The organism is Pseudomonas sp. EB271-G4-1, assembly GCF_058791355.1.
Genome location: NZ_JBYTEO010000041.1, coordinates 1 through 56813, shown reverse-complemented (window position 1 = coordinate 56813; position 56813 = coordinate 1). Strand labels below are relative to the sequence as shown.

Sequence of the window (56813 nt, the reverse complement as noted above, 5' to 3'; positions counted from 1 at the left end):
TCAATTAACGGCAACGATTGCAGCCAACAAGTTGCAGGCCTGATTTCTTATACAAAACTCTGATTTTCTTATACAAAATTCAGTTGAAATCGATAGCTGACCATAAAAATCATCGATCTGTCAGCGAGCATGACCGATCAGCCCGCAGCGAACATCCATTGGCTCCATCCGCTATGTACGCCAGCCTCAAGTCAATTGCCAAATGGCCACCCTCCCGAGAAAACGCACGTCGGTTCACGTTATTGCTGTGTGCCGGTTCGACGCTCGGCAGCCTGCTGGTCTACAGCCTGTCCACGCGCTTGCCGCTGGGCCTGCTGGTACTCGATAGTGCTGCACTGGGCTGCGTGTGGGTGCAGTACCGCCTGTCACGCAAGTCGATCAAGTTCCAGCCCCAGGAGCTGGCCGATCGGTTGCTGCAAGTCCAGGAAAACGAACGCCACCGCCTCAGTCGGGAGTTGCACGACGACATCGGCCAGTTGCTGACGGCGGCAAAACTCCAAAGTGACTGGCTCAAGCGCAGGATGCCCGAAGACCTCCAGGCGCAGTGCTCGGTGCTGTGCGACACGCTCGAGGAAACCCTGGCCAAGGTTCGCGATGTATCGGCCATCCTTAACCCCCGGCAACTGACCAGCCTTGGGCTGGAAGCCAGCTTGCGGGCGCATTTGCTCAAGACGTTGAGCAACACTTCGGTGCACTGGAGCCTGGAATGCCATCAACGACTGACCGGCATCCCGGAAGAAGTAGCGGTGGCGGCCTTTCGTATTACCCAGGAAGCCGTCACCAATATGCTGCGCCATGCCCAAGCGCAAAACCTGCTGGTCTGCCTGCAGCGTTTGCCCCAGGGCCTGACCTTGATGATCAGTGACGATGGCCTGGGTTTCGCGCCCGCCACCGACCCGGGGCGTGAGGGACAACGGGGAATGGCCGGGATGTCGGAACGGATCAAGCAACTGGGTGGCACTCTGACCGTGACCAGCGAGCCAGGCAAAGGCACTCAAATCGAAGCCCTCTTCCCATGGGCGCCGCGTGCGTTCGAACGGGCCAGTCCGAATAAGGTTATGCATTGACTTGTAACTTACTTCTGGTGGATGACCACTCGCTGATCAGGGCAGGCGTACGCGCCCTGGTGCTGGATCTTCCTGGCTACGCGGTTATTGGCGAGGCCAATGATGGCTCGCAGTTGCTCGACATGGTCCAGCACCTGTCGCCTGATATCGTGCTGCTGGATATTTCCATGAAGCAGACAGGCGGCCTCGAAGCCCTGCAGCAACTCAAGCGGGTCCGCCCGCAGGCCAAAGTGCTGATCCTGTCGATGCACACCGACCCGGCCCTGATCATGCAGGCCCTGGAATCGGGCGCCCATGGGTACCTGCTCAAGGACACCACGGCCACCGAACTGGAACACGCGCTGCACGCCCTGCGTAACAATGAGCGATACCTGAGCCCGGCCATCGCCCATACCGTGATCACCCAGGCATTGAACCGGACCCAGAAAAACCCGGTAGAGTCGCCAGATTCACACAACCTGACAGCGCGCCAACTGGAAATCCTGCGGCTGATCGTGCGCGGAAAATCCACTCGGGAAATCGCCAACGGCCTGGGCCTGAGCGTCAAGACGGTCGAAACCCATCGCTCGCAAGTCATGAAGCGCTTGCAGATCTTCGACGTGGCCGGCCTGGTATTGTTCGCCGTACGAGAGCAGATCATCAGTCTGGATGACTGACAGCGCAGGCTTTGCTCAACAAGGGTGACTGCTCGGGTAAATGCACCCACAACGCTGCCGGCCGGGCCGAGAAACGCAGGCTGTCACCCTCGAGCGGCTCGCCATCAAGGTTGATGTAAAGACCCTCCGAGGACTTGATCTCAACCCATGGCAGGCGGGCACGAACGAACATGTTGTCGATTCCGAAGCCATCGGCCAGCAGGTCTTTCAAGGTGCTGAGCAGCTCTTGCGGCGCCGGCAAAATACTGATGTCGAGCATCCCGTCGTCAGCCAGGGCCTGCGGGCATAGCACATGCCCACCGCCCGCCTGCCGGCCATTGCCGATCCCCAGAGCCAGCAACTCTCCACTCCAGTGGAAATCAGGCCCCTGTAACTCACCATAGGCGGCATGCAACTCACTGAACCGCGACAAGCCGGTGAACAGATACGCCGCCCCGCCTAAAACCTTTTTCAGTTCCTCGGAGGTATTGGCCGTAACCTGGCTACCAAAACCACCAGTGGCCATATTCAGGAATACCTGCCCACCGACCTCCCCGAGGTCGATGGCACTGGGGGCAACGTCCAGAAGCGCCAGTGCCTCATCCGGCTCCAGTGGAACACCGGCAGCACGGGCAAAATCGTTGGCGGTTCCCAGCGGCATCAATACCAGGCTGGCCTGCTGCGACTGTCCGGCCATCGCTTCGGCGATATCGCGCAGGGTACCGTCGCCGCCACCGGCGATGATTTGCCGATAACCTGCATCCAGCGCTTCACCCACCAGCCTTTGCGCATCCCCGGCCTCCCACGTCAATCGAACGGCCAGCTCCCAGCCTTGTTCACGCTTGCTGTCGACGGCGGCCCGAACCGCTTCGTTGAGCGCCTGCTTGCCATGCAAAATCAACAGCGCCTTGCGTTCGCTCATTGTCGTCACTCCCATTATTGAATGGCGTATGGGACATGTGACCTTGCTTCCCTGCGGAAAAGTCGCAAAAAACTGAATTATTTACACTTGAGTCCAATAAGGAGATTTTTCTTACAAAACGTGAGGAAACGGCTCAATTGACCAGAAATGGCGATTGGTCCACTTTTGTGTCAGCGGTTTTCAGTCATCAGCAGGACAGACGCAAGGATGTGCAATGCAACAACATGACATCAGGTCACCGGTGGTTCCGGTGATGCCGCTCGTAATGAAACGGGCCAATCATCAAGCTGAATTCGTCAGCGATGCAAAATCCAGCGGAGAAGTTGATATGCCACATCGCCTCAACGAGCTTGAGACACTGGACACCCTGCGCAGCGACCTGGAAAAGATTCGCAGTGACATCAAGTCCGTCAGGCACAGGCTTGCCTATTCGGCGGTCGGAACAGCCGTAGTGCTGGGGCTGCTGGGCTGGATCGCCAACAGCCGTTTTGATCAGGTGGTACTGCTGCTGTTGGCCCATTGATCGGACAGGGGTGCAAAACCCGGCGCGATCGACCGGGCTTGCACGCCTGGCGGCGGCCAGACTCAGCCCAACACTTCGCTCAGCGGGATGAAGTAGACGACATCGCCTGGCACCAGTGTTCGCTGCTCCATGACCTCGACCAGTCCATCGGCCCAGGCCGCACTACGCAGCACACCGGAACTCTGATTGCTGTAGATGATGGCCCGGCCGTTCTCCAGCCGACCGCGCAGGTACTCGCGTCGGTTGCCGGCCTTGGGCCAGTCGAACCCAGCTGGCACTTGCACCTTCAGAGGCTCCACTTCCAGGACACCCATGCGCCGCAGCAGATAAGGCCTTGCCAACAAGGCAAAGGTCACCAGGGTCGAGGCGGGATTGCCTGGCAAGCCGATCACCGGTACGCCACGAAAATGCCCGAAAGTTAGGGGTTTTCCAGGTTTGATGGCGAGTTTCCACAGCGCCAGCTCGCCCTCTTCTCTCAGGGCGATACCCAGAAAGTCGGCCTCCCCCACCGATACGCCACCGGTCGAGAGAATCAGGTCGACATCCCCCAACTCGCCCAGGCGTGTGCGCGTGGTGTCCAGGTCATCCGGCAGAATCCCGGCATCAATGACCTCGCAACCCAGGCGCTGCAACCAGCTGCAGAGCAACACACGGTTGCTGTTGTAGATTTGCCCTGGCCCCAACGCCTGACCTGGCTCGATCAGTTCGTCGCCAGTGGACAGCACCGCTACGCGTACCTTGCGAATCACTTCCAGCTCGGCACACCCCAGCGAGGCTGCCAGGCCTTGTTCGATTGGCCCCAGCCGTGTTCCTGCGGGCAGGATCAGTTCGCCCACGGTGGTTTCCTGTCCTTGCGCACGAATGTTCTGCCCGATGACCAGGGTTTCGGTGAAACGTACACGTTCATCCGCCAGGACTTCGGCGTTCTCTTGCATCTCGACACAATCTGCACCGGGCGGCACAGGTGCCCCGGTGAAGATTCGTGCACAGGTGCCCGGCGTCAACTCAACAGGGGCCTGGCCAGCAAACACTTTCTGACTGACGACCAGCGGCTCTGTGTTCCAGTCGGCCACGCGCAGGGCATATCCATCCATCGCGCTATTGGGCCACGGCGGCAGATCGAGGGACGACAGCAGATCATCGGCCAGCACCCGGCCCTGGACTTGCGCCAATGGCAAACGCTCGCGCTCGACAATCCGTGAGGCGTCCGCCATTTCCAGCAAGCGTGCCAGGGCCACCTCGACCGGCATCAGGGTGCCAGTCTTGCCCGGCTTACCCGCGGGATTCACAGGGTGCCGCCTGTTTCAGGTGAGTCACGAAATTGCACGGGCGATGCCGCGAATCCAGCTGCTCGCCAAGAATGCCATCCCAACCGGTGCGTACCGCATTGGTCGATCCCGGCAAGCAGCACACCAGCGTGCCGTTGGCCAGGCCGGCCAACGCGCGGGACTGGACGGTCGAGGTGCCAATGTCCGCCACCGATATCTGGCGGAACAACTCACCAAAACCATCGACTTGCTTGTCGAGCAGGCAGCCCACTGCTTCCGGCGTGCTGTCACGACCGGTGAAGCCCGTGCCGCCGGTGATCAGCACCACCTGTACGACGTCGTCGGCGATCCAGTTGGCAACTTGCGCGCGAATCTTGTAGAGATCATCTTTGAGCAAGACCCGACAGGCCAGGTTATGTCCGGCAGCCGTCAGGCGGTCAACGAAGACCTGGCCTGAGGTATCGGTTTCCAGGGTACGGGTGTCGCTGACCGTCAACACCGCGATGTTGAGCGGTGCGAAAGGTACATCAGCCTTGGCTTTCATAGGCTCGTCCAGTTGTAGGAGAAACAGCCCGGTGTTATATCACAGCGACCCCATTTTTCGCCGCCCCCACGGAGGCCTGCCATGACTTCAAACCCAGCGTTGCCACCCTGCTCCATTTTGCTCCTGGCAGGCGGCCGTGGCCAACGCATGGGCGGCCAGGACAAAGGATTGCTGGAATGGCACGGCGAGCCGCTGATTGCGCATTTGCACCGCAAGACGCGCCCTCTGAGCGATGACTTGATCGTTTCGTGCAACCGGAACCTGGAACAGTACGCGCCTTACGCCGATCAATTGGTCCATGACGACGAAGGCGACTTTCCGGGCCCTTTGGCGGGCATTCTTGCAGGTCTGAAGGCTGCTCGGCATCCACACCTGCTAGTCTTGCCTTGTGATGTCCCGCGCATCGACAACGCACTGCTCACCCGCATGCGCGAAGCCGCCGCCGAGCATCCCGACAAACCGTTGATGCTGCGCCATGACGATCACTGGGAGCCCCTGTTGTGCGTAATTCCCCTGGCCCTGCGCGTTGATTTCGAAACGGCCTGGAAGGAGGGGGAGCGTAGCCCGGGACGACTCATGCGCAGGCTGGGCGCTACTGCATTGCTGTGCCCCGACAACGATCCGCGCCTGGCAAACCTTAATACGCCGGAACTATTAAGCATGCCAGACGGTGTGTCAGACTGAGTATCAAGGAACTTGCACGCGCTGTTTACGTCTCAACCCCAGCAACCAAAAGAATTCATTTTCGGAGACACTTCCATGACTCAACGGACCCTGGCCACTTTCATGCTCGCACTGGGCCTCGCTACCCTCGCCGGTTGCGCATCGCCTACCGTGATCACCTTGAATGACGGTCGCGAAATCCAGGCCGTCGATACGCCAAGCTATGACAAGGATTCGGGCTTCTACGAATTCGAACAACTGGATGGCAAGCAAAACCGCATCAACAAGGATCAGGTTCGTACCGTCAAAGAGTTGTAATTTTCGCGGTGACTACCGGATACATGAAAATGCCCCGACTTGTCGGGGCATTTTTGTATGCAACCGAAAACCCGGTGCTACGGGTTCGGCTCGTTGTTCAGTTTATCCACCCGTGCCAGCGCCTGGGTGGCTTCGGTGATGCATTTCTTGTCATCCTTGGCAGCCCGGGCCGCTTCAGCGCTGGCCTGCATCCGCTTGATTTCCATGGTGGTGTTTTCGGACGTGGCAGGCAGGCTGGTGACCTTGTCCTTGAGTTCCTGCAGCTTGATGGTGCACAGATCGTTGTCTGCGGCAAAGACGGAAGAGGACAACATGGCGGCGCAAATCAACATTCCAGCGAAAACAGTGCGTTTCATGAAAATCTCCTTGCTTGGGAGGTCTCGGCGCGCCTGATAACCCTGCGGCGGTGCCAAGTTCATCGGACGCCACATGCGTGGCGCCTGATCAAAAGACTGTAGCGCTGCGCACAAATTCGATTTTTTTGACGCCCTTGCTCACCATTGCAGTGTGATTGCGCTCTCGAATTCCCTGTTCTCGCCGGACACCGGGTCTACAAATTTCAGCCCCTGGGCCAGCAGCTTCAGCGGGTTGGCGTAGTCATCCTGCACATCCTTGAGCACCTGGGGATAAAACGGATCGTTGCAGATGCTCGCGCCCAACGCTGTCATGTGCACCCGCAACTGATGCTTCTTGCCCGTTACCGGATAAAGTCCATAACGCCAGAGATCACCGTTCTTCTCCCGGACTTCGACAGCCGTTTCGGTGTTGCTCGCGCCCGGACCTTCCTGCATGCGAAAGAAAGGCTCGCCATCAATGAGCCGGCTCTTGTGCACCAGGGGGAACGTCAATTCAGGCAATGCCCGGGCAATAGCTTCGTAGCGCTTTTCAATTTTTCGGGTTGGAAACAACGATTGATACGCCGATCGGCTTTGCGGGTTGGCTGAAAACAGCACAAGCCCCGCCGTATGCCGGTCGATGCGATGCAAGGGCACAAGGTGCGGGTTATCCAGTCGACGGATAAGACGGCGCAACAGGGTCTGCTCAACGTACTCTCCCGCCGGGGTCACGGGCAGGAAATGAGGCTTGTCTGCCACGACTAGATGCTCGTCCGCGTACAGGATCGACTCGACCACGGGGATCGATTTTTCATCCGGCACTTCGCGAAAATAGTGAATCCGCAGGCCTTCCTTGTAAGGCAGGTCCAGGGCAATGGGCGCACCCTGCCCATCGAGAACGCGGCCGCGAGCGATTCTGTCCAGCCACTGTTCACGACCGATGGCGCTGAAGTGCTCGCACAGGCAATCGAAAACGGTCTGCCACGGGCCAGGCGGCAAGTACAACGTGCTGGCCTGGCTGTGTGCAGCAGAAAAAGATGAAGTGGACATACAAAAGCTCTTACCTTGAATGCAGAGCGGCATTATCCAACAGCAACGCAAGCGAACCTAGCGCAGAATCCTCAAGCCGGTATCTGCGCACGCCCGGCTGCCTCGGTGTACTCCTTGAGCCAGCGCAACACGTCGACCGCCTCCCAGCGACCCGGGTCATACAGTGCATACAACAACCCCTGATAGCCCACGACATCCAGCTGCCGGTGATAGCCTGCACGCTGAAACAAGGCTTCGATTTCAGCGAAACAGGTATTGAAATGCAGCTTGTTGAAGGGTGTCTTGCCCTCCGTCACCAAGCCGTCCAGACGCAATTCGGCGACGGCTTCGCGTACTACATCCACCGACATGCGGTTAACGCTGCTCTTCAATTGTTCGACATTGACCACGACTGACCCTCTCACGCCCGGATTTGCCCCGCTCAAAGCCGAAAATCAGCGCAGACAAGGCAACAATCCGAATAACTGTATGCGCATACAGTATCCGAATCGCGCCAATTAAGCCAAGGGGATCGATCCTGAAGTTCGACGGGCGGAACAAAATCATTAACGCAAGAAGGCCACCACTTCGTCGGGACTGAAGGGCCAACCCAGTTCCGAGCCAGTGTCGACCCGACGCAATACCGGAATGCGCAGGCTGTAGGCCTGGAACCATGTTTCGTCTTCAGCGATGTCCACCAGCTCCACTAGCAAGCCATGCTCGACAAAATCCATCAACATGGCTTCGGCCACTTCGCAGAGATGGCACCCAAGCGTGCCGAACAGCTGACATTCAGGAAGCATGAGCGCTCTACCAAAAAATTAAGAGCCTATTCTAGGCCTGCCCCGAAATGCCGTCGAGCCAATGAATCCACGGTTAATCCTGGCTGACGGCGCCGATCTTGTGCACCGACAAGTCCGCGCCGTAATACTCTTCTTCCTGGCTCAGGCGCAAACCATGGAACGCCTTGATCACGCCATACACTGCAAAGCCACCGGCCAGCGCCACCATCACACCCAGCGCGGTGCCGATCAACTGGCTGAGCAGGCTCACACCGCCCAAGCCACCCAGGGCCGCCTGGCCAAAAATGCCGCAGGCAATCCCGCCCCAGGCGCCACACAGACCATGCAGCGGCCAGACGCCCAGCACGTCATCGATATGCCATTTGCCTTGCGCGGCCGTAAAGCACCAGACAAACAGCGCCCCGGCGATGGCACCGGTGGCCAGCGCACCCACCGGGTGCATCAGGTCGGAGCCGGCACAGATCGCCACCAGGCCGGCCAGTGGACCGTTGTGCAGAAAGCCCGGGTCGTTGCGCCCAACGATCAGCGCCGCCACCGTACCGCCGACCATGGCCATCAGCGAGTTCACCGCTACCAGCCCGCTGACCCCTTGCAGGGTTTGCGCGCTCATCACGTTGAAACCGAACCAGCCAACGATGAGAATCCACGAGCCCAATGCCAGAAACGGGATGCTCGACGGCGCGAACGCCACCAGCTTCCCTTCGCGATAACGCCCATTGCGTGGCCCTAACAACAGCACTGCTGCAAGCGCCAGCCAACCGCCCATGGCGTGCACCACCACGGAACCGGCAAAATCGTGGAAGCTGGCGCCCAAGTGCTCCAGCAGCCAGGCCTGCAGACCCAGGTTGCCGTTCCAGATAATGCCTTCGAAGAAGGGGTAGATGAATGCCACGATCAACGCCGTCGCGCACAACTGCGGAACGAACCGGGCACGTTCGGCGATGCCACCGGAAATGATTGCCGGGATCGCCGCGGCAAAGGTCAGCAGGAAGAAAAACTTCACCAGGCCGTAGCCGTGATCGGCATTGATCACTGCCGCCGGTTGCATGAAAGTGACCCCGTAGGAAATCCAATAGCCTATAAAGAAGTAGGCCAGGGTCGAAACAGCGAAGTCGCTGAGAATCTTCGACAAGGCGTTGACCTGGTTTTTTTGCCGAACCGTCCCGACTTCAAGAAAGGCGAACCCGGCATGCATGGCCAGTACCATGACCGCGCCGATCAGGATGAACAACGTATTGGAGCTATGGACCAGGGTGTCCACAGCGCTTTGCAGATTTTCCATGGATTTGGCAGACCTTAAGGCTGAAAAAAGCACCAAAGCAGTTCGCGCGGGCAATCCATGCACCAAGTTGAGACTTCAACAAGTCTCTCCCAATGAACCGTTTTGGAGCACAGGGTTCATCAAGGCCAATCACGACCGGGACATTCGCGCGGGTTTCGATTGTTTGAGTTAAGGTTTTACGGGAATCTTGCCCAGCAACAGCGCAACAGCGCGGGCTGACGCACCACGACACAGCAAAAGTTGTACCAGTCATTTGTACTGAACCTTCGCATAAGGCTCATACTCGAACGATTCAGACGCCACTTATGGAGATCACCAATGGCCAGCATCAAGGCAAAGACTGCTCAAGAAATTTTGATGAGCGATTTTCAGACACTGGTCAGCGATACCGAACGGTTGCTGGAGCACACCGCCTCCCTGGCCGGTGACCAGGCCGATGAATTGCGCGACCAGATCCACGACAGTCTGCTGCGTGCACGTGAAACCCTGAAGCTGACCGAAGACTCCCTGCGCGAACGCGGCAAGGCTGCCGTGACCGCTACCGAGGACTATGTCCAGGCCAACCCATGGCAATCGGTCGGAATCGCGGCCGGCGTGGGCTTCCTGATTGGCTTGCTAGCTACTCGGCGCTGATATGGCCATCGATGAATCCGGCTCGTCCGGGACAGGCCCAAGTTCCTCACCGCGGCGCCTGGGTGCCGCTTTCCTTGGACTGCTGCACAGCCATGTCGAATTGTTCGGCATCGAACTGCAGGAACAAAAAGCCCGCACCGTGAGCCTGTTGCTGTTTGCAGGCCTGGCGCTGGTGTTTGCCTTGCTGTTGCTGGTGGGATTGTCGACCCTGGTGCTGATCCTGTTTTGGGACACTTACCGCTTGCCTGCCATCATCGCGCTTTGCGTGTTCTACACCCTGGCATGCGTCTTCTGCGGCATGCGCCTGAGAGCGGCGATCTTCGATGAGTCCTCGCCGTTCCATGGCACGCTGGAAGAGCTGGCCAATGATCGGGAGCGCCTGCTGCCATGAACCTGCCTGAACTGCCTCGAAACAGCTCGCGCACGGAAATGCGCAAGGCACTGATACGCCTGCGCATGGAAATGCATCGCCAGGAGATCCGTCACGAATCCGCGCAACTACTGCAACCCCTGCAGCGGGTACGTGGAATGACCCAAAGCCTGCAAGACGGGTTCGGCATCAAGCATGCCCCGCTGTGGGGCGTGGCCGCTGTCACCCTGCTGGGGTTTCTGAGCGGCAAGGGCGCCAGGAAGGGCAACGGCGTGGGTAGCCTGGCCCGACTGGTCCGCCTGGGCACCACTCTGGGGCCTCTGGTCAAACTGGTCTTGCAAGGTTCTTCGCGCAAACACTGACCCTGTCAGTATCTGGCTACATTCTTGCAGTACCCACGGGATCGAACCTCTCCATCGAGGGGTTCAATCCTGCGCGCCTATCCGGTGACCCGGGCTTTATCCAAAAACAAGATCCATCAAGGAGGCCTTGTGATCGACGGGCAACCGCTCGCCTGCTTTCAGCCGTTCATCGATACCGCCACCGGCGGTATCGCCGGCGTGGAGGCATTGGGCCGACTGCGCCGGGCCGACGGCCAACTGGTTTCGGTCGGGCCGCTGTTCGCTGATCCCAGAACCAACGCCGTTGCCCTGCGTCGGCTGGACCGCCAGCTACGCGATAACGCGCTGAGCCGCCTGCATGAAGCACCCAGCGACTGGTTTCTCAGCCTGAACATTTCTCCGCTCTGGATCAGCCGCCTACGCCCGGACCAACCGTTGCCGAGCCTAGGCCAGCTGCAAAAGCATGGCGTCGATCCGCAGCGCATCGTTTTCGAAATCACCGAACTGGGTGGTGATGTCCAGCGCCTGGCTCATGTGGTGGCCCGCTATCGGCAAGCCGGCGCACGGATTGCCATCGATGATTTCGGCGCCGGGTACTCTCAGCTCGATCGGGTTCTGGCGCTGCAACCGGACATCCTAAAACTCGATATGCGCCTGTTCCAGGCGGCGGCTCTGGGCGGGCCCAGCAGCGATGTGGTCAAGGCCCTTGCACAAATGGCGGAAAAAACCGGTTGCTGGATCATTGCCGAAGGCGTGGAAACAGAAGCGCAACTGAATTTTGCCCTGGAGTGCGGCTCACGTTACGTCCAGGGGTTTCTGTTTGCCGGGGCACAAGCGGATTTCTTTGCCGCTGACGCCTTCGTCGAGCGCTTTGCGCATCTGCGCCAGCGCTATGTGCAGCAAAAGCTGGCCGAGCGCGTTCGCCTGAAGCTCTTGCGCCAGCAACTCAGTGAGCTGATGGCGATCCTGCAGGCCTGGGCACAGGCCAGGGCGCCACTGAGTGCCCTGCCACAACTGGAGGCCTTTCCCTGGCTACTGCGCTTCTACCAGTGCGACCGTCACGGTACGCAGATGACGCCCAACCTGGAGTGGCGCAATAGCGAGTGGGTCGCCGACAACCGCTATCTGGGCCATAACTGGTCGTGGCGTCCGTATTTCTATCACCTGCTGGCGCAGGGTTGGGACGAGTGTCAGCTGACCCTTTCCAATACGTATCGCGACGCCACCAGCAATCAGTACTGCCTCACCGCCGGGCAATTTTTCGACAACGGCGAACGCCTGCTGCTCATCGATATCGATGCCGTGGGGCTGTAGTGACACTTGCAGGTAACGACGCGAACCGGGAAGCTATCCAATCAGTCACCTGACGGAGCGAACCAGCCTTGGATTGGCCTACCCTGCTTACCCGCGAACGCCTCGGAAAGCCCCTGTACAGCCCGGAAGAAGTGGGCCGCAGTCCTTTTCACAAAGACCACGACCGCATCATTTTCTCGGGGGCGTTCCGCCGTCTCGGACGCAAGACTCAAGTTCATCCGGTCCACAGCAACGACCATATACACACGCGCCTGACCCACTCGCTGGAAGTCAGCTGTGTAGGCCGTTCATTGGGCATGCGCGTCGGTGAAAGCATCCGTAGCGCCCTGCCCGACTGGTGTGAGCCCAGTGATCTGGGAATGGTGGTCCAATCGGCCTGCCTGGCCCATGACATCGGCAATCCACCCTTCGGCCATTCCGGCGAAGACGCGATTCGGCATTGGTTCCAGCAAGCCGCTGGACGGGGCTGGCTGGATGCGATGAGTGAAGCGCAGCGCAATGACTTCCTCAATTTCGAAGGTAACGCCCAAGGCTTTCGGGTACTGACCCAGCTTGAATATCACCAGTTCGACGGCGGAACCCGGCTGACCTATGCCACCTTGGGCACTTACCTGAAATACCCATGGACAGCCAGGCATGCCGACTCCCTGGGGTACAAGAAGCACAAGTTCGGGTGCTACCAGAGCGAACTGCCGCTGCTCGAGCAGATCGCGCAAAAACTGGGCCTGCCGCAGCTTGAAGAGCAGCGCTGGGCACGCCACCCGTTGGTGTACCTGATGGAAGCTGCGGATGACATCTGCTATGCGTTGATCGACCTCGAAGACGGCCTGGAAATGGAGTTACTGGAGTACGCCGAAGTCGAGTCCCTGTTACTGGATCTGGTGGGCGACGATTTACCGCAAACCTATCGCCTGCTTGGCCCGAACGATTCGCGGCGACGCAAACTGGCGATCCTGCGGGGCAAGGCCATCGAGCACCTGACCAACGCAGCGGCCCGCGCCTTTGTCGAGCAACAGGATGCACTGTTGGCCGGCTCCCTGCCTGGCGACCTGGTGGAGCATATGCACGGTCCGGCCAAACGCTGCGTCCTCAATGCAAAGGACATGGCTCGGCAGAAAATCTTCCAGGACAAACGCAAGACGCTGCACGAAATCGGTGCCTACACCACCCTGGAAATTCTGCTCAACGCTTTCTGCGGTGCCGCACTGGAGCAACACAATGGTCGAACGCCGTCCTTCAAAAGCCGACGGGTCCTCGACCTGCTGGGCAACAATGCGCCCGATCCGAACGGCCCACTGCACAACTCGTTCCTGCGCATGATCGATTTCATCGCTGGCATGACCGATAGTTACGCCAGCCATATGGCTCTCGAAATGACGGGACGCTCCAGCCACTGACAACTATTGATCGATCGGCTATTACCCCTCCGGTAATGGCCGTTCAGTCCTGAAGGTCAAAAAACTTTCAATGAATACCGAATTCCCCTACAGCATCTGTCGAGTGCACTGATCGAACGTGCGGTTTTGACAGGAAACAATCACGCCTATCGGTTCCGATAGAAGAAGCGTGAATAATATGATGGACGACAGTCTGCGCATCATGCTGGTGGAAGATCACCCATTTCAGCTCAAGGCTACTCAATGCCTGCTTGAGAGTTACGGCTTCATTCATTTAACCACCAGTGACTGTGCCACGGGCGCATTGCAACACATGCTCAGGGCAGAACAGCCGTTCGATATTTTGTTATGCGATCAGTGCCTACCCGAAGTATCCGGTATTGACCTGATAAAAATTGCCAGTCATCAGGGAATGATCAAGCAGGCAATACTTTTAAGTAGCCTGACATCTACCGAACTGAGCGAACTTGAAAGGATGGCATTCCTCAATGGATTGCCATTACTTGGCTGCTTGATAAAACCTTTGAAACAATGCGAACTGAGACACCTATTGAAACTTATTCCATAACCCTTCGAACAGGCGCAGATGAAAAATCTGTGACCTGCAAATTTTCGTCTGATCGCCATAATTAAACAGCAACACTAATTGCGCCAACCGCACCAAAAACCAGTTGACACGTAAGTAATTTCTTTTTCGCGTGTAGGAACTTTCCTATATTGCCATGACGGACCCGTCAGTTCATACGGCACCTCAACTATCTGAGCTAAGGTGCGCGCTTTATCTGAGCTCGCATGGGATTTGATTATGAACTCCGTTTTTATCGTCGACGATCACCCTGTCATCCGCCTTGCCGTTCGCATGTTGCTTGAGCACGAGGGCTTCAAAGTCGTCGGTGAAACCGATAATGGTGTCGATGCCATGCAGATGGTGCGTGAATGCATGCCCGACCTGGTCATTCTCGACATCAGCATTCCCAAACTGGATGGCCTTGAAGTGCTGACCCGTTTCAACGCCATGCATACACCCCCGAGAATCCTGATATTGACCGCGCAATGCCCGACACTGTTCGGTATACGCTGCATGCAATCCGGCGCCTCGGGATATGTTTGTAAACAGGAAGAACTGAGCGAACTGGTGAGCGCCATTAAAGCGGTACTGTCAGGTTATAACTATTTTCCCAGTGAAGCCTTGAACCCTACCCGTGGTGACGAAGCGCGGTGCGCAGAACTCGAACTGTTCAAGTCAGTCAATGACAGGGAGCTCATGGTCATGCAACTTTTTGCACAAGGTCGCAATAACAAGGAAATCGCCAAGGGCATGTTCCTCAGCAACAAAACGGTCAGCACTTATAAAAAACGACTCATGCAAAAACTCAAGGCCAAATCACTGGTTGAACTCATCGAGATGGCAAAACGTAACTCGTTAGTGTGAGGCACAGGATGCCCAGTCGCTTGAAGGACTATCTGCTGATCATGATCACAAGCTTGTGCCTGTGCACCCCGCTGCACGCCGCCCAGGCCTCTGAGCAACTCACCTTGCTCGGTCGTTCAGCCCCCCTGCACCTGAAAGTCGAGCTGGATCAATCACAGCGACATTGGGCCCGAGGTAAACAGGAACTGATCCTGGGTACTTCAGCACCCGACTATCCCCCCTTCGACCTGACCAGCAGCGGTCATGACTACGAAGGTTTTACTGCGGACTACGCGGGCATTCTTGGCAAGGTCCTTGACCTGCCCATCAAGGTCCGGCGCTTCAACTCCCGGGGAGCTGCAATCGAAGCACTCGAAAACGGCGAGGTAGACCTGCTGGGCACCGCCAACGGATTCGAGGCGAGCAATGACCACATCGCGCTTTCCAGGCCCTATGCGGTAGATCAACCGGTCCTGGTGACACGTGAAGGCGAAACCCGCACGCTCAATGATGGGCTGTCCGGGTTGCGGCTGAGCATGCTTTATCACTACTTGCCCCTGGAGGAGGTAAAGGCCCTGTATCCGAAGGCAATCATCACGTCCTACCCCTCCTACCAGAACGCGATCAATGCCGTTGCTTTCGGCCAGGCCGATGTTTTTCTCGGTGACACCGTTTCAACCCACTACATGATTAACAAGGGCTATCTGAACAACATTCGCATGGCCAGTTTCGGCAAGCACGAAGCCCATGGTTTCAGCTTTGCGGTGCACAAGACCAATCCACAACTGCTCGACATCATCAACACGACGCTCAAGGCTATCCCCGCCAGCGAACGGGAAAACATCGCCAAGCGCTGGAGCGCCGGGAGCGATATCCTGCTCACCGACCAGAAACTGGAGCTCAGTTACAATGAGGAGCACTGGCTGGCGCAACATCCGGTGGTCCGGGTGGTCGTCAATGAGGCCTATGCGCCACTGACTTTTTTTGACAGTGCCGGCAACTTTCGCGGAATTGCCGCTGATCTGCTCGAGTTGATCAGGTTGCGTACCGGCCTGCGCTTCGATATTCAGCGCAGCCGCAGCGACAGCGACATGATCGAGCTGATCAAGACCGGTCAGGCCGACCTGATCGCCGCGCTGCTCCCCAGCGCGAAACGGGATAACTTGCTGAACTTTACCCGTCCCTACCTGCAGAACTCCTACGTCCTGTTGACACGCAAGGCGCACGACAGTCCGGCGAACCTTGCCCAGCTCAAGGGCAAGAGCCTGGCAATTGCCCGAGGCAATCCCCTGGTCGAGTATCTGCGCCGCGAGTTCCCGCAGATCCGGTTGATCAAGACCCCGGACACCTTCAGTGCCGTAGAAATGCTCGCCGAAGGCCGGGTGGAAGGCGCAGTGAATTCGTTGGTGATCGCCAATTACTTCATCGCCTCGCAACTGTTCGAAACCGATCTGCAAATCAGTACCACCATCGGCACCCGGCAGGCGGCGTTCTCCCTGGCAACCGGGCGCGATGCCAAGGAACTCAATGACATCCTCAACAAGGCACTGTTGAGCATCGCGCCACAGGAACTGGGCGTCATCAATAACCGTTGGCGCGGCTATTCGGCTTCCTCGCAAAGTACCTGGCGCAATTATCAACGGATCTTCTATCAGATCGTCATCGGCGCGGGGTTACTGTTGTTGATCTCCGTGACCTGGAACGCCTACATGCGGCGCCAGATCAATCAACGCAGGGCGGCCGAGCGAGCGCTGAACGATCAATTGGAATTCATGGGTTCATTGGTCAATGGCACGCCTCATCCAATTTATGTACGTGATCGTCAAGGACTGCTGCAAAGTTGCAATGACAGTTACCTGCGAACCTTCAATACCAAACGCGAAGACGTGATCGGCAAAAGCGTGATCCAGGGCACCCTGGGCAACGCTTTCGAAGCTCGGGAGTACCAGGTCGACTACCAGCGTGTCGTGACCGAGGGCACGCCCATGATCCTTGACCGTGCGCTGCACATTGGCGACCGCCGGTTGACGATCTATCACTGGATTCTCCCGTACCGTGACTCAAGCGGTGAGGTCCAGGGCATCATTGGTGGCTGGATCGACATCAGCGAACGGCGGCAATTGCTCGATGACCTGCGTTGTGCCAAGGAACGTGCCGACGAAGCGAACCGGGCCAAGAGTACGTTCCTGGCAACCATGAGTCATGAAATTCGCACCCCGATGAATGCCGTCATCGGCATGCTCGAACTGACGCTCAAACGCATCGAACTCCAGCACCCGGATCGTCCCGCCATTGATGTGGCCTACCACTCGGCGAGGGACCTGCTGGAACTGATCGGGGACATCCTCGATATTGCCCGCATCGAGTCCGGACACCTGAGCCTGAACCCGGAACGGGTCAATCCAGAGGAACTCGTGGCGTCGGTGGCGCGTATTTTCGATGGACTGGCGCGACAGAAGGGACTCGAATTGCAATTGGAATTCAATCCGGCCAACCCGACGATCGACGTGTTGCTCGATCCCCTGCGCTTCAAGCAGGTGTTGTCGAACCTGGTCAGCAATGCCATCAAGTTTACCGAGCACGGCCAGGTCAGGATTATTGTCGCACTGCACCTGACCGAAGAACCCAACCAGGTTCAAATGCTGCTGCTGGTCGAAGACACTGGCCCGGGAATCAGCCATGAGGATCAACAACGCCTGTTCGAACCTTTCGCCCAGGCCGGAAATGCAGCTCAGTCGGCCAGGGGGGGTGCCGGGCTTGGCCTGGTAATCAGCCGCAGCCTGTGTGAGATGATGAACGGCAGCCTGCAGTTGAGCAGCCAGCCTTGCGTCGGTACCCGGGTGAGGATTTCATTGCCGTTACCCACACTGCCTCGCCAATCACGGGAGCAAATAGCTGAGCCCACCATCCACTGCGCCACGGTCCCATTGAATGTGCTGGTGGTCGACGACCACGCGGCCAATCGTTTGCTGATGTGCCAGCAGCTGGAGTTTCTGGGCCATCGATTCAGCGTCGCGGCAGATGGCCAGGCTGGCTTGGACGCATGGAAATCCGACACATTTGACCTGGTGATCGCCGATTGCAACATGCCGGTCATGAACGGATACGAACTGGCCCAAGCCATTCGTCGACATGAACAGCACACACAATTGCCACGCTGCACCCTCCTGGGCTTTACCGCCAATGCTCAACCGGAAGAGATTCAACGGTGCAAACAGGCCGGGATGGACGACTGCCTGTTCAAGCCGCTGTCCCTGGCCGCCCTGGGTCAATGGGTCAAGGGCATCCAGCCCGCGGCCGCCGCACCAGCCTTCAGCCAGCAAGGCTTGCATGTGTTGACGGGTGGCAATCCGACGTTAAACCTGCGCCTGCTGACCGAACTGCTGAACAGTAGCCGCCTGGATCGACAGGGCCTGCAAGCGCTGTCAGGCACACAGGAACCACAGGCATTTCTCGACATTGCCCATAGAATCAAGGGCGCCGCCCGAATCGTCCAGGCCACTCGGTTGATCGACAGCTGCGAGGCGCTCGAGGCTGCCGGCCATGCCCCCTTCTCCCCCGAGAAAGTAAGCGAATGCTGCGACGCCGTAGAGCGCGCCTTGCTCGAACTGGAGCAGGCATTGCTGCAACAAATCGAGCAAAACGCCCCCTGCACAGTGAGCGAGCCTTAACTATGCTTGGACGCGGAGCAGTGTGTTAACCATCACGGAGTGACCTGCATGCCCAGCCCACTGCGTCCGGATCAACGCCGTTTTCCCCTGCACGTTCATATCAGCGTGATGTTCACTTGCCTGCTGTTGCTGACCGGGATCGTGCTGGGCATTTTCAACTATCAGCAAACCACGCAAATCATTCTGTCGAGCAGTGAAAAACTGTTCAGTCGAATTGAGCAGGACGTGCGCCTGGACCTGCACGCCACCTATGAACCGATTCGGCACCTGCTGAGCCTGTTGACGCATACCCCTGCCACCCAGGCGCTCGATTTGCAGCAGCGCCTGGCGTTGCTACTGCCCTTCAGTCAGTCACTCCAGGACAACCCCGACCTGGCTTCGCTGTACGTGGGGTACGACACCGGTGACTTCTTCATGGTTCGCCCGCTGCGCACCCCAGATCAGAAGGCGTTACTCAAGGCCCCGGATACCGCGGCCTACCAGGTCTGGAGTATCGAGCGAAACAGCAGCGGCCAGGCCCATTCGCAATCCTTGTTTTTTGATCGGGACCTGACGCTCGTCAGCCGTCAGGACAACCCTGAAGAAACCTACGATCCGCGTGGCCGCGCCTGGTTTATCAGCGCCAGCCAAAACGCTGACCAGATCACCACCGAACCCTACGTTTTTTTCTCGACCCACAATGTCGGTACCACCCTGGCACGGCGCAGCGGCGAGCATGCCGTACTCGCTGCCGACCTGACCCTGGCCGAGCTTTCGGCCACACTGGCCAAACATGTGGTGACGCCCGCTACCGAGATCGTGCTGTTCGACGCGCAAGGCAATGCCATCGCTTATCCCGACAGCCGTCGCCTGATCGTTGACGATCAAACCGCCCACCTGAGCAAGGCCGCCGACCTCAGTCCCGCCCTGCAGGCGCTGCTCAGTACACCTGCGCCGGGTAATCGCCTGACTGCCATGGGCCGTCAATGGATTGTTGCGCGTAGCCGCATGCAGGAAGGCGGCCCCCAGGGGCTGCAACTGGCAATGCTGATACCTGAAGATGAACTGCTCGTCGATGCCTACCGCATGCGCTGGCAAGGCGCACTGATTACCCTGGCGACCCTGCTGCTGTGCGTACCACTGGGTTGGCTGACGTCCAGGATCCTGGTCAAGCCCCTGCGCTCCCTCGTGCAGGAAGCGGATGCCATTCGCAGTTTCGATTTCAACTTTCCGGCCACACGCCGCTCTCCGGTACTTGAGGTCGACCAGCTAAGCCTTTCCATGGAGCGTATGAAAGATACCCTGGCAAGCTTTTTCCAGATCACAGACAGCCTGAGCGCCGAGACCCGGTTTGCCCCATTGCTGGAGCGGGTGCTGTTTGAAACGGTAAGGATCGGCCGGGCCCAGGCTGGCCTGATCTACCTGCGCGAAGGGGATGGCGACCTCATGGAACCCCAGGGCCTGGTGATCAACGACACCGCACACGCCCTGTCTTCATTCGACCTTCGCGCACACGCATTCAAGGACACAGACAGCCCCGCCTGGCTGCAGCAGCTGTCGACAGCCGACAACGTTGTCACCCACCTGGGCTTCGAACAGGCGGGGGATCTCCAAAAAGTCCTGCTGGCAATGGCCTGTCCCCGCGTTCACCTGATCGGCATCCGCTTGCACAATCGTCACAACGAAACCGTCGGCCTGTTGGTGTTTCTGCTGGCCGACAGCGGCAACCAGAGCGACCTGGACAAACTGCGTCCCGACCGCATTGCATTCCTGCAGGCGGTGTCCGGTGCCGCCGCTGTGAGTATTGAAAGCCATCGCTTGCAGGACCGGCAAAAAAAGCTGCTGGACGCCTTCATCAAGCTGCTGGCCGGTGCGATAGATGCCAAGAGCCCCTATACCGGTGGCCATTGCCAACGAGTTCCGGCGCTGACGTTGATGCTCGCCCAGGCCGCAGCAGCCAGCCAGGACCCGGCTTTCAGCGGCTACCAGCCTACGGACGATGAGTGGGAGGCGCTGCACATAGCCGCCTGGCTGCACGACTGCGGCAAAGTGACAACCCCGGAATACGTCGTCGACAAAGCCACCAAGCTCGAAACCCTGAACGACCGCATCCACGAAATACGCACCCGCTTCGAAGTGCTCAAGCGCGATGCCTGGATCAACTATTGGCAAGCCATTGCCCAAGGTGGCGATGAGCAGCCCCTGGCGCAACAGCGCGATGCCACTTTGGCGGAACTCGATGACGATTTCGCCTTCATCGCCCGCTGCAACCTCGGCGGCGAGACCATGGCCGAAGCCGATCTGCAACGCCTGCGCAGTATCGGTCAACGCACCTGGACGCGGACCCTGGATGACCGCCTGGGAGTTTCCTGGGAGGAGAACCAGCGCCAGGCACGCACGCACGCACCGACGCTGCCCGTCTGCGAGACGTTGCTGGCGGACCGGCCCGAGCATCTGTTCGAACGCGCCGAAGCCGAAGTGATTGCCGAGGATAATCCCTGGGGTTTCAAGCTCGATGTCCCGCATTACAAGTACAACCGCGGCGAACTCTACAACTTGAGCATTACCCGAGGCACCCTGACACGCGAAGAGCGCTACATCATCAACCACCACATGGTGCAGACGATTCTGATGCTCAACCACCTGCCCTTCCCCGAGCATCTGGGCAACGTAGCGGAGATCGCCGGCGGTCACCACGAAAAAATGGACGGCACGGGTTATCCGAAACGCTTGAAGCGTGAGCAGATGAGCCTGCCGGCGCGGATGATGGCGATTGCCGATATCTTCGAGGCGCTGACCGCCGCCGACCGCCCCTACAAGAAAGCCAAGACCCTGAGTGAAGCGCTGGGCATCATGGCCAACATGTGCCGGGATGCCCACATCGACCCACAGTTGTTCGAACTGTTCATCAACGCGCAGATTTATCTGCAGTACGCCCGGCGCTTCCTCGACCCACAACAGGTCGATGCAGTGGATGCGCCAAGCCTGCTGGTCAAGGCAGGCTTGAGAGCGTGATCAGCAGTCGGTCAGGCGCAGGAAAATAGCGGCCAATTGCTCGATGCCCGCTTGATCCTGCGCGGTGAAACGCGCCAGTTGGGGGCTGTCGAGATCGAGCACGCCGATCAGGCGACCGTCCTTGACCAAGGGCACGACCAGTTCGCTGTTCGACGCACTGTCGCAGGCGATATGCCCGGCAAACGCGTGCACGTCTTCGACTCGCTGGGTTTGCAAGGTCGCCGCCGCCGTCCCGCACACGCCCCGGCCGAACGGAATCCGCACGCAGGCGATTTGCCCCTGGAACGGACCCAGCACCAGCTCCCCCTCACGATTGAGGTAGAACCCGGCCCAGTTCAAGCCCTCGAGTTGATTGAACAGGAACGCCGAAAACTGAGCGGCGTTGGCAATGAAATCACGCTCATCCGCCAGCAAGGACTCCAGCTGCGCGTGCAGCATGCCATAGCCCTCGAGGCCCTGGCCGCTCTTTTGTAAATCGATCATGCCTTGTGCTCCAACAGTTTCAGCCCCACCCAATAGCGGGCAAATTGATACGCGCAACGTCCGTTGCGATTGCCCCGGCCCGTGGCCCAGCGCACCGCAAGGATGTCCAGCTCTTCGGTGCGTTGCCACGGCAGGCCTGCCCTGTCGGCCAATTGACCGATCCAGTGTTCGACCACATCGAGGAAGTGCTCCTGGGTGAACGGATAGAACGATAGCCACAACCCGAAGCGATCCGACAGGGCGATCTTGTCTTCCACTGCCTCGCTGGGGTGCAATTCACCATCGACCCGTTTCCAGTTTTCGTTATCGCTTTCCTTTTCCGGCACCAGGTGTCGACGGTTGGAGGTGGCGTACAGCAACACGTTGTCCGGTGCCTGTTCGAGCGAACCGTCGAGAACGCTTTTGAGCACGCGATAATCGCCCTCGCCTGACTCGAACGACAGGTCATCGCAGAACAATACGAAACGCTGCGGTAGCTTGGCGAGCTGCTCGACCACCCGCGGTAAGTCCGCCAGGTGATCACGCTCGATTTCGATCAGGCGCAGACCAGCCTCGGCGTGCTCAGCCAGCAAGGCGCGCACCAGCGACGATTTGCCAGTGCCACGCGAACCCCAGAGCAGGGCGTGGTTGGCCGGCATGCCATCGAGGAACTGGCGGGTATTTCGTCCCAGTTGCTCCACCTGGCGGTCGACGCCGATGAGGTCGCTCAGACGCATGTCCAGGCTGACCTGCAGTGGCAGCAGAAAACCGCTGCGCCCCTCACGCTGCCAGCGCGCAGCCAGGCAATGGGTCCAGTCGATGGCTTGCCGAGGGGTGGGCAACAACGGTTCGATACGGGCCAGAACGGCATCGGCACGTTCAAGAAAAGCATTTAATCGGGAATCCACGTCTTCTCCTCGGGCACGTTCACAGTAATGATGTCGATACAGCAACGAAATACAGCGTTCGATGAACGGTCAACCGCCCTGTAGCGGGGCTCGCGGGATCACCCTGCATGATCGACTATGCTTGAGCAGCGAAGGAAAACGGAAGTGATTCAACACCCCATGGACATCAAGTTCACCAACCGGCTGTCTTACAAACAAGCGCGGCTCACCGTGCTGGTCGGTTTTGTTCTGGGTATGCTGCTCAGCGTGCTGCAAATAGGCATCGATTATGCCAGTGAAGACGCCTCCATCAACCGCGAAATCCTGTCTTTACTCGAAATCAGTCACAACCCCGCCTCGCGCATCGCCTACAACATCGACGCCGAACTCGCCCAGGAACTGACCTTGGGCCTGTTGCGCTCACCTGCGATCGTCGGAGCGAAGCTGACAGACAACAACGGCAGTATCCTGGCCAAGGTCAAGCGTCCAGGCCTGCAAAGCGACTATCGGGTCTTGAGTGACCTTCTGTTCGGGGCCAACAGGCAGTTCGAAGACCGCCTGTACCTGGATCATTTGCCCAGCGAATCCCTGGGTACCCTGCAATTGGACGTCGACACTTACTCGTTCGGCTACCGATTCCTGCGGCGGGCCGAGGTAACCCTGATCAATGGTTTCGCCCGCAGCCTGCTCCTGAGCGGTATCCTGCTGGCGCTGTTCTACGTGATGCTGACCAAGCCGTTGGTGCGGGTCATCCGCGAACTCAGTGGCCGCGATCCGCGCAGCGCGGAGCCGACCTCCCTGGAATGTCCGGCGGGGCATGCCAACGATGAAATCGGCGTACTGGTGAAAGTCGCCAACCAGCAATTCGAAAACATCGCCACCGAAATCCAGCAGCGACGCAACGCCGAAAACCGTCTGACCGACTATCTTGGCCAGCTGGAAAACATCGTTTCGGCACGCACCACCGAACTCAAGACCATCAACGCCCGGCTCAGTCAGTCCAACCAGGAGCTGGAAGTCGCGCGCAGTACCGCCCTGGACATGGCCGAAGCGCGTTCAGTGTTCCTGGCCAACATGAGCCACGAAATTCGCACACCCCTCAATGGCCTGCTGGGCATGATCGCGCTGTCGCTGGACGGCCCGCTGTCTGCCGAGCAACAGCAACAGCTGGCCATCGCCCATGACTCGGGCAAAGTGCTGGTGGAGTTGCTCAACGATATTCTCGACCTGTCGAAATTCGATGCCGGCCAGCTCGAACTCGAGCACATCCCGTTCGACCTTGGTTCGCTGGTCGAAGACACGGCCAACCTGCTGTCGCAGAACGCCGCACCGAGTGTCGAACTGACCTGCCTGATCGATCCGGACTTTCCTGCGCTGGTGCTCGGCGATCCGACACGGGTCCGGCAGATCGTCAGTAATCTGCTGTCCAATGCGCTCAAGTTCACCCGTTTTGGCCGGGTCGATGTGCGTCTGTCGACCTACCAGGATGGCGTCAGCATCGAAGTCTGCGACACCGGCATTGGCATCCCCCGGGATGCTCAGGTGAAGATCTTCAAGCCCTTCACCCAGGCCGGGGCCGGGATCACCCGACAATTTGGCGGCACCGGGTTGGGTTTGGCCCTGACCCACAACTTGTGTGAAGCCATGCAAGGCCGGCTAACCATCAGTTCTGAACCCGGTTTCGGCAGCCAGTTCTGCGCGCAACTGCCCCTGCCCAGTCACACCCGGGCACTGGCCCCGGCTCCCCTGCAGGGCAAGGTCATCGCGATTACCGCCGCCAGCAGCGGTCTGGCGGAACTGCTGAGCCGTGTATTGCCCGGGTGGGGGCTCGATTATCAGCAACGGTCGATCGATGATCCATTGCTCGGCCTGAACCCCGATGTTCTGATCACCGACTGCCCCGAGTGCCTGTTCAACCTGCGCCCTACCGTCGGTGCGCCCATCCTGCTGGTGACCGCTTACGGCAGCTTCATGCCCAGCGAACAAGTCAGCGCCCTCGCCCCCCTGCAGCAGCAGGCGCGCCCACTGGCACGCAATGCGCTGTATCAGACTTTGCGACGAATCTTGCTGGCGCAAACCGACACCCCCATCGATACCCGCGTCGATAGCCACGTCCCGCAGCGACGTGCGCGAGTGCTGCTGGTGGAGGACAACCCGGTCAACCAACTGGTGGCCAAGGGCATGCTGGGTAAACTCGGTTGCGACGTGATTGTCGCCGCGCACGGAGCCGAGGCGCTGGATCAATTGGAAGGCCGCGACTTCGATCTGGTGCTGATGGATTGCAATATGCCGGTCATGGACGGCTATGAAGCCAGTCGGCAAATCCGTCGCAGTGGTCGGTGGCCGCAACTGCCCATCGTCGCCCTGACCGCCAACGCCATGTCCGAAGAACGCGAACGCTGCCGTGCGGCGGGCATGAGCGACTACCTGGCCAAACCTTTCCGCCGGGAAGAGCTTGCCGCCCTGCTGGACGTTTGGATACCAGCTACGACAACGCCTTGATTTGCCCCAGCAAGTGGTCAAGGCCGTCGCGCAGGTCATTCAGCCGATCCAGATCCACACCGCTGTCGCATAACAGGCGGGCCTTGAGCGGCCCGACCTGATCACGCAATGCGGTGCCCTTGGGCGACAAGCTCAGGTGTACCTCGCGCTCATCGCGCGCCGAGCGCTGACGCTGAACCAGTTGCAACTGTTCAAGACGCTTGAGCAGGGGCGTCAGCGTACCGGAGTCCAACGCCAGGCGCTCACCCAGCGCCTTGACCGTCGGCTGCTCCGGGGCAACCGCCTGCCATTCCCACAACACCAGCATCGCCAGGTACTGCGGATAAGTCAGGCCCAACTGATCGAGCATCGGCTTGTAGGCGCGAATGACCGCGCGGGACGCCGCATACAGTTTGAAGCAGAGCTGGCTGTCGAGGCTCAGCGAGTCGACGGACAAGCTGTTCATTTGAGCAGTGCTTCGATCTCACCGCTCAAGTCCTGCGGCTTGGTCGCTGGTGCGAAGCGCTTGACCAGCTGGCCGTCCTTGCCGATCAGGAATTTGGTGAAATTCCACTTGATACCTTGGGAACCGAGCACACCCGGTGCACGCTTTTTCAACTGCACAAACAAGGGATGGGCGCCGTCGCCATTGACTTCAATCTTTTTGAACAGCGGGAAACTGACACCGTAGTTCAGCTCGCAGAACTCGCTGATCGCCCCTTCGTTGCCCGGTTCCTGCTTGCCGAATTGATTGCAGGGGAAGCCAAGCACCACCAGGCCTTGATCCTTGTAGGTCTGCCACAGTTCCTCAAGGCCTTTGTATTGCGGGGTGAAACCGCATTTGCTGGCGGTGTTGACCACCAATACCGCCTTGCCGGCGAAATCCGCCAAGGTTTTTTGTTCGCCCTTGATGGTGGTGCAAGGGATGCTCAGGAGGTTGTCGCTCATGATCGAGGCACTCGAAAAGGGGTGATGCGACAAACATAGCGAGCAATTGAATTGTGTGCAATCTAATAAATCCCACCTGCCCCTCAATCCACACTCAATCCCTGTAGGAGCTGCCGCAGGCTGCGATCTTTTGATCTTGATCTTTCGCGATTGAGAGAAAAAACAAAGATCAAAAGATCGCAGCCTGCGGCAGCTCCTACAGGGTTCGCGTTACGAGCGGGGTACCAGGTCCAGGCACACCGAGTTGATGCAGTAACGCAGGCCGGTTGGCGGCGGGCCATCCGGGAATACGTGGCCCAGGTGCGCGTCACATTTGGCGCAGACCACTTCGGTGCGGATCATGCCGTGGCTGACATCACGAATCTCGGTCATGGCGCTATCGCCGATCGGCGCATAAAAGCTTGGCCAGCCACAGCCGGAATCGAACTTGGTGCTGGAATCGAACAACGGCTCGCTACAGCAGATGCAGTGGTAGATACCGTCGGTCTTGGTGCCGTTGTACTTGCCGGAAAACGGGCGTTCGGTGCCCTTGAGGCGGCAAACGTTGTACTGCTCGGGATCGAGCATGGCTTTCCATTCTTCCAGGGTTTTTTCCAACTTTTCCATCATCACACCTCAGCAACTGAAAAAGCCCGATCTGTACCTTTTCCACGGATCGGGCGGCACGTATGATTGCGCCTCGTCAAACGCCAGTCTGGCAGCCAGACCACGCGCATTCAAACGGATTTATGGGTGCTGCCTCTCAAGGCGTCAGGCCTGTGTGATTACGCAGGATTCCCAGCACGGTTGTCCACACACCGCCTGGATCGTTCATTTTCGGGAACACATCGCCATGCAGGTCAGCAAATCGAACAAGCTCGCCAACGTCTGCTACGACATTCGCGGCCCAGTGCTCAAGCACGCCAAACGCCTGGAAGAGGAAGGCCATCGCATCCTCAAGCTGAACATCGGCAACCCGGCGCCCTTTGGTTTCGAAGCGCCGGACGAAATCCTTCAGGACGTGATCCGCAATCTGCCCACCGCCCAGGGCTACAGCGACTCCAAGGGCCTGTTCAGCGCGCGCAAGGCCGTGATGCAGTACTACCAGCAAAAGCAGGTGGAAGGCGTCGGCATTGAAGACATCTACCTGGGCAACGGCGTTTCCGAGCTGATCGTGATGTCGATGCAGGCCCTGCTCAACAACGGCGACGAAGTGCTGGTACCGGCGCCCGACTACCCGTTGTGGACCGCCGCGGTAAGCCTCTCGGGCGGCAACCCGGTGCATTACCTGTGCGACGAGCAAGCCAACTGGTGGCCGGACCTGGCGGACATCAAGGCCAAGATCACCCCGAACACCAAGGCACTGGTGATCATCAACCCGAACAACCCGACCGGTGCGGTGTACTCCAAAGAAGTCCTGCTGGGCATGCTGGAGCTGGCCCGCCAGCACAACCTGGTGGTGTTTTCCGACGAAATCTACGACAAGATCCTGTACGACGACGCCGTGCACATCTGCACCGCGTCTTTGGCGCCGGACCTGCTGTGCCTGACCTTCAACGGCCTGTCCAAGTCCTATCGAGTGGCCGGTTTCCGTTCCGGCTGGATCGCCATTTCCGGACCGAAACACCACGCCCAGAGCTACATCGAAGGCATCGACATGCTGGCTAACATGCGCCTGTGCGCCAACGTGCCGAGCCAGCACGCGATCCAGACTGCACTGGGTGGCTATCAAAGCATCAACGACCTGGTGCTGCCGCCAGGGCGCCTGCTGGAGCAGCGTAACCGCACCTGGGAACTGCTCAACGACATTCCTGGCGTGAGCTGCGTCAAACCGATGGGCGCACTGTATGCGTTCCCGCGGATCGACCCGAAGGTCTGCCCGATCCACAACGACGAAAAATTCGTCCTCGACCTGCTGCTCTCGGAGAAGCTGCTGGTGGTGCAAGGCACGGCGTTCAACTGGCCATGGCCCGACCACTTCCGCGTCGTGACCCTGCCGCGCGTCGATGACCTGGACATGGCCATCGGACGCATTGGCAATTTCCTCAAATCCTATCGCCAATAAGCAGCCAGTCACCGTGCGATACCAAAAACATCGCACGGTGATTCATTCTGCAACATATGCTCGCGCCCTACCCGTGACCTCACTCCCGATGCCCGTGCACGACCCCATTGCCTGGTCACATCGAGTAACGACGGGCACTTTGTTGCCGGTTGGCTGGCAAATCACTTTGCCATCCCTTGTCAGAAATGCCCTGCAAACAGCTACGCTATTGCTGTAGGACACAGTTTGAAATAGTCACTCGGTTGAATACCCCGTTGCGGCACCTTATATACCCCGCAGTACGCTACATCTTTAGCTTGAGGAGATTTCTACAACCATGATGCGCATCCTGCTGTTCTTGGCCACTAACCTGGCGGTCGTGCTGATTGCCAGCATCACCCTGAGCCTTTTCGGCTTCAACGGGTTCATGGCGGCCAATGGGGTTGATCTCAACCTCAATCAGCTGCTGATTTTCTGTGCGGTCTTCGGTTTTGCCGGTTCCCTGTTCTCGCTGTTCATCTCCAAGTGGATGGCGAAGATGAGCACCAGCACCCAAATCATCAGCCAGCCACGCACGCGTCACGAGCAATGGCTGCTGCAAACGGTCGAGCAACTGTCCCGCGAAGCCGGGATCAAGATGCCGGAAGTCGGGATCTTCCCGGCCTATGAGGCGAACGCGTTTGCCACCGGCTGGAACAAGAACGACGCACTGGTCGCGGTCAGCCAGGGCCTGCTGGAGCGTTTCTCGCCGGATGAAGTGAAAGCCGTCCTGGCCCACGAAATCGGCCACGTGGCCAATGGCGACATGGTGACCCTGGCCTTGATCCAGGGCGTAGTGAACACCTTCGTGATGTTCTTCGCACGGATCATCGGCAACTTTGTCGACAAGGTGATCTTCAAGAACGAAGAAGGCCAGGGCATTGCCTACTACATAGCCACCATTTTCGCCGAACTGGTCCTGGGTATCCTGGCCAGTGCCATCGTCATGTGGTTCTCGCGCAAGCGCGAATTCCGCGCGGACGAAGCCGGTGCACGCCTGGCCGGTACCAACGCGATGATTGGCGCACTGCAACGCCTGCGCGCGGAACAGGGCCTGCCGGTGCATATGCCTGACACCCTGAATGCCTTCGGCATCAACGGTGGCATCAAACAGGGCTTCGCCCGCATGTTCATGAGCCACCCGCCGCTGGAAGAGCGTATCGACGCACTGGCGCGTCGTCGCGGCTGAACGCTGGCGATATAAACAAGAAGGCCCGCAATGATGCGGGCCTTTTTTTGCCTGCTGATTTATACGGCGCTCATCAGGGCCCCTTCGCGGGCAAGCCCGCTCCCACAGTTGGCCGAGTTATCAAGATGAATGAGGTCTAATGTGGGAGCGGGCTTGCCCGCGAAGGGGCCGGCACTGGCGGCTACAACCTATCGGCTGGAAACCCGATACACCCGCTCTTCAAGCCGCGTAACGCCTGCCTCCAGAAATTTGCCGCTCTCGCTCAACACATCCTGGTCTTCGAGGGTCTTCAGCGTCCACGAAGCACCGAACAACCGCTGCACTTCTTCATCGAGCACGGCAAAAGGCGGCCCCTCCATTTGCGCCTGGTCGTAGTCCAGGGTAATCAACAACCCGTTGGAGCCCTTGGGCAGGATCCGCGTCAAATGAGCTGCATAGCGCTCACGCATTGGCGCGGGCAACGCAATCAATGCGGCTCGATCATAGACGGCCGAGCAGTCGGCGACATCGCCTGGCGTCAGATCGAAGAAATCGCCACACCACAGCTCGATGGAACCTGCGCGATATACCTTGAAAGGTCCTTGTTCATCCACTGCTGGATCAAATTGATGCTCGCTGAAGAAATCCTCGACAGCCTTTTCCGACAGTTCGATCCCCAGCACCTCATGGCCTCGCTGCGCCAGCCACAGCAGGTCCAGGCTCTTGCCGCATAACGGCACCAGTACGCGAGCGCCCTCCTCCAGGCCCAGCGCCGGCCAGAATCGCTGGAGATACGGGTTCACTTGCGGCAAGTGAAAACCGATCTGATTCGATTTCCATTTTTTGTGCCAAAACTCCGGCTGCATAAATAACCCCAAAATTCGATCAAAACACCCTAAAACTTATATTAGATTTAGATCAATGATCTGACAGAAGATGGCTCTATCTTAACTCTCAGGAGCTCATCCATGTTCCCCAGCCTCTACATATCCCATGGTTCGCCAATGCTGGCCCTTGAACCTGGCGCCAGTGGGCCGGCCCTCGCTCGCCTGGCGACAGAGATGCCCAGGCCAGACGCTATCGTGATTGTCTCTGCGCATTGGGAAAGCGATGAACTGCTGGTCGGCGGCAACCCGCAGCCGGACACCTGGCATGACTTTGGCGGTTTTCCACGGGCCCTGTTCGAGGTGCAATACCCGGCCCCCGGCAACCCCGACCTGGCCGCACAGGTGGTCAATATGTTACAGGCCAACGCCCTTCCTGCCCGCATCGACAGCACTCGACCGTTCGATCATGGTGTCTGGGTGCCGCTGTCGTTGATGTATCCGCAGGCCGATATCCCGATTGTTCAGGTTTCACTGCCTACCCGAGGCGGTCCCGCGCTACAGGCCCGCGTTGGCAAGGCCCTGAGCGGCTTGCGTGAACAGGGCGTGCTGTTGATCGGTTCCGGCAGCATTACTCACAACCTGCGAGAGCTGGACTGGCATGCCGGCCCCGAGAGCGTACAACCCTGGGCCAAGGTATTTCGCGACTGGATGATCGACAAGCTGGCGGCCAACGATGAAGCCGCCTTGCACGACTATCGCCGGCAAGCACCGAACGCGGTGCGTAACCATCCCAGCGATGAACATCTGTTGCCGTTGTACTTTGCCCGCGGTGCCGGGGGCCCATTCAGTATTGCCCACCAGGGATTCACCCTGGGCGCGCTGGGCATGGACATCTACCGTTTCGGATAAGGGCCAGAGCCTGCGGCGGCCAGGTTCAAGCCACATCGACCCCCACATGGATCGCATCGTGGCGCCAAAACTCCAGGTCACAATCGATCAGCCGCCCATGCTGATCGTAATTGACCCGGGCGATGCGCAGTCCAGGACTGCCCACCGACACCCGCAAAGCGGCCGCCGCGTCTGCCGACAACGCCGTTGGCACAATCTCGAAGCGCACCCGCCCGTAATGCAGGTCGTAGTGCCGCGCATACAGCTCGGTGATCGACTGATTCAGGTCGAAATCCAGAATGCCAGGAAAATACTGCGGATTGAGATAGTGCTCCACGTACAGCACCAGTCGCCCATCGATGCGCCGCGAACGACAGATCTGAATCACGCTCGACAATGCTGGCAACTGTAACCAGGCGCAGACCGCCGCCGATGCCGGCTGCAATCGCGCCGAAATGACTTCGGTGGACGGCACCCGCCCCTGGGCGCTGACCATGGCGTGAAAGTGGCTGCGCTGCATCAGGTTATAAGCCAGGCGCGGTGGCGACACGAACCAGCCCCGGCGCTCCTCGCGATAGATCTGACCCTGGGCTTCGAGCTGCAGCAAGGCCTCGCGTAGGGTTATGCGCGTGGTCCCAAACAACTCACTGAGCTTGCGTTCGGCTGGCAACTTGCTCCCCGGTGCCAGCAGCCCGTGATCGATCTGCTCCTGAAGCACCTGGCCAATGGCTGTCACCGCTTTTGTTGCCTCATCGCGCATCAACGTTACCTATCTGGACTAGACCAGCACACTTACAGGGCAGAACCGGCGAGATAACCGGCTGTTTAAAGATCCTGCAAGCGTAGGCAATGCAGATGACCGAGAGATGACATAGCCGCCCGACGGTCACCCCAATCGCGTGCAAGACATCGGCCAAGTCCTTGCGTAATGGGCCTTCGCCCATGGTCTACGCTTACCTGGCACCCGCCAATACCGGGCAAGTAAACGTTCATCGGGGCGACGAACGACATCAAAGTGTCATCGAGTCACCCTAGATTGGCTCAGGTATTGCTGACCTAGACCAACACAACCGCAATCGCAGCGTTGAAAACGCCCATAGGAGCTTCGGAATGAAACAGCTTTTCCTGGCATCACTGTTAGGCTCGACCATTGCCATGTGCACCGCCGCCATGGCGGCTGATGATTTGAAAACCCTGGAAGCCGCTGCGAGAGCGGAAGGCGCCGTCAACAGTGTCGGCATGCCCGATGACTGGGCCAACTGGAAAGGCACCTGGGAAGACCTGGCGAAGAACTACGGCCTCAAGCACATGGACACCGACATGAGCTCGGCCCAGGAAATCGCCAAGTTTGCCGCCGAGAAAGACAACGCCAGTGCCGATATAGGCGATGTGGGCGCAGCCTTTGGCCCGATCGCGGTGAAACAGAACGTTACCCAGCCCTACAAGCCATCCACCTGGGACCAGGTCCCGACCTGGGCTAAAGACAAGGACGGTCACTGGGCATTGGCCTACACCGGCACCATCGCCTTTATCGTCAACAAGAAGCTGCTGCACGGCTCCGAAGTACCGACCAAGTGGGCTGACCTCAAAACCGGCAAATACAAGGTATCGATCGGTGACGTGAGCACCGCCGCCCAGGCTGCCAACGGCGTTCTGGCGGCTGCCTATGCCAACGGTGGCGACGAGAAAAACCTGCAACCGGCTCTGGCGCTATTTGCCGACCTCGCTAAACAAGGTCGCCTGTCGATGTCCAACCCGGTCATCGGCGCCATGGAAAAAGGCGAGATCGAAGTCGGCGTGGTCTGGGACTTCAACGGCCTGAGTTACAAGGCCAAGATGGCCAATCCGGATGACTACGTGGTGCTGATCCCGTCCGATGGCTCGGTGATTTCCGGCTACACCACCATCATCAACAAATACGCCAAGAACCCGAACGCCGCCAAGCTGACCCGCGAGTACATCTTCAGCGACGCTGGCCAGATCAACCTGGCCAAGGGTAACGCCCGTCCGATCCGAGCCGAGCACCTGACCCTGCCAGCAGAGGTCCAGGCCAAGCTGCTGCCGAACGAGCAGTACAAGAAAGTCACGCCGATCAAGGATGCGGATGCGTGGGAGAAGACCTCCAAGTCCCTGCCACAGAAGTGGAACGAAGAAGTCATTGTTGAAATGAAGTAATGCTTCATCCGTAGGAGCCGGCTTGCTGGCGATACAGTCAACGCGGTCTCTTTGAGCATCGCGTTTATCCAATCGCCAGCAAGCCGGCTCCTGCGGGTTTGGAGAACATCCACGGAGTTTTGCCCCCATGAAACACAACGTCATCCTTGTCGTGCTCGACGGCCTCAACTACGAGGTCGCCCGTCACGCCATGGGGCACCTGCAGGCCTACGTCGGCGCAGGACGCGCCGCACTCTACAAGCTGGAATGCGAGCTGCCGTCCTTGTCCCGACCGCTCTACGAATGCATCCTCACCGGCGTCACGCCGATCGACAGCGGCATCGTTCACAACAACGTCTCGCGCCTGTCCAACCAGCGCAGCATTTATCACTACGCCACCGCTGCCGGCCTGAAAACCGCCGCCGCGGCCTATCACTGGGTCAGTGAGTTGTATAACCGATCGCCGTTCGTGGCGGCCCGGGATCGCCATACCGACGACCCAAGCCTGCCAATCCAGCACGGGCACTTCTACTGGAACGACCACTACCCCGACTCACACCTGTTCGCCGACGCCGAAAACCTGCGCCTGCGCCACGCACCGAATTTCCTGCTGGTGCACCCGATGAACATCGACGACGCCGGGCACAAGCACGGCCTCGACACCTCGCAATACCGCAACAGCGCGCGCTCGGCGGACATCATCATCGCCGACTACCTGCAAGGCTGGCTCGACGCCGGGTATCAGGTGCTGGTGACCGCTGACCACGGCATGAACAGTGACCGCTCCCATAACGGCTTGCTACCCGAGGAGCGTGAAGTGCCGCTGTTCGTCCTCGGCGACGCCTTCAGTTTCAATGCCGGCGCCACACCCAAGCAAACAGAACTGTGCGGCACCGTGTGCGAATTACTGGGTGTCCCCCACGACAAGCCGATCTGCCGGGAGCTACTCAAGTGAACGCCATGACCCGCGGCAAATGGCTGGCAGCCCTTTGCCTGATACCTTTCGCGCTGTTTTTCTTCGTGTTCCAACTCGCGCCGCTGTTCTGGGTGATGATCAACAGCCTGCAATCGGAAGAGTTCGGCTGGGGCCTGGCCAATTTCACCAAAATCTTCAACTCGAAATTCTACCTGCAGGCGATCCGGTACAGCCTCGAAATCAGTTTCTGGTCCAGCGTGTTCGGCATCATCATTGCCGTACTTGGCGCCTATTCCTTGCGCCGCGTCGACTCCAGACTGCGTAATTTCGTCAATGCCTTTGCCAACATGACCAGTAACTTCTCCGGGGTACCGTTGGCGTTCGCCTTCATCATTTTGCTGGGCTTCAACGGCAGCTTCACCATCATGCTCAAGCAGGCCGGGATCATTCAGGACTTCAACCTGTACTCGAAAACCGGGCTGATCATTCTCTACACCTACTTCCAGATTCCCCTGGGCGTGTTGCTGCTGTACCCCGCCTTCGATGCGCTGCGCGAAGACTGGCGCGAATCCGCCGCGTTGCTCGGTGCCAACGGCTGGCAGTTCTGGCGCCACATCGGCCTGCCGGTGCTGACTCCGGCCCTGCTCGGCACCTTCGTGATCCTGCTGGCCAACGCCCTCGGCGCCTACGCCACGGTGTACGCCCTGACTACCGGCAACTTCAACGTGCTGACGATCCGGATCGCCGCGATGGTGTCGGGCGATATTTCCCTGGACCCGAACCTGGCCAGTGCCCTGGCCGTGGTGCTGGTGGCATTGATGACCCTGGTGACCATCGTCCATCAACTGCTGTTGAAGAGGAGCTACCATGTCTCGCGCTGAATTAGGGGCTGCCGGCATCTACCATCGGGTGGTGGTCTACCTGCTGTTTGCAATCATGCTGCTGCCGCTGATCGGCACCTTTGTCTATTCGATTTCCAGCAGTTGGTCGGCCACCATTCTACCCAGCGGTTTCAGTATCAAATGGTATGCGCAGCTGTGGAGCGATCCGCGCTTCCTGAGCGCTTTCGGCCAGTCACTGCTGGTTTGTGTCGGTGCGCTGATCCTGGCGGTCGTGCTGATCCTGCCGCTGCTGTTCGTGGTGCATTACCACTTCCCCAAACTCGATGCGCTGATGAACATCCTGATCCTGCTGCCCTTTGCCGTACCGCCCGTGGTGTCATCGGTGGGGCTTTTGCAGCTCTATGGCTCCGGGCCGTTTGCGATGGTCGGCACGCCATGGATCCTGATCGGCTGTTATTTCACCGTAGCGCTGCCGTTCATGTACCGCGCCATCACCAACAACCTGCAAGCAATCAACCTGCGCGACCTGATGGACGCCGCCCAGTTGCTCGGCGCGAGCACCTTCCAGGCTGCATTCCTGGTGGTGCTGCCGAACCTGCGCAAAGGCTTGATGGTGGCGCTGCTGCTGTCGTTCTCGTTCCTGTTCGGTGAGTTCGTGTTCGCCAACATCCTCGTCGGCACTCGCTACGAAACCCTGCAGGTTTATCTCAACAACATGCGCAACAGTAGCGGTCACTTCACCAGTGCGCTGGTGATTTCCTACTTCCTCTTTGTGCTGGTCTTGACCTGGATTGCCAATATCTTGAACAGGGACAAAAGCGAATGAGCTATGTCAGCGTCCAACATCTGCAGAAAAACTACTCGGGCACCACAGTATTCAGCGACATCAACTGCGAAATCCAGAAAGGCGAGTTCGTAACCCTGCTGGGCCCGTCCGGTTGCGGCAAGTCCACGTTGCTGCGCTGCATCGCCGGGCTGACATCGGTCGATGGCGGCAAGATCCTGCTCGATGGCGTCGATATCGTGCCGTTAAGCCCGCAAAAACGCGGGATCGGCATGGTGTTCCAGAGTTACGCGCTGTTCCCCAACATGACCGTTGAGCAGAATGTCGCCTTCGGTTTACGCATGCAGAAAGTCAACGCTGACGACAGCCAGAAGCGTGTCGCAGAAGTATTGAAACTGGTGGAGCTGCAAGATTTTGCCGCCCGTTATCCGCATCAGTTGTCCGGCGGCCAATGCCAGCGCGTCGCCCTCGCCCGTTCGCTGGTAACCCGGCCCAGGCTGTTGCTGCTGGACGAACCGCTGTCAGCCCTGGATGCGCGGATTCGCAAGCACCTGCGCGAACAAATCCGTCAGATCCAGCGCGAACTGGGCCTGACCACCATCTTCGTCACTCACGATCAGGAAGAAGCGCTGACGATGTCCGACCGCATTTTCCTGATGAACCAGGGAAAGATCGTACAAAGCGGTGACGCTGAAACCCTTTACACCGCACCGGTGGACGTTTTCGCCGCCGGTTTCATCGGCAACTACAATTTGCTGGACGCCGACAGCGCGTCGAAGCTGTTGCAACGGCCGATCAAGCACCGCATCGCCATTCGCCCGGAGGCCATCGAACTGAGCCTCGACGGCGATCTCGACGCCCAGGTGCGCAGCCACAGCCTGCTGGGCAACGTGATTCGCTACCGGATCGAAGCCCGCGGCGTGGAACTGGTGGTGGATGTGCTCAACCGCTCGGCGTCCGACCTGCATCCCGATGGTCAGCGCCTGGCGCTTTCCATCGATCCGACGGCCCTGCGTGAGGTAGCCTGATGCCCTTGCTGAAGTTGAAGAGAGAACTGCACTGATGGCCCTGGCAATTTTTGATCTGGACGAAACCCTGATCCACGGCGACTGCGCCTCGTTGTGGAGCGAACAAATGGTCCGCCTCGGCTGGGTCGACGGCGAATCCTTCCTGCGTCGCGACAAGGAATTGATGGACGCCTACGGCAGGGGGCACCTGGCCATGGAGGACTACATGGCCTTCAGCCTGGAACCCTTGATCGGCCGAACTCCCGCAGAAGTCGAGCACTTGGTCGGCCCTTGGGTGGAAGACTTTATCGAACCGATCATCTTCAGCGACGCCACCAAAACCATCGCCGCCCACCGCAAGGCCGGCGACCGGATCCTGGTGATCTCGGCCTCGGGCGTCCATTTGGTCAAGCCGATTGCCGAACGCCTGGGCATCGATGAAATCCTGGGTATCGAACTGGAAGTGGCACACGGGGCCTATACCGGCAAGACCGTCGGCACCCTGACCTACCGCGAAGGCAAGATCACCCGGTTGCTGGAGTGGCTGGATGCCGAAGAGGAAAACCTGGAAGGCGCGAGTTTCTACTCGGACTCACGCAATGATTTGCCGTTGTTGCTGAAGGTCGATTACCCGCACGTGGTGAACCCCGACCCGGTGTTGCTTGAGCAGGCGCAAAAGGCCGGCTGGCCAATCCACACCTGGAAATAGTACCTCGCCCTGATCATTCCCACGCTCCGCGTGGGAATGCAGCCCGGGACGCAGAGCGTCCCAGAGCCGAACGCGGAGCGTCCGACGAGGCATTCCCACGCAGAGCGTAGGAACGATCGGTATCAGAGCAGGCTTTCGTCAATCACCAACACCAACTTCCCCGCCACCTTGTTACTCGCCAACTCGGCAAACGCCGCTTCGGCGTCCTTGATCGGGAAAGCCTTGGCCAGTTGCGGGCTCAAGCGTTTATCCGCAAACAGCGGCCAGACGTGCTGGCGCAGATCGCTGAACAGATCCGCCTTGAACTGATCATCGCGGCTGCGCAGGGTCGAGCCCAGCAACTGCACACGCTTGGCCAGCACCTGCGCCAGGTCGAGCGTGGCCTCGCGGCCGCCCATCAGACCGATCAGCACCCAACGGCCATCAGTCGCCATCAGTTTCAGGTTCAACGCTGCGTAGTTGCCGCCCACCGGATCGAGGACGACGTCGAATGGCCCCAAGTCGCGCAGGCTGTCCAGTTCATCAGTGCGCACCACACCGCCCTGAGCGCCGAGCGCTTCGCAATAGGCCAGGCGCTCAGCAGAGCCGACACTGACCCAGCACGGATTGCCGAACGCCTTGCACAGCTGAATGGCAGCTGAACCGATTCCACTCGCTCCGGCGTGCAACAGCACTTTTTCACCGGGCTTGAGATGCGCAAGCTGAAACAAGTTCAACCAGACGGTTGCGTAGACTTCCGGCAACGCGGCCGCTTCCGCCAACGACATTTCGTCGGGAACCGGCAACACGTGCCGCCCGTCGACCACCACCTCCTGGGCCATCCCGCCCCCGGCCAGCAAGGCGCAAACCCGATCGCCCACCTGCCAGGACGATCCCGGTCCGACCTCGCTGATCACCCCCGAACACTCTAGACCAAGCACTTGGCTGGCACCCGGCGGTGGCGGATAAAGACCGGCCTTCTGCAACAAGTCGGCACGATTGAGACCTGCTGCCGCCACTCGAATACGAACTTGCCCTACATCACACGCAGGACTGGGCTCTTCAACCCACACCACTTGACCGTCAACGCCTTGCAATGCTTTCACAGTGCCTCCATAGTGAGTCTGGACTGAGCCCGAAGCTTGTAGCACCGGGCTTTTTGCATTATGCGACCGGCCCATGTGGAACCGGCGACTTCAAAGACGGCCTAATATGCGTTATCAATTGTCCCCGCGTCGAATCAACATGAAGCGTTTGTTCCCCAGCACTGCCCTCGCCCTTTTCATCGGTATCGGCCTGCTGCCGATGTCCGGCAATACTTTCGCAGCCAACAGCTGGGACAAGCTTCAGCCCGACCGTGACGAAGTCATCGCCAGTCTGAACGTCGTGGAGTTGCTCAAGCGCCACCACTACAGCAAGCCGCCGCTCGATGACGCGCGCTCGGTGATCATCTACGACAGCTACCTGAAATTGCTCGACCCGTCGCGCAGCTACTTCATGGCCAGCGACATCGCCGAATTCGACAAGTGGAAGACCCAGTTCGACGACTTCCTCAAGAGCGGCGACCTCAACGCCGGGTTCACCATCTACAAGCGCTACCTGGACCGCGTCAAATCGCGCCTGGACTTTGCCCTTGCCGAGCTGAACAAAGGCGTCGACAAGATCGACTTCACCAGCAAGGAAACCTTGCTGATCGACCGCAAGGATGCCCCTTGGCTCAAATCCACCGCGGAACTCGACGACCTGTGGCGCAAACGCGTCAAGGACGAAGTGCTGCGGCAGAAGATCGCCGGCAAGGATTCCAAGCAAATCCAGGAAACCCTGACCAAGCGCTACAAGAACCAGCTGGCGCGCCTGGACCAGACCCGCGCGGAAGACATCTTCCAGGCGTACATCAACACCTTCGCCATGTCCTACGACCCGCACACCAACTATCTGTCGCCGGATAACGCGGAAAACTTCGACATCAACATGAGCCTGTCCCTGGAGGGCATCGGCGCCGTATTGCAGAGCGATAACGATCAAGTCAAGGTCGTGCGCCTGGTGCCTGCGGGCCCGGCGGACAAGACCAAGCAAGTCGCACCGGCCGACAAGATCATCGGCGTTGCCCAGGGCAACAAAGAGATGGTCGACGTGGTCGGCTGGCGCCTGGACGAAGTGGTCAAGCTGATCCGCGGCCCCAAAGGCACCATCGTGCGCCTGGAAGTGATTCCGGCCAGCAATGCACCGAACGACCAGACCAGCAAGATCGTGCCGATCACTCGCGAAGCGGTGAAGCTCGAAGACCAGGCGGTGAAGAAGTCGGTGCTCAATCTCAAGCAGGATGGCAAGGACTACAAGCTCGGCGTCATCGAGATCCCGGCTTTCTACCTGGACTTCAAGGCGTTCCGTGCCGGCGATCCGGATTACAAGAGCACCACCCGCGACGTCAAGAAGCTGCTGACCGAGTTGCAAAAGGACAAGGTTGACGGCGTGGTCATCGACCTGCGCAACAACGGCGGTGGCTCCTTGCAGGAAGCCACCGAGCTGACCAGCCTGTTCATCGACAAAGGTCCGACCGTACTCGTGCGTAACGCCGATGGCCGTGTCGACGTCCTGGAAGATGAAAACCCGGGCGCCTTCTACAAAGGCCCGATGGCGTTGCTGGTCAACCGCCTGTCCGCCTCGGCTTCGGAAATTTTCGCTGGCGCCATGCAGGACTACCACCGCGCACTGATCATCGGCGGCCAGACCTTCGGCAAAGGCACCGTGCAGACCATCCAGCCGCTGAACCATGGTGAGCTCAAGCTGACCCTGGCCAAGTTCTACCGGGTTTCCGGACAGAGCACCCAGCATCAGGGCGTACTGCCGGACATCGATTACCCGTCGATCATCGATACCAAGGAAATCGGCGAAAGCGCCCTGCCCGAAGCCATGCCGTGGGACACCATCCGTGCGGCGATCAAGCCTGCGGTCGACCCGTTCAAACCGTACATCACCCAGCTCAAGTCCGAGCATGACGTACGCACGGCCAAGGACGCGGAGTTCGTGTTCATCCGTGACAAACTGGCCCTGGCGCAAAAACTGATGACGGAAAAAACCGTCAGCCTCAATGAGGCCGAGCGTCGTGCCCAGCACGCCGATATCGAAGCCAAGCAGCTTGCCATGGAGAATATCCGCCGCAAGGCCAAGGGCGAAGAGCCGCTCAAGGAGCTGAAGAAAGAAGACGAAGACGCTATCGCGGCCGAGGACGACAAGACCAAGCCGGAAGACGACGCCTACCTGAGCGAGACCGGGCGCATCCTGCTGGATTACTTGAAGCTCAATACAGCGGTAGCCAAGCACTAAGCTGATGGCAATTTAATGCTGACGCTCCCCGGAGCGTCATCAAATAGTCATCATTCTGTCGTGAAATAACGGACCGGTAGCGCCTCTTTTAACCAAGAGCACGCCCGGTCCTTTTTTTTCGCCAGAGATCGCCATGACCACAACCGAACAGCTGAGTGCCTTGAGTTCAATCCTGGCTCAAAGCGGTTTGCACAGCCTGTTCCAACCCATCATCAGCCTCTCCGAGCGACGCATCCTGGGCTACGAAGCCCTGAGCCGCGGCCCCTCCAATAGTCCGTTGCACTCTCCTGTCGCCCTGTTCGCCGTCGCCCGCCAGGCGGGTCGCCTCAGCGAACTGGAAATCGCCTGCCGACAGAGCGCGTGCCGGCGCTTCAACGAACAACAGCTACCCGGCAAACTGTTCCTCAACGTCTCCCCGGAATCCTTGCTCGAAGCCGCCCACCAGCCCGGTCGCACCTTGCAGTTGCTGCAGGATTTCGGCATTAAACCGAACCAGGTGGTCATCGAACTCACCGAGCAGACCCCCACCGACGACTTCCAGCTGCTGCACACCGCCCTGCATCATTACCGGGCCATGGGGTTTTCCATTGCGCTGGACGATCTGGGCGCGGGTTACTCCAGCTTGCGCCTGTGGTCCGAACTACGTCCCGACTACGTGAAGATCGACCGACATTTCATCGACGGCATTCACCTGGATGCCCTCAAGCGCGAGTTCGTTGGCTCGATCCTGCAAATTGCCAACGCCTCGCGGGCACAGGTGATCGCCGAAGGCATCGAATTGCCGGAAGAACTGGCGGTACTGACCGAAATGGGCGTCGACCTGGTCCAGGGCTATCTTCTCTGCCGGCCACAGGAACATCCACCGCGCGATGCCCGCACCTTGATGCCCAGGCGCGACAGCAGCGCCGTGGCGCTGGGCGAAGACGGCAGCGACCTGAGTGCCCTGCTCAACGACCAGCCCGCGGTGGCCCGCCACACCCCGACCGCCACCGTGCTCGAAGCCTTCCGTCGCCAGGCCAACCTGAACTCGCTGGCGGTGCTGGATGAACAAGGCCAGCCTTGCGGTATCGTCCATCGCCATTCGCTTTCGGATGCCCTGCTCAAGCCGTTTGCCACCGACCTGTTCGCCCGCAAACCGATCAGCCGCCTGATGAGCGACGACTTCCTCGCCGTCGAGCTGGGCCAGTCGCTGCAGCAAGTCAGCCGGTTGATCACCAGCCGCGCCCGGCAACGCATCGAAGAAGACTTCATCATCACCCTCGATGGCAATTACCTGGGCCTGGGCCGGGTGATCGACGTGCTCAAGCTGATCACCGAACTGAAAATCCAGCAAGCGCGCTACGCCAACCCCCTGACCCTGCTGCCGGGCAACGTACCCATCCAGCAATGCCTGACCCGCCTGCTGCAACAGCAACGCGAATCGCTGATCTGCTACGTGGACATCGACAGCTTCAAACCCTTCAACGACATCTACGGCTACGGCCGTGGCGATGAAGTGCTGTTGTGCCTGGCGCAATGCCTGAATGATCGCATCGATCCGTCCCGAGATTTCGTCGGCCACATTGGCGGCGATGACTTCCTGCTGGTGCTGGGCCCGGACGACTGGCGCAAGCGCTTGAACCAACTGCTGGAGGACTTCCAGGGTCAGTGCCGACGTTTCTACCGCAGCGAACACCTGGAAGCCGGCTGCTTCATCGCCCCCAACCGCCAGGGCACGCGCCAGGAATTCCCATTGTTGTCACTGTCGGTCGGCGTGGTGCATCTACACCCACAGGCCTGCGCACATCTCGATGCCAGCCGGTTGGCGGAAATGGCCTCGCAGGCCAAGCATCACGCCAAGGATGTGCCGGGGTATAGCGTGCATGTGATGGATAGCCTGGAGGGGACGGGGCGAGGGAGTGAATGGTTGATGGCGCCATCGCACTCCACTTGACCAGCCGTCTGCAGTTGACCTGACCACGAGTTCAGCGGATTTACCAGCATGCTTGGTCACCATGACCTGCGCAGGCTGCTCATTGCTTCAGTGCTCAGACTGTCAGGTCACCCCATCAACCAGCGGTGACAGTCATGCCACCGTCGGCCATGACCACGGAGCCGACGATGAAGCTCGCGCGGTCCGAGGCGAGAAATGCCACCACTTCGGCGATTTCCTCAGGCTGCGCGGCACGGCCAATGGGAGCGGCTTCGCCATGCCGGGCCAGGAAGCCGGGACCGTCGTCAACCACGTCGTTGAGGATGTTGGTCACCACGTCGCCGACGCCGATGGCATTGACTCGAATGCCATGCTCGATTACCTCGAGCGCCAGCGTGCGGGTCAACTGGGCCAGTGCGCCTTTTGATGCGGTGTAAGCGGCAATGGTTGGGAATGCGAAATAGGCTGCGTAAGAGGCAATGTTGACTATCGCTCCCGATTTATTGGGCATCATCGCCTTGACCGCTTCGCGGCAATGCAGGAAGGCCGCGGTTGCGTTGACCGCCTGGATGCGCTCCCAGTCTTCGCGGGTCATGTCGATGACCAACTTGTTGATGATGATCCCGGCGTTGTTGACCAGAATGTCCAGCCGACCGAACGTCTCGACGGCCAATCCGACTGCGCGCTCGGCGACGCCGTCTTCGGTGATATCGGCCACCAGTGGCACTAACCCGGGGCGGGCGAGTTCTTCGACGCTGGGATTGCGGTCTTCAGCGATGACCTTGGCGCCGCGCGCATGCAGCAACAGTGCGATAGCCTTGCCGATGCCACTGGCAGCGCCGGTGACCAGCGCGACTTTGCCTTCGACTTCGTTGGGGATGCTGTGGTTGATCTCAGTCATGGTGCTCTCCTGCATTGCAAGCCACCGAGATATTCAGCGGCTCAGCGCCCGTGAGGCGCTGTCGTTATCGACGGCTTCACTGTCTCGCAATGGGCTGGATTGAGCTTTCGCAGGCTTGCCGAAGCTGTCGGAGTTTTGCGCTAACGTTAATACCGCCCCCAGCTTTTTCGATGGAGCCGCCAGTGCATCCGCACGACTATGAAGACCTGACGCCGCTCGATGCACAGCGCATCACGGCCGAATCGATGCCACGCCATCTGCCGGGAACACCGCAGGTGGTGCCGCGGCTCCCGCAGATGCCGGATGTGGTGGTGCAGTTGTTCAGCCATCAGAGCACCGTCGAGCCGATCCTGGTGCCTGCCGTGGTGGAGCCTCTGCTGGTATTGGTCCTGGCTGGAACGGCCAGGGTCGAAGAACGCTCCCTCGGTGGCGCATGGACAGCCGTCCAGGTGCAGGCTGGCGACTTCTTTCTCACCAATACAAGCGAGCCTTACGAGATGCGCTGGCAGACAATCGGGGGTGACACCTTCGAAGTGATGCATCTCTACCTCGGCCTTCCACTGATCGACCAGGCTGCCCGTGATCTTCTGGGCGAGCACACTGCTTCGGTGACTTTCCTCGATGTCTCCGGTGCCCGGGATGAGCGCGTGAATTTCATGCTTGATCAGTTGCGCCTGGAGTTGATCGAGGAACCTGAGCCCAGCCTGTTGTTCGTACACAGCCTGGCTCAGGCGCTGACCGTTCACCTGATACGCCGTTATCTCGATCTGCACAGCGCTCCCCGACGCAGTAATGCACTACAGGCTTACAAGTTGCGACGCGTCATCGATGCGATGAACGAGCATCTGGCCGATGAATTCCGCCTTGCGCACTTGGCTGATATCGCCGAACTGAGCGAGTATCACTTCAGTCGGATGTTCAAACGCGCCACCGGGCTGGCGCCATCGCAGTACTTCATCCGTCTGCGCATGAGTCGCGCCCGCCATCTGCTGCTTGAGACCGATCGCAGCATTATTGATGTTGGATTGGAAGTGGGTTATTCCAGCCCCAGCCATTTCTCCCAGGTTTTTCGTCGTGAGGTGGGTGTCACGCCCAGCGCTTTCCGCCAAGCGTGACATGCCCTACAAGTTCGCGATTAGTGGATCGTGAGGTTTGCCGCCAGAAAATCCATGAAGACTCTGACGCGTGTGGGCAACTTTCCTCCCTGCCCTACGTAAACCGCATGCACTTCAGTTTTCGCAATGGGCATGAAGTCCTGTAATACCGGGAGAAGCCGGCCATCCGCAAGATCGTGCTCGACCTGGCAAAATCCTACGCGCGCAAGGCCGAGCCCGAGGATTGCAAGTTCCCGTACTCCATTGCCGTCACTGACCCGTGCATTGCCGGTCACGGATACCGGAACAGGTAGGCCGTCATCGCCCATGAAGTTCCACTCCATCATGGGTTGGCCAAAAGTGAACCCCAGACAGTTGTGGTCTACGAGATCGGCCGGAGTTTTTGGTAGGCCGCGTGCTGCCAGATAGTCCGGTGATGCCACGATGAGAGTTCGCGTCTCGCCCAAGCGCCTGGCCACCAGATTGGAGCTTTTGAGCGGGCCGCTGCGGATGGCCACGTCAGCGCGTGCGCTGATCAGATCGACGACTTCGTCGCTGAGGAAAACCTCCACTGATACCCCTGGGTGGTCTCGCAAGAAAGTCTTCAACAGGGGCAGCAGGTACAAACGCCCGATGTCGACATTGCAGTTGACCCGCACTGTTCCCTGAGGTGCGCTGCTTGCCGCCGCCTCCTGCTCCGCCTCATCGAGCGCGGCCAGGATAGTCAGGCTGCGCTCATAGAACGCGGCCCCTTCAGGGGTGAGCAACTGCCGTCTTGTCGAGCGATTGAGCAGACGCGTCCCCAAGCGGTTTTCCAGCCTTGAAACCAGCTTACTGACCGCTGATGGGGTCATCGCACAGTGCCTGGCGGCAGCCGTGTAGCCGCCATCTTCAACGACCCTGACGAACACGTTCATTTCGGCGAAGCAGTTTATGTCCAACCGTCTCATATGAATTCACGTCACAAGTTGTATGCCCCAGAACCGGCTATATCTGCCGCGCTCCCGCTCATACTCTAATCCAGAGCCTGAAAGGCGCAGGTGAAATTCAGCAAATGACGTGCCACCACTTGGATACCAAGTCTGGAGGATGAGATGAATAACGAGATGAAACTGGTCCTGATTCACAGTGGTGAAGATGAAGAAGGACTACAGCCTGCGCTGGTGAACTGGGTTGCCGATGTTCTAGCGCAACGTGCGGAGTTCGAACCCTGGTGGGTAGAACCCGCCCACCTCATGGCCAGGTCTGACAATGCAGTCGTTCAGGAAAGTCTTCGTCATTTGGCCGACGCTGATGCGTTCCTGATCATTACATCGGAACACCGCAATGTGCATCACTGCGAGCTGAAAGCATTCATTGAACGGGTTTCGGATCGTTGGCACGCAAGGCCGGTGGCATTCATCGGCTACGGCGCAGCGTCGGGTGGACTGTGTGCGATTGATCAGCTTCGCCAGATACTGGCCGGACAGCACGCAGTACCCATCTGCAATTTCGTGTCCTTCCCTGATCCTTGGGCGCTAATCGATGGGGATGGAGTGTTACGTCAGCCTGATCAAGCCAGGCTTCCAATGGCTCGAATGCTGGTACAGCTGAACTGGTGGGCGAGAGCCCTGAAGGCTGCGCGGCAACAGATGCCCTATGCACTGGTGAGCTGAACCTTAGTGCAAAAGCTTCACCGCAGAAATAGGCAAAAGGTACGCAGTATTTGACTAACGGAAACGTGTTGTCCGTCCCTAACCTTGTTTCCAGACCCGCTTCCTGGGCGAACAGAAGAGGAAACCGATCATGTTGAACATCAAGGACAAAGTCATCGCAATTACCGGTGCAAGCAGCGGTATCGGAGAGGCTGCCGCGCGACTGCTGGCTAGCCAAGGCGCGAAAGTAGTACTCGGCGCGCGTCGTACCGACCGACTTGAAAAGATTGCTGGCGATATCAACGCCTGCGGCGGCAGGGCTGAATTCCGTGCCCTGGACGTCACAGACAGAAAGGATGTCCAGGACTTCATTGACTTCGCCGTTACCTGTTTCGATCGGGTCGATGTGCTGGTCAATAACGCGGGTGTGATGCCTCTTTCCAAACTCGAGGCACTCAAGGTGGATGAGTGGGACCGTATGATTGACGTGAATATTCGCGGAGTGCTGCACGGTATCGCTGCCACGCTACCGCTGATGCAGCGCCAACGGACGGGGCAGATCATCAATATTGCCTCTATTGGTGCCTACGCAGTGAGCCCGACCGCGGCCGTTTATTGCGCCACCAAGTACGCCGTCCGGGCCATTTCCGAAGGTTTGCGACAAGAGGTGGGCGGCAATATTCGGGTTACCGTCATCGCCCCGGGCGTCACTGAATCAGAGCTGGCCGAAAGCATCTCTGATGAAGGGGGGCGCGCAGAGATGAAAGAGTTTCGCAAGATCGCGATTTCGGCCGACGCCATAGCGAGAGCAATTACCTATGCCATTGAACAACCTGCGGACGTGGATGTAAGCGAGCTGATCGTTCGGCCGACGGCGAGCCCATTCTGACGAGGCAGGCAATTGCCAGGTGGCCAGCGTATTGGCCACGGCCTCGCAGAACGAGGTCGTTCAACCGATTGAATTCATCAGGGTTGATGTTGAAATGGTTTCCTTGGCTAATCGGCCAGGGATCATCTGCACCCCAGACGCTGTCTTAACAGCGGGCAGGCCCAAGGGGAAACCATGACCACGCAAAAAATCACCATCAAAGACCTGCAGTTGAACGTTTCCATCCGCGGCCAAGGCTCACCGCTGCTCTTGCTCAACGGCCTGGGCGGTTTGATCCGTACTTTCGACCCCTTGCGCGATGAACTGGCGGACTACAGGACCATAACGCTGGACGTGCCCGGGGTCGGCAAATCGCAAATGCCGCGCTGGCCAATGCGTCTGCCGCGCCATGCCGACCTGATCGCCGAGCTGCTCAAGCAATTGGGCATCGACCAGGTCGATGTGTTCGGCGTAAGTTGGGGCGGTGCATTGGCGCAGGAATTCGCCCTGCGTTACCCGGGGATGGTGCGCCGGTTGATCCTGGCGGCGACATCGGCTGGCCCGGCAATGCTGGTGAAGCCCGCCGACATCCTGGACTTTTTTGCCAGCAGCAAAAGCCCCAGGCAACACACGCAAAAAGGCTCGCGCAATTCACTGCAGACACTGCTGCGCTTCGGTGTGATAAAGGGCATGCTCACGGCCAACCCGCGAACCTATTACCACCAGCTCACCGCCCTGGTCGGCTGGACCAGCCTGTTGCGGCTGTTCCGTCTGCGACAGCGCACGCTGATTCTCACCGGCGAACGCGACACCCTGGTGCGGCTGTACAACGCGCACATCCTGCGCCGCACCATTCGCCGAGCCGAACTGCGCACCCTGCAGGGCGAGGGGCATTTTTTCGTGGTGACCAGCGCCAGGCGAACCGCCGAAGCGATACGCGAATTCCTCTGCCAGCAGCACGACGATGAAGAGCCGGTGCCAATGATGGGTGACGCCCGCGTTGACGTCGATGTACTTGGCTAATCCAGGATGAACAGGTCCCCTTCCACATCCGTATCGCCGTGTTTACGACTCTGCGCCGCAGAGTCGTAGACGATCATCAGAACCTCCCCAGGCTGCCCGCCCGATTCAAACAGACACATGCCTTCAGCGTGATCGTTGCCTTGCCCGAAAGGCACCTCCAGCACCTTCTCCAATTGATCGGCGAAAACCACGTTTTGCTCGTCAGACGCGAAACCGCCGCCCCAGCGCAAGACCGTTACCGGACCGTCCAGCTCCATCGTGGGGCCCGCCAGGATCAGCAGATCGTCACCGCGGGTGCACAGGTCACGCAAGCCCAGGCCATTGAGCGCGAAGAAGTGCTTGCGGTAGCGGCACCCATCCGGACCGATCTTCTTTAGCACCAGGGTGTCAGACGAAGCGTCGTTCAGCTCGGGTTCGATCTCCAACAACACGGCCCAGCCGCGTAGCACCGGCCCACGCAGCCCCAGCAGGAGACGCGAGCCGATCATCACCATCCCTTCGATATCGAAGCCGTTGTCCTTACCCGGGATACGCAGGAAGTCGCGTAGCTGAGGATCTTCAGCAATAGCCGCGGTCAGGTCGTTACCGACTTCGTTGCCCCGCAGCTGCGCCGCTGTACGTCCATCGGCATCCACTTTCCTGGCGAGTACATAGCTGTCGTCCTGCTGCACGACAGGGATGCGGGCCAGCAGAAAACGATTGCCATGCGCCTCTACCGTCGACAGGCGCTTGATATTCTTCTGTGCAGAAGTGCCGGCCTTGCACTTCTTGCGCTTCAGGCTATGAGAGCCCACCACCCAGAGGTAACCACTGTCAGGAACATAGGCCAAGCCCTCGATATCGATCTCGGCGTCTTGTTTCGGTAGGGGCAGATCCAGATAGTCCAGGAGCGGAAACGAATGGTGCTCGTCGCACCTTACAACACCGTCGGGCGCAGCATCCTGGATTTTCAGGCGTTCCAGGCTCGTGGTTTCGTCGTTCGCAACCCAGAGTGTGTCGTCAATCTGCTGAACGACAGAAAGGCCATCGCGCAACGACGCAAGCTCCGGATCAAAGCTCAACAGCGCAAAATTGCTTCGGCGGCTCATGAGCGGTCTCCTGTCTTTATGGCGCGGCGGCCGGTTATTTAGAACCGGATTCTGCGCGTGTTCTTCATCCAGTGCATGCACTCGTCCCTTCCGACCTGAACGCTGGTGTTGGCCTGGGTCCCTTCTCTGCAGCGACTGCGCACCGCGGATTAGTTCCATCCAAAACAAAAATAGCCGACGAACGGTAAAACCCGTAGGCACAAAGCCTGCACCAAACACCTTGACGAGCATTTGACGTCAATCTACCGCCATACGGATTTTCCTAATCAGCAGGCCCAATTGATACAGCTCAATAGCGTCGGTTCGAGTGCAACTGTGGCCGCAACATTCCCCCGCATACAGGATTATTGACATGATCGATCTCGCCACCTGGAATTTAAGCATCCCTGAAGGCAGCCCACCGGCCACAATAGAAACACCTCGATTGGCGCAAGGCTTCAAGGACCAGTATTTCAGCTCCGAAGCCGCTACGCTTTCCTTCTGGGCACCTGTGACCGGTTCCAGGACGGCCAACGCTATTTATCCGCGCAGCGAGTTGCGGGAAACCTATAGTGATGGAACGCTGCGCAACTGGCAGTACTCAGCGGCGGATAACATCCTGCGGGCGAGCCTGACAGTCAATCAGGTCCCCAGCACCGGCAAGATCGTGATTGGACAGATTCACAACAAGGACAGCAACAAACCCATGGTGAAGCTGGAATACCAATACAAAACGTCGGCTTCGACGGGGAACATTGTCGCCAAGGTACGCATGCACCCCGACGATGAAGAGGGCCGGGTCATTAACATTGCGACGGGTGTGCCACTCGACCGCGACTTTTCCTACCAGATCCACCTCAGCCCGAAGGGCGCACTGGGCATCAGCGCAGCAGGAAACAACTGGAGAACCACCATCGACCCGAGCTGGAAGACTAAACCACTCTATTTCAAAGCAGGGGCGTATGTGCAGGACAACACCGGCTATCCCACCGAGGGCGCAAGAGTGACGTTCAGGATGCTGGAGATCCAACACAACATTAAGTCGCCTCTCTAGGTGACTAGAGTTGGCACGCCGATCCGAAGGGTGAAGACTCAAGTGGGCTTCCCCGTCGATCGGCTACCAAGTGATCGCTGTCTGAAACTCAACAACGCGGGCGGCAGGTGCCCTTGTTTGCTTATCGAAGAATAAACGAATTACTGCGAAGACCCGCCAGCCGCCAACTCTTTGAGTTTGATCTCGGCCAATGGATGTCCGGCCTTGGCCGCCATTGCCCAGAACCGCGCCGCTTCCGCCGGATCCGGCGCCTTGCTCGGGCTGCCAGCCAGACTGATCACACCCACTTGGTAGGCGGCCTTGCCATCACCGGCCAGTGCGGCCATGCGCAACAGCCGAATACCCTCTTCCCGCGCGCCCAGCCCGACACCACGAAAGGTCAGGATGTGCCCGTAGAAACTCTGCGCGCCGACATCGCCCAGGTTGGCCATGCGTGAGAATTGACCCTCCATCCAGCGCCAGCCGCGAGGCTGGCGCACGAACCATGGCCAGTGAAACAACCGGCGGGCCAGCCAGTAGCCGGCCCGCGCCTTGAGCTTCAGGAACACTCAGGCTTCCGCCGATTCGGGGTACTCGTATTCGAATACGCGAACCACTTCCGAGGCATGCCATGAGGCAGCGGCGACGCCGTCGGACGGGCCGGTGAAGCGCCCCAAGCGCTCGACGCATTCGAAGAATCCGGTACGCGGCAAGCGGCTGGCACCCTGGCTGATCACCAGGGAACTGCGCAGCGGCTGTTCGGCCTTGGCATCCAGTGCGGCCAGATGTTCAAGTGCGGCGGTCAGGGTTTGCATGGCGGGCGTAGGAAGCTGCAATCGCTCCAGCAATGCCCGGTAGGTCAGGAGGTGACGCTGTCGGCGCGCCTGATCCAACTCGCCCAGCAATCCATCCCAGTGTTGACGACTGATGCGTACGCTCACGATTCATCCCTCCACCCTGGCACCGTCAATTCCCAGGCCAGGCTGCGGCGAATCGCGGCGTCGGGCAGACGCTCGCCACTTTCGATCATGGCCAGGTAAGACGGGCTGATGCCTACCGTGCGGGCGAGCGCCTCGATGGCGATGCCCTTCCCTTCGCGCAAACTGCGTAATTGATCCAGACCCGGAAGAATGGTGTCTGGCGTTGTCGCGAGCGGCGTCGGGGCCGCACGTGACGGTGCTTCGTTGATGCCTGCTGCTTTCAGTAGAGCCTGATACTGAGCCCACGGCAGAACCGCGTATTCGGGCTCGCCTTCGCGTGTAATTATCTGAATATCCATGATTACCCCGTAGGACAACAACACTTAGCGAGTCGGCACTTTTCCCTAGAAGTGTAATCCTAACAGCGGCCAAGGTCGCGGGGGCTATCTATATGAAGCACAGACGGGATCGAATCAGGTTTTTTTCGGTTTCTGCAGCTTGAGTTGTTCAGGGGTGTCGGGCAATCGCTCGACCACCGCGAGCTTTTCCGGGACCTGGCGTTTGCGCCAGGCGCGGAAGGCGTTGAGTTCATCGTCGAGAACTTTCATCAGCCAGGCCAACACGGCGATGTCATCGATCATGCCGAACAGCGGCAGAAAATCCGGAATGGCATCGACCGGACTGAGGAAATACATCAGGCCGGCGACCACCGATATCAGCGCCTTGGGACTGATGGCCCGGTATTCGCCACGCCAGTACGCCAGGCACAACGCCTGTAACAGGCGCAGATCATCCTTGAGCTTGCCCAACCGGTTACCCTGGCTGGCACTTTTGCTGGCCACCGCAAACAGTAAGGTCGGCAAGCGCCCACGGGCGAGCAGGCGTCCGGCCAAGGGCAGGAAACGAGCAAAATTCCAGGGTGCTTTCATGATGCCTCCGGCAGAAATGTTATCCACACAAATTGTGGATAACCTTGTGAACAGAGCCACTTTTCATGGCTGAAAGGCCCGCTGCATAAGGGCTGCACTTAGATCGGGCGTTTTTTACCCATCTAAAAAAACCTAATATTTCATTGACTTGGAGGTCTGCCGAAGGTTAGGCACGGCCCCCACACTGACTATGACTTCAGTGTACGGCAACTGTTCGCTTTGTTTACCTGTGTACAGGTTCGTGCAATCAACGCCAGATGCAACAACGCCCCGCATTAGCGAGGCGTTGTCGTTAAAGCAGACGCGAATTACTTGGCAGCGTCTTCTTTTGCTGGATCCTTGATTCCCAGCAGTTCCAGGTCGAACACCAGCACCGAGTTGGCCGGGATCGCCGGGCTTGGGCTTTGCGCGCCGTAAGCCAGTTCGCTAGGAATATACAGCTTGTACTTCTCGCCTACGTGCATCAGTTGCAGGCCTTCGACCCAACCCGGGATCACACCGCTAACCGGCAAATCGATCGGGCTGCCGCGCTCGACGGAGCTGTCGAAAACGGTGCCATTGGTCAGCTTGCCGGTGTAGTGGACGGTCACTACGTCAGTCGGCTTTGGCTGGGCGCCATCGGCTTTCTTTTCCACTTCATATTGCAGGCCCGAAGCGGTAGTCACGACGCCAGCTTTCTTGGCGTTTTCTTCGAGGAATTTCTTGCCGGCAGCTGCCGACTCTTCACTCATCTTGGCCATACGCTCTTCAGCACGCTTTTGCAGCGCGGCGAAGGCTTCTACCAATTCTTCATCCTTGAGTTTCTGTTCTTTCTTGCCGACCGCATCTTCAATGCCCTGGGCAACGGCTTTGGAGTCCAGATCATCCATGCCTTCCTGAGCCAGGCTCTTGCCCATGTTCAGGCCAATTCCGTAGGAAGCTTTTTGCGCCGGGGTTTTCAGCTCTACGCTGGTTTGCGAATCGCAACCCGCAAGTACCAGGCTAACCAGGGCCACCGCCGCCGCCAACCGATGCTGTTTCATGCTATTTCCTTGTTCATGCGCCTAAAGGGCAATCGAGTAAAGTCGCGAGCTTATCAGGCGGCCACGACCAATGGCTACCGGCATGAGAGCCACAAACTGGCGATAAGTTCAGGTGTTTAAACGCATTTCACCATGCTGATGATGAAACTTCCGTCATCTTGCACTCAGGGAGGCTGAACATCTGGCGTAATGGCCCCTTGCCGCATCCCTGGCCCTAAGGCATAACGGTAGCAATAATAGACAAGGATGGTCCACGTGCGCCTTTTGCTCCGCTTACTGGCTCTTTTTGTTGCTTTGGTGGTCCTCGCCCTGGCCGTGGTCCTGTACTACGTCGCCAACCCGAAACTGCCGCGCCACGCGGCCGCGCAACAGGTGCATTACCTGGAGCAATGGAACGCCGAAGACCGCCAGCGTTACTATTTCACGCCCCAGGGCACTCAGGTAAAGGGCTTGCACTACGACTGGTTCACCGCCCTGGAACTGCCCTTTTCACAACAACGATTCGCCGCGCCGGAGTACCTCGCGCGCTTCGGTTTCCTGATCGACCCCGAGCAGAAACCCACGCCGAACAACCCCGGCAACCTGCCCGTGGGCTTCGCACGGCATCAGAATCCCGGCAGCGCGGATACATTTCTGGATATTACCTGCGCCGCCTGTCACACCGGTGAACTGCGCTTGAACGGGCAAGCCGTGCGCATTGACGGCGGCTCTGCGCAGCATGTGTTGCCCTCCAGCGTACCCACCTTGCAGGGTGGCAGCTTTGGCCAGGCGCTGGTCGCGAGCCTGGCTTCCACTTACTACAACCCCTGGAAGTTCGAACGTTTCGCCCGCAACGTCCTTGGACCGGACTACGAGGCCGGGCACCAGGCACTGCGCGAGGCATTCAAGGGTTCCCTGGATACTTTCCTGAAGGTGGCCTGGAACGATACTCACCGCGGGCTCTACCCCACCGAAGAAGGTCCCGGGCGTACCGACGCGTTCGGGCGCATTGCCAACGCCAGCTTCGGCGACGCAATTTCCCCCGCCAATTACCGCGTGGCCAATGCCCCCGTCGACTACCCACAGTTGTGGGACATGTGGACCTTCGACTGGGTGCAGTGGAATGGCTCGGCGCAGCAGCCCATGGCGCGCAATATCGGTGAAGCCCTGGGAGTAGGCGCTACGCTGAGCTTTTTCGATGCCGAAGGGCAGCCCCTCAAGGACGACAATCGATACCCGTCCAGCGTCCGGGTGCGGGATCTGCACCTGATCGAACAAACCTTGCAACGACTCAAGCCGCCGGCCTGGCCGGAAGAATGGTTGGGCGCGGTGGACAAGCCGCTGGCCGCCAAAGGTCGCGCGTTGTTCGCAGAGAACTGCGCCGGTTGCCACGTACCGCGCGTCAGCATCAGCGAAGGGCGCCCGGTGCAACAGTTGAAAATGCTGCCCGTGGAGGTAATCGGCACCGACCCGGGCGCCGCCAACAATATCGCCGATCACCGCTTCGACCTGACGGCCTTGCAGTGGGACCCGGCCGAGTTGGCGCGCCTGGACGTACAACTGCATCCAGCCCCCACCGAACCTCTGGACCTGAGCCAGCTGTCGGTGGCCAAGGGGCTGGCGTATGTCACGGCATTCGTCGGCAACCGCGCCTATCGCGAGGCCGCCGTCACGCCGGCCGAGCGCGCGGACATGGATGGCTTCGGCCTGCCGATCGGCGTCCAGGAACTGCGCGCCTACAAGGCCCGGCCCCTGCCGGGTGTATGGGCGACGCCGCCGTTCCTGCACAACGGTTCGGTGCCGAGCATTTATCAATTGCTTTCGCCCCAGGACGAACGCGCCACCACCTTCTACAAAGGCACCTTCGAGTACGACCCGCGGCATTTGGGCTATCGCACCGAAGCCTTTAGCAATGGCTTTGTGTTCGACACGCGCATAACCGGCAATCACAACAGCGGGCACGAGTTCCGCGCCGGCAAGCGTGGCAACGGCGTGATCGGACGCTTGCTGCAACCCGAAGAGCGCTGGGCGTTGTTGGAGTATTTGAAAGTGCTGGGCGGCCCTCTGGAGGCGCAACTGCCATGAAACGACTCTGGATGCGCCTGGGCGCCTTTCTCGGCAAGGCCCTGCTCTGTTTGCTGGTCCTGGGGTTACTCGGCTGGGCATTGGCCACGGCATGGTTCGCCTGGCAGCACCGTGGACCGGTATCTACGCAAGAGCTGATCCCCAACGGTGAAGCCGCAATGACCCAGGACATCATCCAGACGGCGGTGCGTATCGTCGACCAGCACCGTGAAAGCACACGCTACCTGCGCGATGCCCACGCCAAGGCTCACGGCTGCTTTAAGGCCGAAGTGCAGGTGTTATCGGAACTGGCGGCAGAACTGCGTCAGGGTGTGTTCAGCGAGCCAGGCAAAACCTGGCAGGCGACCCTGCGCCTGTCCAACGGCAACGCCTACCCTCAATTCGACAGCATCCGCGATGCCCGGGGCATGGCGATCAAGCTGCACGATGTGCCCGGCAAACAGCTGCTTGACGATCAACCGGGTCGAGGTGAACAGGACTTCGTGATGTTCAGCCATCCGAACTTCTTTGTCAGCGATGTCGCCGAGTATCGTCAGAATGTGGCTGCCCAGGCGGATGGCAAAAAATTGCTGGCGTTCTTTCCGGGCTGGGACCCGCGCACCTGGCAGGTCCGCCATCTGATTATCGCCCTGGCGACACTCTCCCCCGCCCCGGAAAGCCCGACGCGCACCACTTACTTTTCGGTTTCGCCCTACAAGTTCGGTGAGGCCAATGCCAAGTTTCGGGTCGTGCCGGATCCTGGTAGCTGCCCGGCCTACACCTTGCCCGCGCAGAACCGTGAGTTACCGAATTTTCTGCGAAATGCGCTGTACCAGCAGTTATCGACCGATCGGATGCCCGCGTGTTTTGTCTTGCAGATACAGCGGCAGGACCCCGGCAAGTACATGCCGATCGAGGACACCAGTATTGAATGGCAAGAGAACGATGCGCCCTTCGAGACGGTGGCGCGGATCACCCTGCCCGCCCAGGATTTCGACACCCCGGCACTGAACCTGCAATGCGATAACCAGTCGTTCAACCCTTGGTTCGGGCTTGAGGCGCACCGCCCCATCGGCGGGATCAACCGACTGCGCAAAGCCGTTTACGAAGCTGTGAGCGATTACCGTCATGCTCGTAATCAAGCTATGTAGGAGTAGGAGCGAGCACGCTCGCGAAAAACTGGAGGGCACCACGGGGTGTCAGGTATCCCGCGTCATCGTTGACGTCCATCGCGAGCATGCTCGCTCCTACAGTGAAGGAAAAGCCAAACGCCAGACAGCAAAAAGCCCGCATTAAGCGGGCTTTCTGTGGTGACCTGGCGTTCAGTGTTCCAGGTTACCGAATATGGCGCAGCGGACGGGACTCGAACCCGCGACCCCCGGCGTGACAGGCCGGTATTCTAACCG

The 56813-nt window shown here is 59.1% G+C and carries 57 protein-coding genes; 33 read left to right on the top strand and 24 right to left on the bottom strand.

Annotated features, from left to right (window positions below; genetic code table 11):
• Window positions 1-173: 173 nt before the first annotated feature.
• Window positions 174-1067 (top strand): sensor histidine kinase, encoded by an 894-nt coding sequence (locus tag AC3WWR_RS20255; protein ID WP_020796830.1) that lies wholly within the window; start codon window positions 174-176, stop codon window positions 1065-1067.
• Entirely contained in the window at window positions 1064-1723 is a 660-nt protein-coding gene (locus AC3WWR_RS20250) for a response regulator (protein ID WP_033045706.1), read from the top strand. The genes AC3WWR_RS20255 and AC3WWR_RS20250 overlap by 4 nt, the downstream gene beginning before the upstream one ends.
• Here AC3WWR_RS20250 and yegS read toward each other — a convergent pair.
• Window positions 1707-2624, bottom strand: coding sequence for a lipid kinase YegS (gene yegS, locus AC3WWR_RS20245; RefSeq protein WP_020796828.1), 918 nt, complete (start codon window positions 2622-2624; stop codon window positions 1707-1709). The two genes, AC3WWR_RS20250 and yegS, sit on opposite strands and share 17 nt — an antisense overlap.
• 214 nt (window positions 2625-2838) lie before the next feature.
• Here yegS and AC3WWR_RS20240 point away from each other — a divergent pair, with 214 nt between their 5' ends.
• Entirely contained in the window at window positions 2839-3147 is a 309-nt protein-coding gene (locus AC3WWR_RS20240) for a hypothetical protein (protein WP_168758755.1), read from the top strand.
• 62 nt (window positions 3148-3209) lie between these two features.
• Here AC3WWR_RS20240 and AC3WWR_RS20235 read toward each other — a convergent pair whose 3' ends face one another.
• Together AC3WWR_RS20235 and moaB are read right to left on the bottom strand one after the other, a co-directional pair.
• Window positions 3210-4436, bottom strand: a complete 1227-nt coding sequence (locus AC3WWR_RS20235; protein WP_020796826.1) for a molybdopterin molybdotransferase MoeA — start codon at window positions 4434-4436, stop codon at window positions 3210-3212.
• Window positions 4420-4959: a molybdenum cofactor biosynthesis protein B gene (moaB, locus tag AC3WWR_RS20230; protein WP_492598999.1), complete on the bottom strand. Its 540-nt coding sequence runs from the start codon at window positions 4957-4959 to the stop codon at window positions 4420-4422. The genes AC3WWR_RS20235 and moaB overlap by 17 nt, the downstream gene beginning before the upstream one ends.
• Before the next feature lie 81 nt (window positions 4960-5040).
• On the opposite strand from moaB, the gene mobA reads away from it, so the two are divergent.
• Window positions 5041-5643: a molybdenum cofactor guanylyltransferase MobA gene (mobA, locus tag AC3WWR_RS20225; RefSeq protein ID WP_168758756.1), complete on the top strand. Its 603-nt coding sequence runs from the start codon at window positions 5041-5043 to the stop codon at window positions 5641-5643.
• A gap of 75 nt (window positions 5644-5718) precedes the next feature.
• Window positions 5719-5940 carry a YgdI/YgdR family lipoprotein gene (locus tag AC3WWR_RS20220; RefSeq protein WP_020796823.1) on the top strand — a complete coding sequence of 74 codons (222 nt, stop codon included), beginning with the start codon at window positions 5719-5721 and terminating at the stop codon, window positions 5938-5940.
• Window positions 5941-6017: 77 nt separating this feature from the next.
• On the opposite strand, the gene AC3WWR_RS20215 is transcribed toward AC3WWR_RS20220, so the two are convergent.
• The 5 genes from AC3WWR_RS20215 to AC3WWR_RS20195 form a co-directional block, all read right to left on the bottom strand.
• Entirely contained in the window at window positions 6018-6296 is a 279-nt protein-coding gene (locus AC3WWR_RS20215; RefSeq protein WP_492598998.1) for a PA2433 domain-containing protein, read from the bottom strand.
• A gap of 138 nt (window positions 6297-6434) precedes the next feature.
• Window positions 6435-7325, bottom strand: coding sequence for a pseudouridine synthase (locus tag AC3WWR_RS20210; protein WP_033044817.1), 891 nt, complete (start codon window positions 7323-7325; stop codon window positions 6435-6437).
• Window positions 7326-7396: 71 nt separating this feature from the next.
• Entirely contained in the window at window positions 7397-7714 is a 318-nt protein-coding gene (locus tag AC3WWR_RS20205; protein ID WP_020796820.1) for a hypothetical protein, read from the bottom strand.
• Between the two features lie 156 nt (window positions 7715-7870).
• Entirely contained in the window at window positions 7871-8107 is a 237-nt protein-coding gene (locus tag AC3WWR_RS20200) for a glutaredoxin family protein (protein WP_020796819.1), read from the bottom strand.
• A gap of 73 nt (window positions 8108-8180) precedes the next feature.
• A complete protein-coding gene (locus tag AC3WWR_RS20195) occupies window positions 8181-9389 on the bottom strand; it encodes an ammonium transporter (RefSeq protein WP_020796817.1) in 1209 nt (402 codons plus the stop codon).
• A gap of 318 nt (window positions 9390-9707) precedes the next feature.
• Here AC3WWR_RS20195 and AC3WWR_RS20190 point away from each other — a divergent pair, with 318 nt between their 5' ends.
• The 9 genes from AC3WWR_RS20190 (at window position 9708) to AC3WWR_RS20150 (ending at window position 21520) form a co-directional block, all read left to right on the top strand.
• On the top strand, window positions 9708-10022 hold the full coding sequence (locus tag AC3WWR_RS20190) for an ElaB/YgaM/YqjD family protein (RefSeq protein ID WP_008055105.1): 315 nt from the start codon (window positions 9708-9710) through the stop codon (window positions 10020-10022).
• A 1-nt stretch (window position 10023) separates the two neighbouring features.
• Entirely contained in the window at window positions 10024-10413 is a 390-nt protein-coding gene (locus AC3WWR_RS20185) for a phage holin family protein (RefSeq protein ID WP_020796816.1), read from the top strand.
• Entirely contained in the window at window positions 10410-10754 is a 345-nt protein-coding gene (locus AC3WWR_RS20180; RefSeq protein ID WP_020796815.1) for a hypothetical protein, read from the top strand. The genes AC3WWR_RS20185 and AC3WWR_RS20180 overlap by 4 nt, the downstream gene beginning before the upstream one ends.
• A gap of 129 nt (window positions 10755-10883) precedes the next feature.
• Window positions 10884-12047 carry an EAL domain-containing protein gene (locus AC3WWR_RS20175; RefSeq protein ID WP_168758757.1) on the top strand — a complete coding sequence of 388 codons (1164 nt, stop codon included), beginning with the start codon at window positions 10884-10886 and terminating at the stop codon, window positions 12045-12047.
• Window positions 12048-12115: 68 nt separating this feature from the next.
• Complete coding sequence (locus AC3WWR_RS20170; RefSeq protein WP_020796813.1) at window positions 12116-13444, top strand: deoxyguanosinetriphosphate triphosphohydrolase; 1329 nt, start codon at window positions 12116-12118, stop codon at window positions 13442-13444.
• Between the two features lie 178 nt (window positions 13445-13622).
• Complete coding sequence (locus AC3WWR_RS20165) at window positions 13623-14012, top strand: response regulator (RefSeq protein WP_020796812.1); 390 nt, start codon at window positions 13623-13625, stop codon at window positions 14010-14012.
• A gap of 237 nt (window positions 14013-14249) precedes the next feature.
• Window positions 14250-14876: a response regulator transcription factor gene (locus tag AC3WWR_RS20160; RefSeq protein WP_020796810.1), complete on the top strand. Its 627-nt coding sequence runs from the start codon at window positions 14250-14252 to the stop codon at window positions 14874-14876.
• An 8-nt stretch (window positions 14877-14884) separates the two neighbouring features.
• Window positions 14885-18526, top strand: a complete 3642-nt coding sequence (locus tag AC3WWR_RS20155; protein WP_033044815.1) for a transporter substrate-binding domain-containing protein — start codon at window positions 14885-14887, stop codon at window positions 18524-18526.
• A gap of 48 nt (window positions 18527-18574) precedes the next feature.
• A complete protein-coding gene (locus AC3WWR_RS20150; RefSeq protein ID WP_492598997.1) occupies window positions 18575-21520 on the top strand; it encodes an HD domain-containing phosphohydrolase in 2946 nt (981 codons plus the stop codon).
• Here the strand turns inward: AC3WWR_RS20150 and AC3WWR_RS20145 are convergent, their stop codons facing one another.
• A complete protein-coding gene (locus AC3WWR_RS20145; RefSeq protein WP_033044811.1) occupies window positions 21521-22003 on the bottom strand; it encodes a GAF domain-containing protein in 483 nt (160 codons plus the stop codon).
• Entirely contained in the window at window positions 22000-22890 is an 891-nt protein-coding gene (locus tag AC3WWR_RS20140) for an ATP-binding protein (protein ID WP_033044809.1), read from the bottom strand. Before AC3WWR_RS20140 ends, AC3WWR_RS20145 begins: the two co-directional genes overlap by 4 nt.
• 117 nt (window positions 22891-23007) lie before the next feature.
• Between AC3WWR_RS20140 and AC3WWR_RS20135 the strand changes: the two genes are divergently transcribed.
• Entirely contained in the window at window positions 23008-25371 is a 2364-nt protein-coding gene (locus AC3WWR_RS20135; protein ID WP_080725399.1) for a hybrid sensor histidine kinase/response regulator, read from the top strand.
• Here AC3WWR_RS20135 and AC3WWR_RS20130 read toward each other — a convergent pair.
• The 3 genes from AC3WWR_RS20130 to msrB all read right to left on the bottom strand — a co-directional run bounded on the left by AC3WWR_RS20130 (window position 25355) and on the right by msrB (window position 26904).
• Window positions 25355-25816, bottom strand: coding sequence for a MarR family winged helix-turn-helix transcriptional regulator (locus tag AC3WWR_RS20130; protein WP_020796804.1), 462 nt, complete (start codon window positions 25814-25816; stop codon window positions 25355-25357). The two genes, AC3WWR_RS20135 and AC3WWR_RS20130, sit on opposite strands and share 17 nt — an antisense overlap.
• Complete coding sequence (locus AC3WWR_RS20125) at window positions 25813-26298, bottom strand: glutathione peroxidase (RefSeq protein WP_020796803.1); 486 nt, start codon at window positions 26296-26298, stop codon at window positions 25813-25815. The genes AC3WWR_RS20130 and AC3WWR_RS20125 overlap by 4 nt, the downstream gene beginning before the upstream one ends.
• 210 nt (window positions 26299-26508) lie before the next feature.
• Entirely contained in the window at window positions 26509-26904 is a 396-nt protein-coding gene (gene msrB / locus AC3WWR_RS20120) for a peptide-methionine (R)-S-oxide reductase MsrB (protein ID WP_020796802.1), read from the bottom strand.
• Between the two features lie 226 nt (window positions 26905-27130).
• On the opposite strand from msrB, the gene AC3WWR_RS20115 reads away from it, so the two are divergent.
• Together AC3WWR_RS20115 and htpX are read left to right on the top strand one after the other, a co-directional pair.
• A complete protein-coding gene (locus AC3WWR_RS20115) occupies window positions 27131-28342 on the top strand; it encodes a pyridoxal phosphate-dependent aminotransferase (protein WP_007983502.1) in 1212 nt (403 codons plus the stop codon).
• A gap of 316 nt (window positions 28343-28658) precedes the next feature.
• Complete coding sequence (htpX, locus tag AC3WWR_RS20110) at window positions 28659-29549, top strand: protease HtpX (RefSeq protein WP_020796800.1); 891 nt, start codon at window positions 28659-28661, stop codon at window positions 29547-29549.
• A gap of 188 nt (window positions 29550-29737) precedes the next feature.
• On the opposite strand, the gene AC3WWR_RS20105 is transcribed toward htpX, so the two are convergent.
• Window positions 29738-30394 carry a thiopurine S-methyltransferase gene (locus AC3WWR_RS20105; protein ID WP_020796799.1) on the bottom strand — a complete coding sequence of 219 codons (657 nt, stop codon included), beginning with the start codon at window positions 30392-30394 and terminating at the stop codon, window positions 29738-29740.
• A 102-nt stretch (window positions 30395-30496) separates the two neighbouring features.
• Here AC3WWR_RS20105 and AC3WWR_RS20100 point away from each other — a divergent pair, with 102 nt between their 5' ends.
• Window positions 30497-31264: a DODA-type extradiol aromatic ring-opening family dioxygenase gene (locus AC3WWR_RS20100; RefSeq protein ID WP_151143103.1), complete on the top strand. Its 768-nt coding sequence runs from the start codon at window positions 30497-30499 to the stop codon at window positions 31262-31264.
• Between the two features lie 25 nt (window positions 31265-31289).
• Here the strand turns inward: AC3WWR_RS20100 and phnR are convergent, their stop codons facing one another.
• Window positions 31290-32003, bottom strand: coding sequence for a phosphonate utilization transcriptional regulator PhnR (gene phnR, locus AC3WWR_RS20095; protein WP_151143105.1), 714 nt, complete (start codon window positions 32001-32003; stop codon window positions 31290-31292).
• Window positions 32004-32353: 350 nt separating this feature from the next.
• Between phnR and AC3WWR_RS20090 the strand changes: the two genes are divergently transcribed.
• The 6 genes from AC3WWR_RS20090 (at window position 32354) to AC3WWR_RS20065 (ending at window position 37655) form a co-directional block, all read left to right on the top strand.
• Window positions 32354-33418, top strand: coding sequence for an ABC transporter substrate-binding protein (locus tag AC3WWR_RS20090; RefSeq protein WP_020796796.1), 1065 nt, complete (start codon window positions 32354-32356; stop codon window positions 33416-33418).
• A gap of 127 nt (window positions 33419-33545) precedes the next feature.
• Window positions 33546-34352 carry an alkaline phosphatase family protein gene (locus AC3WWR_RS20085; protein WP_151143107.1) on the top strand — a complete coding sequence of 269 codons (807 nt, stop codon included), beginning with the start codon at window positions 33546-33548 and terminating at the stop codon, window positions 34350-34352.
• Between the two features lie 5 nt (window positions 34353-34357).
• Entirely contained in the window at window positions 34358-35194 is an 837-nt protein-coding gene (locus AC3WWR_RS20080; RefSeq protein ID WP_179057481.1) for an ABC transporter permease, read from the top strand.
• The gene (locus tag AC3WWR_RS20075; protein WP_020796793.1) at window positions 35181-35981 is read left to right on the top strand and encodes an ABC transporter permease; all 801 of its coding nucleotides are present in this window, start codon (window positions 35181-35183) and stop codon (window positions 35979-35981) included. The genes AC3WWR_RS20080 and AC3WWR_RS20075 overlap by 14 nt, the downstream gene beginning before the upstream one ends.
• Window positions 35978-36967, top strand: coding sequence for an ABC transporter ATP-binding protein (locus AC3WWR_RS20070; RefSeq protein ID WP_020796792.1), 990 nt, complete (start codon window positions 35978-35980; stop codon window positions 36965-36967). The genes AC3WWR_RS20075 and AC3WWR_RS20070 overlap by 4 nt, the downstream gene beginning before the upstream one ends.
• Before the next feature lie 34 nt (window positions 36968-37001).
• Complete coding sequence (locus AC3WWR_RS20065) at window positions 37002-37655, top strand: HAD family hydrolase (protein ID WP_020796791.1); 654 nt, start codon at window positions 37002-37004, stop codon at window positions 37653-37655.
• 122 nt (window positions 37656-37777) lie between these two features.
• Here AC3WWR_RS20065 and AC3WWR_RS20060 read toward each other — a convergent pair whose 3' ends face one another.
• Window positions 37778-38740 carry a zinc-binding dehydrogenase gene (locus AC3WWR_RS20060; RefSeq protein ID WP_020796790.1) on the bottom strand — a complete coding sequence of 321 codons (963 nt, stop codon included), beginning with the start codon at window positions 38738-38740 and terminating at the stop codon, window positions 37778-37780.
• Between the two features lie 139 nt (window positions 38741-38879).
• Here AC3WWR_RS20060 and AC3WWR_RS20055 point away from each other — a divergent pair, with 139 nt between their 5' ends.
• Window positions 38880-40961, top strand: a complete 2082-nt coding sequence (locus AC3WWR_RS20055) for a carboxy terminal-processing peptidase (protein ID WP_162276367.1) — start codon at window positions 38880-38882, stop codon at window positions 40959-40961.
• A gap of 133 nt (window positions 40962-41094) precedes the next feature.
• Window positions 41095-42894, top strand: a complete 1800-nt coding sequence (locus AC3WWR_RS20050) for a bifunctional diguanylate cyclase/phosphodiesterase (RefSeq protein ID WP_020796788.1) — start codon at window positions 41095-41097, stop codon at window positions 42892-42894.
• A 115-nt stretch (window positions 42895-43009) separates the two neighbouring features.
• On the opposite strand, the gene AC3WWR_RS20045 is transcribed toward AC3WWR_RS20050, so the two are convergent.
• Window positions 43010-43774 (bottom strand): SDR family NAD(P)-dependent oxidoreductase, encoded by a 765-nt coding sequence (locus AC3WWR_RS20045; RefSeq protein WP_020796787.1) that lies wholly within the window; start codon window positions 43772-43774, stop codon window positions 43010-43012.
• Between the two features lie 245 nt (window positions 43775-44019).
• Between AC3WWR_RS20045 and AC3WWR_RS20040 the strand changes: the two genes are divergently transcribed.
• On the top strand, window positions 44020-44889 hold the full coding sequence (locus AC3WWR_RS20040; protein WP_492599000.1) for a helix-turn-helix domain-containing protein: 870 nt from the start codon (window positions 44020-44022) through the stop codon (window positions 44887-44889).
• A gap of 20 nt (window positions 44890-44909) precedes the next feature.
• Here AC3WWR_RS20040 and AC3WWR_RS20035 read toward each other — a convergent pair whose 3' ends face one another.
• Window positions 44910-45818, bottom strand: coding sequence for a LysR family transcriptional regulator (locus AC3WWR_RS20035; protein ID WP_033043076.1), 909 nt, complete (start codon window positions 45816-45818; stop codon window positions 44910-44912).
• A 144-nt stretch (window positions 45819-45962) separates the two neighbouring features.
• Between AC3WWR_RS20035 and AC3WWR_RS20030 the strand changes: the two genes are divergently transcribed.
• From AC3WWR_RS20030 to AC3WWR_RS20020, 3 genes are all read left to right on the top strand, one after another.
• Window positions 45963-46523, top strand: coding sequence for an NADPH-dependent FMN reductase (locus AC3WWR_RS20030; RefSeq protein WP_020796784.1), 561 nt, complete (start codon window positions 45963-45965; stop codon window positions 46521-46523).
• Window positions 46524-46653: 130 nt separating this feature from the next.
• On the top strand, window positions 46654-47391 hold the full coding sequence (locus AC3WWR_RS20025; RefSeq protein WP_020796783.1) for an SDR family oxidoreductase: 738 nt from the start codon (window positions 46654-46656) through the stop codon (window positions 47389-47391).
• Between the two features lie 174 nt (window positions 47392-47565).
• Window positions 47566-48393: an alpha/beta fold hydrolase gene (locus tag AC3WWR_RS20020; protein ID WP_454866233.1), complete on the top strand. Its 828-nt coding sequence runs from the start codon at window positions 47566-47568 to the stop codon at window positions 48391-48393.
• On the opposite strand, the gene AC3WWR_RS20015 is transcribed toward AC3WWR_RS20020, so the two are convergent.
• A complete protein-coding gene (locus tag AC3WWR_RS20015; protein ID WP_020796781.1) occupies window positions 48390-49481 on the bottom strand; it encodes a DUF3616 domain-containing protein in 1092 nt (363 codons plus the stop codon). The two genes, AC3WWR_RS20020 and AC3WWR_RS20015, sit on opposite strands and share 4 nt — an antisense overlap.
• 352 nt (window positions 49482-49833) lie before the next feature.
• Between AC3WWR_RS20015 and AC3WWR_RS20010 the strand changes: the two genes are divergently transcribed.
• Window positions 49834-50514 carry a polysaccharide lyase family 7 protein gene (locus tag AC3WWR_RS20010; protein ID WP_083349627.1) on the top strand — a complete coding sequence of 227 codons (681 nt, stop codon included), beginning with the start codon at window positions 49834-49836 and terminating at the stop codon, window positions 50512-50514.
• A 140-nt stretch (window positions 50515-50654) separates the two neighbouring features.
• Here AC3WWR_RS20010 and AC3WWR_RS20005 read toward each other — a convergent pair whose 3' ends face one another.
• The 5 genes from AC3WWR_RS20005 to bamJ all read right to left on the bottom strand — a co-directional run bounded on the left by AC3WWR_RS20005 (window position 50655) and on the right by bamJ (window position 53364).
• Entirely contained in the window at window positions 50655-51062 is a 408-nt protein-coding gene (locus tag AC3WWR_RS20005) for an SEL1-like repeat protein (RefSeq protein ID WP_083349628.1), read from the bottom strand.
• On the bottom strand, window positions 51063-51434 hold the full coding sequence (locus AC3WWR_RS20000; RefSeq protein WP_020796778.1) for a hypothetical protein: 372 nt from the start codon (window positions 51432-51434) through the stop codon (window positions 51063-51065).
• On the bottom strand, window positions 51431-51772 hold the full coding sequence (locus tag AC3WWR_RS19995; protein ID WP_033043089.1) for a helix-turn-helix domain-containing protein: 342 nt from the start codon (window positions 51770-51772) through the stop codon (window positions 51431-51433). Before AC3WWR_RS19995 ends, AC3WWR_RS20000 begins: the two co-directional genes overlap by 4 nt.
• A gap of 114 nt (window positions 51773-51886) precedes the next feature.
• Window positions 51887-52342 carry a YkvA family protein gene (locus AC3WWR_RS19990; protein ID WP_020796776.1) on the bottom strand — a complete coding sequence of 152 codons (456 nt, stop codon included), beginning with the start codon at window positions 52340-52342 and terminating at the stop codon, window positions 51887-51889.
• A gap of 308 nt (window positions 52343-52650) precedes the next feature.
• Window positions 52651-53364, bottom strand: a complete 714-nt coding sequence (gene bamJ / locus AC3WWR_RS19985) for a BamJ family beta-barrel-assembly machinery protein (protein WP_020796775.1) — start codon at window positions 53362-53364, stop codon at window positions 52651-52653.
• A 255-nt stretch (window positions 53365-53619) separates the two neighbouring features.
• Between bamJ and AC3WWR_RS19980 the strand changes: the two genes are divergently transcribed.
• Together AC3WWR_RS19980 and AC3WWR_RS19975 are read left to right on the top strand one after the other, a co-directional pair.
• Entirely contained in the window at window positions 53620-55428 is a 1809-nt protein-coding gene (locus AC3WWR_RS19980; protein ID WP_020796774.1) for a di-heme-cytochrome C peroxidase, read from the top strand.
• Window positions 55425-56558 carry a catalase family protein gene (locus AC3WWR_RS19975; protein WP_033043082.1) on the top strand — a complete coding sequence of 378 codons (1134 nt, stop codon included), beginning with the start codon at window positions 55425-55427 and terminating at the stop codon, window positions 56556-56558. The genes AC3WWR_RS19980 and AC3WWR_RS19975 overlap by 4 nt, the downstream gene beginning before the upstream one ends.
• Window positions 56559-56813: the final 255 nt, after the last annotated feature.

Coding starts and splice junctions, on each gene's coding strand:
- AC3WWR_RS20255 (WP_020796830.1), top strand. CDS start 174: ATGTACGCCAGCCTCAAGTCAATTGCCAAATGGCCACCCTCCCGAGAA.
- yegS (WP_020796828.1), bottom strand. CDS start 2,624: ATGAGCGAACGCAAGGCGCTGTTGATTTTGCATGGCAAGCAGGCGCTC.
- AC3WWR_RS20240 (WP_168758755.1), top strand. CDS start 2,839: ATGCAACAACATGACATCAGGTCACCGGTGGTTCCGGTGATGCCGCTC.
- moaB (WP_492598999.1), bottom strand. CDS start 4,959: ATGAAAGCCAAGGCTGATGTACCTTTCGCACCGCTCAACATCGCGGTG.
- mobA (WP_168758756.1), top strand. CDS start 5,041: ATGACTTCAAACCCAGCGTTGCCACCCTGCTCCATTTTGCTCCTGGCA.
- AC3WWR_RS20220 (WP_020796823.1), top strand. CDS start 5,719: ATGACTCAACGGACCCTGGCCACTTTCATGCTCGCACTGGGCCTCGCT.
- AC3WWR_RS20215 (WP_492598998.1), bottom strand. CDS start 6,296: ATGAAACGCACTGTTTTCGCTGGAATGTTGATTTGCGCCGCCATGTTG.
- AC3WWR_RS20210 (WP_033044817.1), bottom strand. CDS start 7,325: ATGTCCACTTCATCTTTTTCTGCTGCACACAGCCAGGCCAGCACGTTG.
- AC3WWR_RS20200 (WP_020796819.1), bottom strand. CDS start 8,107: ATGCTTCCTGAATGTCAGCTGTTCGGCACGCTTGGGTGCCATCTCTGC.
- AC3WWR_RS20195 (WP_020796817.1), bottom strand. CDS start 9,389: ATGGAAAATCTGCAAAGCGCTGTGGACACCCTGGTCCATAGCTCCAAT.
- AC3WWR_RS20190 (WP_008055105.1), top strand. CDS start 9,708: ATGGCCAGCATCAAGGCAAAGACTGCTCAAGAAATTTTGATGAGCGAT.
- AC3WWR_RS20185 (WP_020796816.1), top strand. CDS start 10,024: ATGGCCATCGATGAATCCGGCTCGTCCGGGACAGGCCCAAGTTCCTCA.
- AC3WWR_RS20180 (WP_020796815.1), top strand. CDS start 10,410: ATGAACCTGCCTGAACTGCCTCGAAACAGCTCGCGCACGGAAATGCGC.
- AC3WWR_RS20165 (WP_020796812.1), top strand. CDS start 13,623: ATGATGGACGACAGTCTGCGCATCATGCTGGTGGAAGATCACCCATTT.
- AC3WWR_RS20160 (WP_020796810.1), top strand. CDS start 14,250: ATGAACTCCGTTTTTATCGTCGACGATCACCCTGTCATCCGCCTTGCC.
- AC3WWR_RS20155 (WP_033044815.1), top strand. CDS start 14,885: ATGCCCAGTCGCTTGAAGGACTATCTGCTGATCATGATCACAAGCTTG.
- AC3WWR_RS20150 (WP_492598997.1), top strand. CDS start 18,575: ATGCCCAGCCCACTGCGTCCGGATCAACGCCGTTTTCCCCTGCACGTT.
- AC3WWR_RS20145 (WP_033044811.1), bottom strand. CDS start 22,003: ATGATCGATTTACAAAAGAGCGGCCAGGGCCTCGAGGGCTATGGCATG.
- AC3WWR_RS20135 (WP_080725399.1), top strand. CDS start 23,008: ATGCTTGAGCAGCGAAGGAAAACGGAAGTGATTCAACACCCCATGGAC.
- AC3WWR_RS20130 (WP_020796804.1), bottom strand. CDS start 25,816: ATGAACAGCTTGTCCGTCGACTCGCTGAGCCTCGACAGCCAGCTCTGC.
- AC3WWR_RS20125 (WP_020796803.1), bottom strand. CDS start 26,298: ATGAGCGACAACCTCCTGAGCATCCCTTGCACCACCATCAAGGGCGAA.
- msrB (WP_020796802.1), bottom strand. CDS start 26,904: ATGGAAAAGTTGGAAAAAACCCTGGAAGAATGGAAAGCCATGCTCGAT.
- AC3WWR_RS20115 (WP_007983502.1), top strand. CDS start 27,131: ATGCAGGTCAGCAAATCGAACAAGCTCGCCAACGTCTGCTACGACATT.
- htpX (WP_020796800.1), top strand. CDS start 28,659: ATGATGCGCATCCTGCTGTTCTTGGCCACTAACCTGGCGGTCGTGCTG.
- AC3WWR_RS20105 (WP_020796799.1), bottom strand. CDS start 30,394: ATGCAGCCGGAGTTTTGGCACAAAAAATGGAAATCGAATCAGATCGGT.
- AC3WWR_RS20100 (WP_151143103.1), top strand. CDS start 30,497: ATGTTCCCCAGCCTCTACATATCCCATGGTTCGCCAATGCTGGCCCTT.
- phnR (WP_151143105.1), bottom strand. CDS start 32,003: ATGCGCGATGAGGCAACAAAAGCGGTGACAGCCATTGGCCAGGTGCTT.
- AC3WWR_RS20090 (WP_020796796.1), top strand. CDS start 32,354: ATGAAACAGCTTTTCCTGGCATCACTGTTAGGCTCGACCATTGCCATG.
- AC3WWR_RS20085 (WP_151143107.1), top strand. CDS start 33,546: ATGAAACACAACGTCATCCTTGTCGTGCTCGACGGCCTCAACTACGAG.
- AC3WWR_RS20080 (WP_179057481.1), top strand. CDS start 34,358: ATGACCCGCGGCAAATGGCTGGCAGCCCTTTGCCTGATACCTTTCGCG.
- AC3WWR_RS20075 (WP_020796793.1), top strand. CDS start 35,181: ATGTCTCGCGCTGAATTAGGGGCTGCCGGCATCTACCATCGGGTGGTG.
- AC3WWR_RS20070 (WP_020796792.1), top strand. CDS start 35,978: ATGAGCTATGTCAGCGTCCAACATCTGCAGAAAAACTACTCGGGCACC.
- AC3WWR_RS20065 (WP_020796791.1), top strand. CDS start 37,002: ATGGCCCTGGCAATTTTTGATCTGGACGAAACCCTGATCCACGGCGAC.
- AC3WWR_RS20055 (WP_162276367.1), top strand. CDS start 38,880: ATGAAGCGTTTGTTCCCCAGCACTGCCCTCGCCCTTTTCATCGGTATC.
- AC3WWR_RS20050 (WP_020796788.1), top strand. CDS start 41,095: ATGACCACAACCGAACAGCTGAGTGCCTTGAGTTCAATCCTGGCTCAA.
- AC3WWR_RS20045 (WP_020796787.1), bottom strand. CDS start 43,774: ATGACTGAGATCAACCACAGCATCCCCAACGAAGTCGAAGGCAAAGTC.
- AC3WWR_RS20040 (WP_492599000.1), top strand. CDS start 44,020: ATGCCACGCCATCTGCCGGGAACACCGCAGGTGGTGCCGCGGCTCCCG.
- AC3WWR_RS20035 (WP_033043076.1), bottom strand. CDS start 45,818: ATGAGACGGTTGGACATAAACTGCTTCGCCGAAATGAACGTGTTCGTC.
- AC3WWR_RS20030 (WP_020796784.1), top strand. CDS start 45,963: ATGAATAACGAGATGAAACTGGTCCTGATTCACAGTGGTGAAGATGAA.
- AC3WWR_RS20025 (WP_020796783.1), top strand. CDS start 46,654: ATGTTGAACATCAAGGACAAAGTCATCGCAATTACCGGTGCAAGCAGC.
- AC3WWR_RS20020 (WP_454866233.1), top strand. CDS start 47,566: ATGACCACGCAAAAAATCACCATCAAAGACCTGCAGTTGAACGTTTCC.
- AC3WWR_RS20015 (WP_020796781.1), bottom strand. CDS start 49,481: ATGAGCCGCCGAAGCAATTTTGCGCTGTTGAGCTTTGATCCGGAGCTT.
- AC3WWR_RS20010 (WP_083349627.1), top strand. CDS start 49,834: ATGATCGATCTCGCCACCTGGAATTTAAGCATCCCTGAAGGCAGCCCA.
- AC3WWR_RS19995 (WP_033043089.1), bottom strand. CDS start 51,772: ATGGATATTCAGATAATTACACGCGAAGGCGAGCCCGAATACGCGGTT.
- AC3WWR_RS19990 (WP_020796776.1), bottom strand. CDS start 52,342: ATGAAAGCACCCTGGAATTTTGCTCGTTTCCTGCCCTTGGCCGGACGC.
- bamJ (WP_020796775.1), bottom strand. CDS start 53,364: ATGAAACAGCATCGGTTGGCGGCGGCGGTGGCCCTGGTTAGCCTGGTA.
- AC3WWR_RS19975 (WP_033043082.1), top strand. CDS start 55,425: ATGAAACGACTCTGGATGCGCCTGGGCGCCTTTCTCGGCAAGGCCCTG.